Annotated in this window: 60 protein-coding genes (1 of these 60 only partly in view); 38 read left to right on the top strand and 22 right to left on the bottom strand. The window is 61.1% G+C overall.

The genetic code is table 11. The features are described from left to right. Both X743_RS144070 and X743_RS144075 read right to left on the bottom strand, forming a co-directional pair. Positions 1 to 221: the start of a general stress protein gene (locus tag X743_RS144070; protein WP_031258402.1), read on the bottom strand. The gene continues 382 nt to the left of window position 1, outside the view; the window shows 221 of its 603 coding nt (coding positions 1-221); its start codon is at positions 219 to 221; the stop codon falls past the left edge of the window. 22 nt (positions 222 to 243) lie between these two features. Beyond that, positions 244 to 984: a DUF4142 domain-containing protein gene (locus X743_RS144075; RefSeq protein WP_031258400.1), complete on the bottom strand. Its 741-nt coding sequence runs from the start codon at positions 982 to 984 to the stop codon at positions 244 to 246. Between the two features lie 181 nt (positions 985 to 1,165). On the opposite strand from X743_RS144075, the gene X743_RS144080 reads away from it, so the two are divergent. From X743_RS144080 to X743_RS144085, 3 genes are all read left to right on the top strand, one after another. Continuing rightward, positions 1,166 to 1,654, top strand: a complete 489-nt coding sequence (locus tag X743_RS144080) for a GNAT family N-acetyltransferase (protein ID WP_245264312.1) — start codon at positions 1,166 to 1,168, stop codon at positions 1,652 to 1,654. 19 nt (positions 1,655 to 1,673) lie between these two features. Further along, positions 1,674 to 2,087 carry a DUF982 domain-containing protein gene (locus X743_RS1000000173630; protein WP_023768155.1) on the top strand — a complete coding sequence of 138 codons (414 nt, stop codon included), beginning with the start codon at positions 1,674 to 1,676 and terminating at the stop codon, positions 2,085 to 2,087. 71 nt (positions 2,088 to 2,158) lie between these two features. After that, positions 2,159 to 2,482, top strand: a complete 324-nt coding sequence (locus X743_RS144085) for a hypothetical protein (RefSeq protein ID WP_023768154.1) — start codon at positions 2,159 to 2,161, stop codon at positions 2,480 to 2,482. Between the two features lie 29 nt (positions 2,483 to 2,511). Here X743_RS144085 and X743_RS144090 read toward each other — a convergent pair whose 3' ends face one another. The 6 genes from X743_RS144090 to X743_RS144110 all read right to left on the bottom strand — a co-directional run bounded on the left by X743_RS144090 (position 2,512) and on the right by X743_RS144110 (position 5,770). Then, positions 2,512 to 2,844 carry a hypothetical protein gene (locus X743_RS144090; RefSeq protein WP_023768153.1) on the bottom strand — a complete coding sequence of 111 codons (333 nt, stop codon included), beginning with the start codon at positions 2,842 to 2,844 and terminating at the stop codon, positions 2,512 to 2,514. A 2-nt stretch (positions 2,845 to 2,846) separates the two neighbouring features. Then, complete coding sequence (locus tag X743_RS144095; protein ID WP_023768152.1) at positions 2,847 to 3,206, bottom strand: hypothetical protein; 360 nt, start codon at positions 3,204 to 3,206, stop codon at positions 2,847 to 2,849. Beyond that, positions 3,206 to 4,426, bottom strand: coding sequence for an Nramp family divalent metal transporter (locus X743_RS144100; RefSeq protein WP_023768151.1), 1,221 nt, complete (start codon positions 4,424 to 4,426; stop codon positions 3,206 to 3,208). The genes X743_RS144095 and X743_RS144100 overlap by 1 nt, the downstream gene beginning before the upstream one ends. After that, positions 4,423 to 4,959, bottom strand: a complete 537-nt coding sequence (locus X743_RS0136920; protein WP_245264311.1) for a hypothetical protein — start codon at positions 4,957 to 4,959, stop codon at positions 4,423 to 4,425. Before X743_RS0136920 ends, X743_RS144100 begins: the two co-directional genes overlap by 4 nt. Positions 4,960 to 5,287: 328 nt before the next feature. Beyond that, positions 5,288 to 5,509, bottom strand: coding sequence for a hypothetical protein (locus tag X743_RS144105; protein ID WP_023768148.1), 222 nt, complete (start codon positions 5,507 to 5,509; stop codon positions 5,288 to 5,290). A gap of 45 nt (positions 5,510 to 5,554) precedes the next feature. Beyond that, positions 5,555 to 5,770, bottom strand: a complete 216-nt coding sequence (locus X743_RS144110; protein ID WP_023768147.1) for a hypothetical protein — start codon at positions 5,768 to 5,770, stop codon at positions 5,555 to 5,557. A gap of 214 nt (positions 5,771 to 5,984) precedes the next feature. Between X743_RS144110 and X743_RS144115 the strand changes: the two genes are divergently transcribed. After that, on the top strand, positions 5,985 to 8,285 hold the full coding sequence (locus X743_RS144115) for an FdhF/YdeP family oxidoreductase (RefSeq protein WP_023768146.1): 2,301 nt from the start codon (positions 5,985 to 5,987) through the stop codon (positions 8,283 to 8,285). 85 nt (positions 8,286 to 8,370) lie between these two features. Here X743_RS144115 and X743_RS144120 read toward each other — a convergent pair whose 3' ends face one another. Then, positions 8,371 to 8,589 (bottom strand): hypothetical protein, encoded by a 219-nt coding sequence (locus tag X743_RS144120; protein ID WP_031258393.1) that lies wholly within the window; start codon positions 8,587 to 8,589, stop codon positions 8,371 to 8,373. Continuing rightward, complete coding sequence (locus X743_RS144125) at positions 8,586 to 8,882, bottom strand: hypothetical protein (protein WP_023768144.1); 297 nt, start codon at positions 8,880 to 8,882, stop codon at positions 8,586 to 8,588. Before X743_RS144125 ends, X743_RS144120 begins: the two co-directional genes overlap by 4 nt. A gap of 456 nt (positions 8,883 to 9,338) precedes the next feature. Between X743_RS144125 and X743_RS144130 the strand changes: the two genes are divergently transcribed. Then, positions 9,339 to 10,124 (top strand): SDR family NAD(P)-dependent oxidoreductase, encoded by a 786-nt coding sequence (locus X743_RS144130; protein WP_023768143.1) that lies wholly within the window; start codon positions 9,339 to 9,341, stop codon positions 10,122 to 10,124. Positions 10,125 to 10,227: 103 nt separating this feature from the next. Beyond that, positions 10,228 to 11,406, top strand: coding sequence for a zinc-dependent alcohol dehydrogenase (locus X743_RS144135; protein WP_031258390.1), 1,179 nt, complete (start codon positions 10,228 to 10,230; stop codon positions 11,404 to 11,406). 433 nt (positions 11,407 to 11,839) lie between these two features. Here X743_RS144135 and X743_RS144140 read toward each other — a convergent pair whose 3' ends face one another. Then, complete coding sequence (locus X743_RS144140) at positions 11,840 to 12,217, bottom strand: response regulator (protein WP_023768141.1); 378 nt, start codon at positions 12,215 to 12,217, stop codon at positions 11,840 to 11,842. Beyond that, positions 12,214 to 15,354: a CheR family methyltransferase gene (locus X743_RS144145; RefSeq protein ID WP_023768140.1), complete on the bottom strand. Its 3,141-nt coding sequence runs from the start codon at positions 15,352 to 15,354 to the stop codon at positions 12,214 to 12,216. Before X743_RS144145 ends, X743_RS144140 begins: the two co-directional genes overlap by 4 nt. Before the next feature lie 300 nt (positions 15,355 to 15,654). Between X743_RS144145 and X743_RS144150 the strand changes: the two genes are divergently transcribed. Next, the gene (locus X743_RS144150) at positions 15,655 to 16,245 is read left to right on the top strand and encodes a response regulator (RefSeq protein WP_023768139.1); all 591 of its coding nucleotides are present in this window, start codon (positions 15,655 to 15,657) and stop codon (positions 16,243 to 16,245) included. Between the two features lie 197 nt (positions 16,246 to 16,442). Here the strand turns inward: X743_RS144150 and X743_RS144155 are convergent, their stop codons facing one another. Then, positions 16,443 to 16,715, bottom strand: a complete 273-nt coding sequence (locus tag X743_RS144155; RefSeq protein WP_023768138.1) for a hypothetical protein — start codon at positions 16,713 to 16,715, stop codon at positions 16,443 to 16,445. A gap of 219 nt (positions 16,716 to 16,934) precedes the next feature. Here X743_RS144155 and X743_RS144160 point away from each other — a divergent pair, with 219 nt between their 5' ends. The 9 genes from X743_RS144160 to X743_RS0136915 are packed head-to-tail and all read left to right on the top strand — an operon-like array spanning position 16,935 to position 26,151. After that, on the top strand, positions 16,935 to 18,041 hold the full coding sequence (locus tag X743_RS144160) for an SDR family NAD(P)-dependent oxidoreductase (RefSeq protein ID WP_023768137.1): 1,107 nt from the start codon (positions 16,935 to 16,937) through the stop codon (positions 18,039 to 18,041). Further along, complete coding sequence (locus X743_RS144165; protein WP_023768136.1) at positions 18,038 to 19,111, top strand: NAD-dependent epimerase/dehydratase family protein; 1,074 nt, start codon at positions 18,038 to 18,040, stop codon at positions 19,109 to 19,111. The genes X743_RS144160 and X743_RS144165 overlap by 4 nt, the downstream gene beginning before the upstream one ends. Then, a complete protein-coding gene (locus X743_RS144170) occupies positions 19,108 to 20,400 on the top strand; it encodes a TIGR04295 family B12-binding domain-containing radical SAM protein (RefSeq protein ID WP_023768135.1) in 1,293 nt (430 codons plus the stop codon). The genes X743_RS144165 and X743_RS144170 overlap by 4 nt, the downstream gene beginning before the upstream one ends. After that, positions 20,385 to 21,485 (top strand): glycosyltransferase family 4 protein, encoded by a 1,101-nt coding sequence (locus X743_RS144175; protein ID WP_031258387.1) that lies wholly within the window; start codon positions 20,385 to 20,387, stop codon positions 21,483 to 21,485. The genes X743_RS144170 and X743_RS144175 overlap by 16 nt, the downstream gene beginning before the upstream one ends. Before the next feature lie 2 nt (positions 21,486 to 21,487). Further along, positions 21,488 to 22,618, top strand: coding sequence for a glycosyltransferase (locus X743_RS144180; RefSeq protein ID WP_023768133.1), 1,131 nt, complete (start codon positions 21,488 to 21,490; stop codon positions 22,616 to 22,618). Beyond that, complete coding sequence (locus tag X743_RS144185; RefSeq protein ID WP_023768132.1) at positions 22,615 to 23,709, top strand: glycosyltransferase; 1,095 nt, start codon at positions 22,615 to 22,617, stop codon at positions 23,707 to 23,709. Before X743_RS144180 ends, X743_RS144185 begins: the two co-directional genes overlap by 4 nt. After that, complete coding sequence (locus X743_RS144190) at positions 23,706 to 24,809, top strand: glycosyltransferase (RefSeq protein ID WP_023768131.1); 1,104 nt, start codon at positions 23,706 to 23,708, stop codon at positions 24,807 to 24,809. The genes X743_RS144185 and X743_RS144190 overlap by 4 nt, the downstream gene beginning before the upstream one ends. Positions 24,810 to 24,832: 23 nt before the next feature. Then, entirely contained in the window at positions 24,833 to 25,879 is a 1,047-nt protein-coding gene (locus tag X743_RS144195) for a UDP-glucuronic acid decarboxylase family protein (protein WP_031258386.1), read from the top strand. Next, entirely contained in the window at positions 25,876 to 26,151 is a 276-nt protein-coding gene (locus tag X743_RS0136915) for a hypothetical protein (protein WP_023768129.1), read from the top strand. The genes X743_RS144195 and X743_RS0136915 overlap by 4 nt, the downstream gene beginning before the upstream one ends. Positions 26,152 to 26,160: 9 nt before the next feature. Here the strand turns inward: X743_RS0136915 and X743_RS144200 are convergent, their stop codons facing one another. Continuing rightward, a complete protein-coding gene (locus X743_RS144200; protein ID WP_023768128.1) occupies positions 26,161 to 27,903 on the bottom strand; it encodes a hypothetical protein in 1,743 nt (580 codons plus the stop codon). Positions 27,904 to 28,059: 156 nt separating this feature from the next. Here X743_RS144200 and X743_RS144205 point away from each other — a divergent pair, with 156 nt between their 5' ends. The 11 genes from X743_RS144205 (at position 28,060) to X743_RS1000000171230 (ending at position 37,077) form a co-directional block, all read left to right on the top strand. Beyond that, a complete protein-coding gene (locus X743_RS144205; RefSeq protein WP_031258385.1) occupies positions 28,060 to 29,163 on the top strand; it encodes an inositol-3-phosphate synthase in 1,104 nt (367 codons plus the stop codon). After that, the gene (locus tag X743_RS144210; RefSeq protein WP_023768126.1) at positions 29,160 to 29,756 is read left to right on the top strand and encodes a histidine phosphatase family protein; all 597 of its coding nucleotides are present in this window, start codon (positions 29,160 to 29,162) and stop codon (positions 29,754 to 29,756) included. The genes X743_RS144205 and X743_RS144210 overlap by 4 nt, the downstream gene beginning before the upstream one ends. 14 nt (positions 29,757 to 29,770) lie before the next feature. Next, positions 29,771 to 30,871, top strand: coding sequence for a glycosyltransferase (locus tag X743_RS144215; protein WP_023768125.1), 1,101 nt, complete (start codon positions 29,771 to 29,773; stop codon positions 30,869 to 30,871). Then, a complete protein-coding gene (locus X743_RS144220; RefSeq protein WP_023768124.1) occupies positions 30,871 to 31,674 on the top strand; it encodes a sugar phosphate nucleotidyltransferase in 804 nt (267 codons plus the stop codon). The genes X743_RS144215 and X743_RS144220 overlap by 1 nt, the downstream gene beginning before the upstream one ends. Before the next feature lie 3 nt (positions 31,675 to 31,677). Then, positions 31,678 to 32,439 (top strand): TIGR04290 family methyltransferase, encoded by a 762-nt coding sequence (locus X743_RS144225; RefSeq protein WP_023768123.1) that lies wholly within the window; start codon positions 31,678 to 31,680, stop codon positions 32,437 to 32,439. After that, positions 32,432 to 33,364, top strand: coding sequence for a beta-xylosidase (locus X743_RS144230; RefSeq protein WP_023768122.1), 933 nt, complete (start codon positions 32,432 to 32,434; stop codon positions 33,362 to 33,364). The genes X743_RS144225 and X743_RS144230 overlap by 8 nt, the downstream gene beginning before the upstream one ends. 61 nt (positions 33,365 to 33,425) lie before the next feature. Further along, positions 33,426 to 34,532 (top strand): glycosyltransferase, encoded by a 1,107-nt coding sequence (locus X743_RS144235; protein WP_051508615.1) that lies wholly within the window; start codon positions 33,426 to 33,428, stop codon positions 34,530 to 34,532. Next, positions 34,529 to 35,521: a GNAT family N-acetyltransferase gene (locus tag X743_RS144240; RefSeq protein WP_023768120.1), complete on the top strand. Its 993-nt coding sequence runs from the start codon at positions 34,529 to 34,531 to the stop codon at positions 35,519 to 35,521. The genes X743_RS144235 and X743_RS144240 overlap by 4 nt, the downstream gene beginning before the upstream one ends. Beyond that, positions 35,466 to 36,440, top strand: coding sequence for a class I SAM-dependent methyltransferase (locus X743_RS144245; protein WP_245264310.1), 975 nt, complete (start codon positions 35,466 to 35,468; stop codon positions 36,438 to 36,440). The genes X743_RS144240 and X743_RS144245 overlap by 56 nt, the downstream gene beginning before the upstream one ends. A gap of 81 nt (positions 36,441 to 36,521) precedes the next feature. Further along, positions 36,522 to 36,740, top strand: coding sequence for a hypothetical protein (locus tag X743_RS144250; protein WP_023768118.1), 219 nt, complete (start codon positions 36,522 to 36,524; stop codon positions 36,738 to 36,740). 160 nt (positions 36,741 to 36,900) lie between these two features. Continuing rightward, complete coding sequence (locus tag X743_RS1000000171230) at positions 36,901 to 37,077, top strand: hypothetical protein (protein ID WP_084555618.1); 177 nt, start codon at positions 36,901 to 36,903, stop codon at positions 37,075 to 37,077. On the opposite strand, the gene X743_RS144255 is transcribed toward X743_RS1000000171230, so the two are convergent. After that, positions 37,078 to 37,641: a sigma-70 family RNA polymerase sigma factor gene (locus X743_RS144255; RefSeq protein WP_023768116.1), complete on the bottom strand. Its 564-nt coding sequence runs from the start codon at positions 37,639 to 37,641 to the stop codon at positions 37,078 to 37,080. A gap of 248 nt (positions 37,642 to 37,889) precedes the next feature. Between X743_RS144255 and X743_RS144260 the strand changes: the two genes are divergently transcribed. After that, positions 37,890 to 40,001: a catalase gene (locus X743_RS144260; RefSeq protein ID WP_023768115.1), complete on the top strand. Its 2,112-nt coding sequence runs from the start codon at positions 37,890 to 37,892 to the stop codon at positions 39,999 to 40,001. Positions 40,002 to 40,067: 66 nt separating this feature from the next. On the opposite strand, the gene X743_RS144265 is transcribed toward X743_RS144260, so the two are convergent. The 3 genes from X743_RS144265 to X743_RS144275 all read right to left on the bottom strand — a co-directional run bounded on the left by X743_RS144265 (position 40,068) and on the right by X743_RS144275 (position 42,771). After that, on the bottom strand, positions 40,068 to 40,559 hold the full coding sequence (locus X743_RS144265) for a hypothetical protein (protein WP_023780194.1): 492 nt from the start codon (positions 40,557 to 40,559) through the stop codon (positions 40,068 to 40,070). A gap of 84 nt (positions 40,560 to 40,643) precedes the next feature. Beyond that, positions 40,644 to 41,936, bottom strand: a complete 1,293-nt coding sequence (locus tag X743_RS144270; protein WP_023768113.1) for an Nramp family divalent metal transporter — start codon at positions 41,934 to 41,936, stop codon at positions 40,644 to 40,646. 271 nt (positions 41,937 to 42,207) lie between these two features. Beyond that, a complete protein-coding gene (locus X743_RS144275) occupies positions 42,208 to 42,771 on the bottom strand; it encodes a LysE family translocator (RefSeq protein ID WP_245264309.1) in 564 nt (187 codons plus the stop codon). A gap of 25 nt (positions 42,772 to 42,796) precedes the next feature. Between X743_RS144275 and X743_RS1000000172970 the strand changes: the two genes are divergently transcribed. The 10 genes from X743_RS1000000172970 (at position 42,797) to X743_RS144320 (ending at position 53,336) form a co-directional block, all read left to right on the top strand. Continuing rightward, positions 42,797 to 43,036 (top strand): hypothetical protein, encoded by a 240-nt coding sequence (locus X743_RS1000000172970; protein WP_198028495.1) that lies wholly within the window; start codon positions 42,797 to 42,799, stop codon positions 43,034 to 43,036. Between the two features lie 4 nt (positions 43,037 to 43,040). Further along, the gene (locus tag X743_RS144280) at positions 43,041 to 44,039 is read left to right on the top strand and encodes an ATP-dependent DNA ligase (protein WP_031258381.1); all 999 of its coding nucleotides are present in this window, start codon (positions 43,041 to 43,043) and stop codon (positions 44,037 to 44,039) included. Positions 44,040 to 44,146: 107 nt separating this feature from the next. Next, complete coding sequence (locus tag X743_RS144285; RefSeq protein ID WP_023768110.1) at positions 44,147 to 45,901, top strand: thiamine pyrophosphate-dependent enzyme; 1,755 nt, start codon at positions 44,147 to 44,149, stop codon at positions 45,899 to 45,901. 24 nt (positions 45,902 to 45,925) lie between these two features. Then, complete coding sequence (locus X743_RS144290) at positions 45,926 to 46,888, top strand: alpha/beta hydrolase (RefSeq protein ID WP_084555617.1); 963 nt, start codon at positions 45,926 to 45,928, stop codon at positions 46,886 to 46,888. A 46-nt stretch (positions 46,889 to 46,934) separates the two neighbouring features. Beyond that, positions 46,935 to 47,813 (top strand): cytochrome c oxidase assembly protein, encoded by an 879-nt coding sequence (locus X743_RS144295; protein WP_023768108.1) that lies wholly within the window; start codon positions 46,935 to 46,937, stop codon positions 47,811 to 47,813. Positions 47,814 to 47,908: 95 nt separating this feature from the next. Beyond that, positions 47,909 to 49,048: a cytochrome c oxidase subunit II gene (gene coxB, locus X743_RS144300; RefSeq protein WP_023768107.1), complete on the top strand. Its 1,140-nt coding sequence runs from the start codon at positions 47,909 to 47,911 to the stop codon at positions 49,046 to 49,048. Beyond that, entirely contained in the window at positions 49,045 to 50,985 is a 1,941-nt protein-coding gene (ctaD, locus tag X743_RS144305) for a cytochrome c oxidase subunit I (protein WP_023768106.1), read from the top strand. The genes coxB and ctaD overlap by 4 nt, the downstream gene beginning before the upstream one ends. Next, positions 50,982 to 51,578, top strand: a complete 597-nt coding sequence (locus X743_RS144310; protein ID WP_031258374.1) for a cytochrome c oxidase subunit 3 — start codon at positions 50,982 to 50,984, stop codon at positions 51,576 to 51,578. Before ctaD ends, X743_RS144310 begins: the two co-directional genes overlap by 4 nt. A gap of 1 nt (position 51,579) precedes the next feature. Continuing rightward, positions 51,580 to 51,921: a hypothetical protein gene (locus X743_RS144315; RefSeq protein ID WP_023768104.1), complete on the top strand. Its 342-nt coding sequence runs from the start codon at positions 51,580 to 51,582 to the stop codon at positions 51,919 to 51,921. Positions 51,922 to 51,923: 2 nt separating this feature from the next. Beyond that, entirely contained in the window at positions 51,924 to 53,336 is a 1,413-nt protein-coding gene (locus tag X743_RS144320) for a cytochrome c (RefSeq protein ID WP_245264313.1), read from the top strand. On the opposite strand, the gene X743_RS1000000171225 is transcribed toward X743_RS144320, so the two are convergent. The 4 genes from X743_RS1000000171225 to X743_RS144330 all read right to left on the bottom strand — a co-directional run bounded on the left by X743_RS1000000171225 (position 53,308) and on the right by X743_RS144330 (position 55,257). After that, positions 53,308 to 53,733, bottom strand: a complete 426-nt coding sequence (locus X743_RS1000000171225; RefSeq protein ID WP_084555616.1) for a c-type cytochrome — start codon at positions 53,731 to 53,733, stop codon at positions 53,308 to 53,310. The two genes, X743_RS144320 and X743_RS1000000171225, sit on opposite strands and share 29 nt — an antisense overlap. A 91-nt stretch (positions 53,734 to 53,824) precedes the next feature. Continuing rightward, the gene (locus tag X743_RS0136910) at positions 53,825 to 54,130 is read right to left on the bottom strand and encodes a hypothetical protein (RefSeq protein WP_031258370.1); all 306 of its coding nucleotides are present in this window, start codon (positions 54,128 to 54,130) and stop codon (positions 53,825 to 53,827) included. 582 nt (positions 54,131 to 54,712) lie between these two features. Continuing rightward, positions 54,713 to 54,955: a hypothetical protein gene (locus X743_RS144325; RefSeq protein WP_023768099.1), complete on the bottom strand. Its 243-nt coding sequence runs from the start codon at positions 54,953 to 54,955 to the stop codon at positions 54,713 to 54,715. A gap of 98 nt (positions 54,956 to 55,053) precedes the next feature. Then, positions 55,054 to 55,257, bottom strand: a complete 204-nt coding sequence (locus X743_RS144330) for a CsbD family protein (RefSeq protein WP_023768098.1) — start codon at positions 55,255 to 55,257, stop codon at positions 55,054 to 55,056. Positions 55,258 to 55,695 lie beyond the last annotated feature (438 nt).

Below are 55,695 nucleotides of genomic sequence, written 5' to 3'. Positions count from 1 at the left end.
CCCAGCCCTGTCAGCAATCCGCCGGCACCGCCGATCACGGCTCCAATTCCAGCGCCTGCCCCAGCATCCTCGGCAGCCTCCGAACGGTCGGCATCGTACCAGTCGTCCGAATTGTTAGCGACGATGCTGATGTTCGCATGCGGGACGCCCGTGGCTTCCAGTTCGCGGACCGCGTCGGCCGCATCGTCATAGTTGTCGAACAATCCAGTTACCGTTTTCATCTGATTTCTCCTGATCCCGTGCTCACTTGCTGGCGACGACGTTGCCCTGATAGTCCAGGCCGACGGCGAGGCTTTCACCTGCCTTCGTTGCCTGCCCACGCCAGATCCCTTGGTCGTCCTTGGCAAGCTTCGATACGTTGGTGTAGCCCGCACCCTCGATGCGGCTCTTGGCCTGGGCTTCGGTGAAGCTGTTTGCGCCGGGGACGAGGGCGGCGGCGTTGGGCGTGTTGTCGGTCTTCACCGCCGGAGTTGTCGCTCCGGTGATGGAATCTTGCCGGGCAGCGATCTTTTCGATCATCTGCCGGTGCATCTTCAACGTATCGACCGTTTGCTGGGCGAACGTTTTCAGAGCCGGGTTGTCACCCGTGCTGGCATAATCCTCGAACAGCTTGACGGCCTCGTCATGCGCTTTGCGCTGCATGTCGACATAGGCTGGATCGATCGGTGCCTGCCCATTCTTGAGCTTGTCCAGATCGGCTTGGTGCTGGGCATCGAGCGCCGCCGGCACTTTTAATTTCTGTTCGCCGGCGACCGCCTGCAGCTTGGTGTTGGCCGCGCCGTGATCGCGGATCATCATCTGTGCGAAATCCTTGATGCTCTGGTCCTGGACCTTGTTCAGCGCAAGCTGGCTCGAGTCGACTTCGAATTTGCCGCCGACCGCAGCCTTGTCGACGAAGTCCTGGGCGCTGTCGGCAGCGAAGGCGGGCATTGCGAAAACAATGGAAGCGACTGTGAGCGATGCGAGAAGGTGTCGTGTTTTCATTGGCTTTGTCCCTGTCGGTGCGCGAATTTGCGATGCCTCCTAACAAGCCAAGATGCGCTTTGTTCCGATGCCGAGACGACATGCCGGCGCACCCGCCAACACCACGATCTCGGCCCTCAATCTCTGCCTGAAGCACGTCGCGTCGAAACGGATTCAAGGGAAGCGCATTGGGTGTCCATGCATGTCGTTCTCCTCACTTTTGGGCGACATGCGTCATCCCGAGACAGGAGGAGAACGCATGCCATCTCGACCCGAGGGATTTACAATCGCTTTGGCCTACAGTGGGGATGCGCGAACACAGGCCGCCGAGGCGCTTTATCAACACAACATTGCACGGACCGGGATCGATGACCGGGCTGTCATTGGAGCGGAGCTGCGTGACGCCTCAGGAAAAGTCTGGGGCGGGCTTTGGGGTAGAACGGAACTCGGGCTCCTGTTTCTCGACATGTTCTTCCTGCCCGAGCAATTGCGTGGCCGATCCTTCGGATCGCAGCTTCTCGGCGCGATCGAGGAGGAAGCCATCAGACGGGGCTGCAAAAAAGCCGTCGTGGAGACGAGCAGTTTCCAGGCACCGCTCTTCTACATGCGGCACGGGTTTGAGGAATTCGGCAAAGTGGAGTTCGCAATTCCAGGGCATGCACGCATCTTCCTTCGCAAGGACCTGCTGTAGGTATTGGGACAGGGCGCGCATGGGATGGCCATCGGCTAACTGCAAACTCCAGGTGCTCTGGAACAAATCGACGATTGCGGAGTTAAAGGGGCGCGTCGCCACGGGCAGTATTGCAGCGATGGGTGCTGGCAGCGATGGGCAGATTGCAGCGAATAGAGTGCATTCCCTGGAGAGGCATGTGCGTACGGGACATTTCAGAAAGCCGATTGTCATTCAGCCTGGCCGCATAGACCGGGACAGGGTTGTGGTTTCGGTGTCCGATGCGGCCGAAGTGTTGTTGCGGGACTGGCCAAAGCCAACATCCGAAAGGCGTCTTGCCGCGATCAGGGCATGCCTTGCCGTGATGCGAGGCGAAAAGCCTCCCAGGGTCGCACGACAGGCCTTTATCGTTGCGGCCAAGGACGCCCGGATTCTGCTCGGCGACCAGATTTAGCCTTGCGGCCAGCACGCCCAGGCTTCGCCGGCACCTGCAAGTCTGGCAGAGTCCGACCTGAAAGAGAGACTATGGCCAAGGTGTCAAATCCTACCGTTTCCGGCAGAGGCGAGATTCAGGCGGGAGCGACGCGGGACAAAACGCCGGGCTTCGATCCCGCCATTGCCCCGCTGGAGACCGATGCCGAGGCGGCTAACACCCAAAACCCGACTTCCAAGACAAGTCCGCCACGCTCGCGCCCAAAATTCGAAAACGATGCCAGCTTCGCCAATGCGATGCGGCCGGTTGAGAGCGAACCAGAGCTGCGGCCTCACAGTAACTGGCCGCTCTTGGTGATCGCGGCTGTCGTCTTGATAGCAGCCGCGGTTTTTCTGGCGGCAAGCATGTTGCGCTGAAAGTATTCACGACGATGCAGTGCGACTGTCTATTCCTCGAGATCGGGTGCGCTCTTCATGCCTGAGAGTTCGGTCATCGGACACAGCAGCCGCGGCCGCGTCGGGTCGGAGATGTCGAGCTTGTCCCAGGGAATGCGGTATAGGCCGTCGCGGCGACGCAGCCGAAAAAGATCCAGCATCGCCACGCCTATGGCCGACGCCGAAAGACGCTCGAACGCAGCGTAGACGCCGACATGGAATTCGGTGACAACGAAATCGTCGCCATCCCGCTCGGCGCGAATCTCCTCGATGTAGCCGATGTTCTTGCCCCGCTGCGAGCGTACGCTTCGTCCCGCCAGATGCTCGAGATTGACGGTGGTCATTATCAGGCTCCCGGAATGCGTCCGATGACGTGATCGCGCAACCAGTCCTGCCAGGCGAAAATCGATGTCTCGCGCACATCGATGTCGAATTCGATATCGACGCCAATATCCCTGACCTTGTCCCAGTCGATCCGATGCGGCTCACCATGCCGCTTGCCACCCAGCTTTGCCGCGAGTTGCGCCATCCATCGCCCAGGCCGTGCTCCAAGGCGACGCGCCAAGGTGATGGAGCCGAGTTCGATCGCAACAATCCTAGGCGGTTTGCCCGGCCGCAGCTCCGCCACCAGGCCGTCGACCTTGCCGATCTTGACCTGCTCGCGGTCGACCACCTGCTTGTCCAGGAGATCACGCAGCAACTTCATCATGTGCCTCCGAATATCTGCAGCGGGATGGTCACCACGGCCAGCACGAAGCCAAGCGCGATGATGAAGATGACCGCGGCATTCGAGATAATGCCGTTTCGATGCTCGCCGACATAGCGTTCGTCGTTCAGCAGAAACAGGAATGGAACCACCGTCAGCGGCAGGCTGGCCGCCGTCAGCGCCATCGAGAAGATGGTGAGCCTCAGGGGATCGAGGCCAAGCGTGATTGGGATGGCGGCAAGCAACAATGACACCGTGTAGACGGCGCTGAAGCCCGGATCGTCGCGCGGCTTGCGATCCTCGCCCCAATTCCAGCCGAAACCTTGGGCGACCAGGTAAGCCTGCTGCAGTCCGACTTCGAGGGCAGCACCGAAGCAGGCAATGGCGAGAGAGGCCACGAACAGAACGAAGCCCCAGAAGCCGAATATCGGGATCAGCATCAATGGCAACTGGTGATAGTCGTCGACCTGGTCGATGCCGTGCGTCGCCAGCACGAGAGCGGCCACGATCAGCACGCCGATCGAAATGGTGCCGCCGAAGCTCATCCCCAGTCCCGCTATGGCCCGATTGGCCCCGAGATAGCTCCTGTCCCATTGATCCTCGATAGCCCCGGAGGAATAGAACATGAACAGGTAGGGCGATATGGAGGCACCGAGAATGCTGACCGCCATGAACCAGTAGTTGGCGGCATCGTGGGCCGGCAGCGAAGGCACGGCGGCAGCAGCGACCGCTGTCCAATCGGGTTTCAGCATCACGGCGCCGACGACGAAACACAGCGTCACCAGGCCGAGGATCGATACGCCTTTCTCGATGAAGCCGAACGTGCCTTTCCAGAGCAGCAGCCATGCCAGGAAAGCCACCGGCAGCGCCCACCACTGGAAGCCGATGCCGGTGGCAAGTTCGAGTGCAATGGCAGCGCCGCCGATCTCGGCGGAAAGCACCATGAAATTGACCAGCAAGGCGGCAAGCAGCGGCCACAGAAAGACATTGAAGCCAAACCTTTCGCGGATGCCGTCGGAGATCGTGTGCTGGCTCACGGCCGCGAAACGGCCGGCCATTTCCACCAGAAAGATGATGCAGATGGTGCCGAGAACCACCGCCCAGATCAGCTGGAAACCGAAAGTCGCGCCTGCCTGCGCCGCCGTCGCCATCGATCCAACTTCGAGGAAGCCGCCAACGCTGGTAACGACGCCGAGCGATATTTCCACGAGCTTCTTCATGACTTCGGCGCGAAATATCTGGCATAGGCCGTGCTCAGCGAGCGCGAAGCCAGCCGAAGATCCTGCTGCGCATTTTGGACCTCTGTCCGGTTGCCGGCCTGCAATCCCGCCTGGGCGCGGGCCACCGCGACGGACAAATCCTTGACCGCTGCCGTCAAGGCAGCTTGCTCGGCGGGTTCAGCCGTGCCGGCTGATCGGATCTGCGCCTCGGCATCGGCCAGCGTCCTGCTGATCGATCGCAGTGTGCCGGCCGTGTATGCGGACGGCGCCGCCCCTGCCATCCAGGCTTCAAGCGTCATCGACACGGTCTGCGCAGATGACGCCGCCGTTCGTGATTGCTGTTCGACCTGATCGGAAGACGAGCATCCCGCCGAGGCGCCCAAGAACAGCACAAGGCACGAACAAACCAGCCTGAAATCACGGCCGCTGAAGATTAAGGCCGGCGTTTGGTACGCCACAAGAACAGCCTCCCCTGAGCCGAACGAAGAAATGTTCGAGGTAAGTTGATCTAGAGCGCGTGCCCGTCGACGCAAGGCCCCGATCCGACGGCATGGATGCAAAGCACATGGGACCGCGACGGGTACCAGCCGGCTAAGACAGAAAGCAATGCAAGCGGAACAAAGGATCGCTTGCTGGATTAGGAGGAGGCGAGCCGGCTCTCCCCTGCTCGCCGCATCGGTGCGAACGGACTGCCGGAATGGAGGAATCGCAATGCCTCGTCTCATAGCCTGGATAGCGATCGTGGCAGTCGTGGTCATCGCGGCCTGGTTGTGGTTTGGCAGCCGTGAGGCGAGCAACGGTGTGGGGAGCCAGCCTGCGCCTCATGCGATAGACCAGAACGGGTAATTCGGGTCGGCGATCCTACTCGGCCCCGCTGTCGGACGCTTCGATCTTGTATTCGTGGATCAGGCCGAGAATCTGGCTTTTGACTGTCTCGCGCGCTTCAGGCTGGATGAAAGGCATCAGCCGGTCGACGGTTTCCACGGCCTCCCGCGGCAGATCCGCCACCGCATCGGTGAACTGGCTGCCATGTTCATACAGATTGTCCGTCAGTTTCTTGTCGAGGTCGGAAAGGATACCCATGACGCCTTTGGCCTGTTTGGGGTCAACTCAAGAACGAGTTCTCGATCACTGTCCCGGCATTTCGGTGTTTTCCTTGGGATTTTTCTGAACGCCGGCAGCCGGCGAAGTATCGGCAGGGGCGTTGCCGCCTTGATTCTGCTCTGGCGTCCGTTTCAACGGCGAGGTGTGCCAGCCCATATCGAGGAAACGGGCTCCAATAAGGATGCCGGCGATGATGATCGCGGCCACCACAAGCGAGATAATTTGGTTGCGTCGCACCATCGTCCGGCTCCTTGCGTGCCGAACAGCCAATGATGAAAATAGTTCCACAAGCCGCTGGGTTTGCTTGATCGGCTTTCGCTGGTGCCAGCCCAAGCTACTGGCTAGGTCCGGATTGAGCGCGGCCGCGATCGTGCCAGCGACATTGTCTTCGCTGGCTAGGGGGAACAATCAACGATCGGCGCGGTTTGGTGTGCATTCGCGAGGACCACCTGCCATGAAACCCGCCGTTACCGATCATGTCGAAATCAAGAAATACGACCATCCGACGGGCGGCTGGGGATCCCTGTCCTCCCTGATCCGCAAGGCGTATGGCGAGGGCCTGCTGATGTCGGGAATTTGGAGCACCCTGCTCAAGCAGAACAAGGCGGACGGCTACATGTGCGTTTCCTGCTCGTGGGCCAAGCCGGCCGAGCCGCGGCCCTTCGAGTTTTGCGAAAATGGCGCCAAGGCGACCATGTGGGATCAGACAAAGCTGCGTTGCGGCCCCGATTTCTTTGCCCGGCATTCGGTCACCGAACTGCTGGATTGGCCGGATCGCGATCTGGAGAAGCAAGGCAGGCTGACGGATCCGCTGCGCTACAATCCGGTCACCGACCGCTATGAGCCGATTTCGTGGGACGAAGCCTTTACCGAGATCGGCATGGAACTTCGGCGCCTCGATCCGAAGTCAGTCGTCTTTTATACATCCGGCCGGGCCTCGCTGGAGGCTTCGTTCCTATATCAGCTTTTCGCGCGCATCTACGGTTCGTCCAATCTGCCCGATTCATCCAACATGTGTCACGAATCGACTTCGGTCGGCCTTCCCGAATCGATCGGTTCGCCGGTCGGGACCGTGCAACTCGAAGACTTTGCCCAATGCGACATGATGTTCTTCTTCGGCCACAACACCGGCGTGACGGCGCCGCGCCTGTTGCACCCGCTGCAGGAGGCTCGTGAACGCAATGTACCGGTGTTCACTTTCAACCCCTTGCCGGAGCGAGGGCTCAAGCGCTTCAAGAACCCGCAGGATCCCGTTGACATGCTATCGCCGGGACCCGGCACCAAGATGTCCAGCGACTTCTTCCAGGTCCGCAGCGGCGGCGATATCGCCGCCATGACCGGCATCGCCAAGGCCGTGCTCGCTCTCGATGATGCGGCCCGCGAACAGGGAAATTCACGTGTCCTCGATGTCGAGTTCCTCGCCGAGCATACGCACGGCTTTGCCGAATTCGAGGCCTATCTGCGCGCGGCCAAGTGGGATGACATCGTCACCCGATCGGGCATCGCGCGGCCGGACCTGGAGCGTGTCGGAGAGGTCTACAGTCGGTCCAACGCGGTGATCGGCAACTACGGCATGGGTCTGACGCAGCACAGGCATGGCACCGAGAACGTGCAGATGTTGTGCAACCTCTTGCTGATGCGCGGCAACATGGGGAAACCCGGCGCCGGCATTTCACCACTGCGGGGTCATTCCAACGTCCAAGGCCAGCGCACCGTCGGCATATCCGAGAAGCCCGAACTCGTCCCACTCGACAAATTCTCGGAATTTTACGCCTTCGAGCCCCCGCGCGAGAAGGGGCTGGATACCGTCGAGACCTGCGAAGGCGTCATCGCCGGCTCGGTGAAAGGCTTTGTCGGATTGGGTGGCAATTTCGTCCGCGCCGTGCCGGAAACCGGCCTGGTCGAAAAAGCCTGGCGGGGACTTCGCCTGCATGTCGAGATCGCCACCAAGCTCAACCGCAGTCATCTCTTCCCCGGGGCAGTGACATATCTGTTGCCCTGCCTGTCCCGGCTGGAAAGAGATCGGCAGGCCAGCGGCGACCAGACCGTTTCCATGGAGGATTCGACCGCCTGCATCCATGGTTCGTTTGGATCGCGCCCGCCAGCTTCGGCAAATCTGCTTTCGGAACCGAAAATCGTCGCCGAGCTTGCCAAGGCTACCGTGCCAGGCATGAGCTCGATCCCCTGGGACAAGTGGATTGCCGACTATTCTCTCATTCGCGACGAGATCGAGCGCTGTTTTCCGCAGCATTTTCGCCAGTTCAACAAACGGTTCCTGACACCCGGAGGCTTTCACCGCGATATCAAGGCTTCGAAAAGAATCTGGGAAACACCGAACAAGAAGGCCAATTTCAAGCTGCCGACGACGCTGGAAACAAACCCCGATATCGATGTCTCGGGCCGCAATGTGCTGACGCTGATCACCGTGCGTTCCAATGACCAGTTCAACACGACCGTCTACGGCTACAATGACAGGCTGCGCGGCATTCACGGCACACGCATGGTGCTGCTGATGAACGAGGCCGACATCCAGCGGTTCGGATTGACCGCCGGGCAACAAGTCGATCTCGAGACGCATGCCGATGACGGTGTCGAACGACGCGTGCGCGGCTTGCGCGTGACACCCTATTCCGTGCCTCAGGGCAACTGTGCCGGCTATTATCCGGAGCTCAATCCTTTGGTGCCGCTGTGGCATCGCGCCAAGAAAGCCCACGTGCCAGCCGTCAAGTCCGTTCCCGTGAGAATTCTTGGCTGAGACCAAAAGTCTCTCAAGCGGCAAAGACGTGCGCGGTTAAAATCTCGTCGGCGTCATGGCAGTTGGACAAGCAGCAGTCGCCAGTTTAGCCCCCGCTCGGTTTGGGCGACGCCGGCTGGGCTGGCTGCGTGCCCTGCTGGTCTCCGCCGGTGGTGGTCTGTGGTGTGGGATTGGTGTCCGTCGTCGGATTTTTGTCAACCGGCTGGCTATTGACATTGTCGGTCTTGGATTTGACCGGATCGGTGTTGTTGTTGCACCCCGCCAGGAAGAGCAACGCCAAGGATGCTAGCAACGCTGCTCTCATGCCAATTCTCCTTCATTGAGTTCGGGGAGTTCGGACGAAGCAGCTGGGAGTTCGGGCGAAGCAGCTGGCAAATGACCTATTCGGTCGAACCGCACCGAAAGCCCCTGTTTAACAGCAAATTCGGCCAGCAAATGGTCTAGGGCGATGTCCTCGATCGGGCTCTGGACCACTTGGCGAATGGCCTTGCAGGCCAGCTCGGTCGAGACGAAATCATATCGCTTGCTTCTGGCGAGAACGTATTGTTCGACCAGCATCTTAACGCGCCTGAGCGCGATTTCTTCCGCGTATTGCATCTCTGCTTCTTCTCCTCCGTGCCGAACTACCGGACCGGCAGGATGTTCCCGCCCTTTGCAGGAGGTTCCCGTGCAGGATGTTCCCGCCTTTGATTGAGAAACGCATTCCCTCAGAAGCATCAAAGCCCGCGCCTCCCTAAAGGGAACAGCGCGGGCTGATCAGGCCAGCGGCGGGCCCGATCGCGCAGCGTCAGAGATGGGAGGACAACAACGCCGCATGATGTCGAACTTGGATCGGCTTCGCTTGTTCCAGCTTGAAAGAATTAATTGCGAACCGACTTCGATAAGCGCGCGAGACCCTCACCATGCTTGGCGTGTCGACGGGTCGACGAAATCGCCGAGCACGCCCCCCAAACTGAGTGACGATCAGGCGCGGTAAGCCGTCCGAGGCATAAGGATGTCACGGAACATTCGCGGCCGCCGGTGGTTCGGCGAGGACGAAAATCGGAGGATACAATGGCAATCGCCAAATTGGCTGTGGTGACCGGGGCCTCCAGCGGCATCGGCAAGGAACTAGCCAAACTATGCGCAAAGGACGGCTACAATCTCATCATAGCCGCCGATGAACCCGCTATCCAGCAGGCCGCCGAGGCACTCGCTTCGCACGATGTTGCGGTCGAAGCCATCGAGGCCGATCTGGCGACCGTGGAGGGTGCCGACCAGTTGATCTCCCGGATCGGCGATCGCGACATCGACCTTCTGTTCCTCAATGCCGGACGCGGGCTTGGCGAGGGGTTCGTCGATCAGGACTGGAAAAAGGTCCGCCGCATCATCGACACCAACATCACAGGAACCGTCTATCTGGCGCATGAACTTGGCGCCAGGATGGCCCGGCGCGGGCGCGGACGCATCCTGTTTACGGGATCGATCGCCGGTTTCATGCCCGGTACTTTCCAGGCTGTCTACAACGGCACCAAGGCGTTCATAGACTCCTTCGCGATCGCACTGCGCCATGAACTGCAGGGCACCGGCGTCACGGTCACGGTGCTGATGCCCGGCGCCACGCAGACGCGGTTCTTCGAACGAGCCGAAATGATGGACACCAAGGTCGGCACCGACGAGAAAGACAACCCGGCCGACGTGGCCAGGACCGGCTACGAAGCCATGATGGCGGGCGAGGAACAAGTCGTCAGCGGCTGGAAGAACAAGCTGCAGGTTGCCGCCGCGCATGTCACGCCGGCGGGCACGCTGGCCGAACAGCATCGCAAGATGGCCGAGCCGGGTTCGGCCGCCAAGGATTGATCATTCGATTTCACCGAGTGGCCGACTGCGTCCCCGAAATGCCCCTTGACCTTTTCGCACGCGACGTCCGCCCGTCGATCTTCTTCCAACTCAGGAGCATATGATGAAGGCGCTCACATGGCACGGCAAAGGCGATATACGATGCGACCAGGTCGCCGATCCCGCCATCGAGGATGATCGTGACGTCATCATCAAGGTCACCTGCTGCGCCATATGCGGCTCGGACTTGCATTTGATGAACGGCTACATGCCGACCATGGAATCCGGCGACGTGCTCGGCCACGAGACCATGGGCGAGGTGGTGGCCGTCGGTCGCGGCCATTCCAAGTTCAAGAAGGGCGACCGGATCGTGGTGCCGTTCAATATCTCTTGCGGCGAGTGCTGGTTCTGCACGCGCGGGCTGTTCTCGCTTTGCGACCGGTCCAATCCCAACGCCAAACAGGCGGCGGAAGTGATGGGACAGTCGCCGGCCGGCCTGTTTGGCTATTCGCACCTGGTCGGCGGCTATTGGGGCGGACAGGCTGAATATCTGCGCGTGCCCTTCGCCGACGTCGGCCCGATCAAGGTGCCGGACGGGATTGACGACGAGCAAGTGCTGTTCCTATCCGACATTTTTCCGACCGGCTATATGGCGGCCGAGAACGCGGGCATCGAGCCCGGCGATACCGTCGCCATCTGGGGCTGCGGCCCGGTCGGCCAGTTCGCCATCCAGAGTGCGTGGATGCTCGGCGCCGGACGCGTCATCGCGATCGACAAGGTTCCGGAACGACTGGCCATGGCGCGCGAGCATGGCAAGGCCGAGACACTCGATTTCAGCAATTCCGACATTTATGACGCCCTTATGGCGATGACCGATGGCCGCGGCCCGGATCGCTGCATCGACTGCGTCGGCACCGAGTCCGATCCCGGCGCGAGTGCCGACGCCATGCTCGACAAGGTCAAGGCTGCCGTCTACCTCGGCACCGACAGGCCGCATGTGTTGCGCGAGGCAATCTATTGCTGCCGCAAGGGCGGCACCGTTTCGGTTCCCGGCGTCTACATCGGTCTTGTCGACCATATCCCTTTCGGTGCGGCGATGAACAAGGGCCTGACTTTCAGGATGGGTCAAACCCATACGCAACGTTATCTCGAGCCGCTTCTGGCCAAGGTCCAGAACGGCGAGATCGATCCATCCTTCGTGATCACGCACAAGGCCGACCTCGAAGCCGGCCCTGATCTCTACAAGACCTTCCGCGACAAGCAGGACGGCTGCATCAAAGTGGTGATGCGGCCACATGGCTGAGGTGTCGGCATCCTTCACCGGATCTGCCTTGCGCAAGTCCGCTGCCACAGGTGGGAATCACCGCTACAGGCGGTTCCGGAACTTTCGGCAGTGGCGGTGGTTGACCTGCAGAACAAATCTACGGCGACGAGAGCGCCGCACCCTGCCCACTGCAAGGAAAGAGGCTGTCATGAGCAACGAGAATTCCACATCCAAGCCCGGCGTCCGAACTCCGAACGTCGGTGGCCTGCCGCACCCGCGACGGGATGCCAACGCTACCGACGCCGGCGCAAAACCGCTGACGCCAAAGACCGCCGGTGCATCCCGACCATCGAGTGCTCCACTGGACAATCCTGTGGCCAATCGAAACACGGGACGGCCACGTCAGGCGAGCACCACGCCTCGGCCTACCGATAAGCCGCTGGATTGAGCGCGGCGAGTCGGCCGCCTGAAATCATGACGGTTTCCCGGCTGCGCGAACCGATGCCAAGTCAGCCACGGCGGTGAGAAGGTCAGCTTCGCTCGCCGGTTTGGGGATAAATTTGCAGTTTCGGAAGGGCCCGGGAACGTCACGCGGCCCAAATCCGGTCATGAACGCGAAGGGGGTGCCGCGAGCCAGCAGCCTTTCCGCGACCGGCAGGCTCGTTTCGCCGTTCAATTGAATGTCCAGCAACGCTAAGTCGACCTGGTTCGCGTCGACAAGCCCAAGCGCCGCGGCAACCGACGAAACCGGGCCAACCACCTGATAGTTCGCCATCCGCAAGCGAGACGCAGTTTCTTCCGCGATCAGCCATTCGTCCTCGACGACCAGAACGCGTGCGCTCTTGCTCACGATGGCTCCTTGCCGTTGGCCGGAAAAGCCAGGTGGACGCTGAGACCGTCCCTTTCAAAAGCAGTCTCGACGTGGCCGCCGAGCCTGTAACCGATCTCTCCCTGCAGCAGGGTCAGACCAAAGCCGTTGTTCGAGGGCGCTTTGACGGCAGGCCCGTCCTTCTCTCGCCAGCCAAACGTGAAACTGTCGTGCTCGATCGACCACTGCACGTCGACCTTGCCGTCGGCTTTTGACAAAGCGCCGTATTTGGCCGCGTTGGTGGCCAGTTCATGGACGGCCATACTGAGGGAAAGCCCCTGTTGCGGGCCAAGTTTCACATCCTCGCCGTGAAGTTCGATGCGCTCGATGCCGAAAGGTTCGAGTTCCTGCTGGAGAAGTTCCCTAACAGAGGCTTCCTTCCACCTCTCCCGGGTCAGCAGCCCATAGGCCCGCGACATGGCATGCAGGCGGCCGATCAACGCATCGGCGAAATCATCCTTCGTAGAGGAACTTTCCCGCGTGCGGCTGGCAATGCTGGCAATTACCGCCAGCATGTTCTTGACCCGATGGTTGAGTTCCGAGATGAGCACCTGCTGATGCTCTTCCGCCTGTGCCAGCGTGGTGACATCGACAAGGGTCACCACCACGCCCTGGATTCGGTTGCCCTTGTCCCGGTAAGGATTGATGCGGACCATATGAAAAAGGCCCCTGGCATCGCGCGCAAGGTGGTGGTTCAGGACCTCGCCCGTCTCGAACACCTTGTCGATATGCTGCTTCAACTCGGGATAGTCGAGCTGGCTCGACAGATCCGTCAGCGGCCGGCCGACATCGGAGGGGCGCAGGCTGAAAAAGGATGACGCCGCCGGCGTGAAGGTGCGGACCACAAGGTTCCGATCGAGGAAAATGGTCGCGATGTCCGTGCTTTCGAACAGATTGCGCAGGTCGCCATTGGCATGATCGAGCTCTTCAATCTTGGCCGTCAATTCGGCGTTGATCGTGTTGAGCTCTTCGTTGAGCGACTGCATCTCCTCCTTCGAGGCTTCAAGTTCCTCATTGGTCGATTGCGCCTCCTCATTGACGGAGACGAGCTCCTCGTTCGAGGACTTCACTTCTTCGAGCGCGGTCTCGTATTCCTCGATGGTCGATTGCAGGCGTTCCCTGGTATCGCGCAGTTCCCGCTCAAGATCGGCGGTATTATCGCTGTCATGGCTGCCGCCTTCTTCGTCAGAGCGGGCCAGCGTCGGGCCGGACGGCTCGAAGAGAACAAGGTAAAGGGGTTCGCCATTGCCGCGTTCGGCGAGCGGCTCGATCGTCAGCCTGATCGGCTGAACCCGTTCGTCATCTTCCTCCACGGCGAGGTTTTCCCGCACCACTGTGCGGCGCGTTGTCGTCGCTTCGCGCAAAGCAGCGCGCAGGTCCAGCCGCAGTCCACGCCGTGCCATCGTCAGCAACTGCCGGCTGGGGATTCCCTGCGGCGCCTCGAGATATCTTCCGGTCCTGCCCGAATAGTAGACGACATCGCCCTCGGCGTTGACCAGGACGTGCGGTGGCGCGAACCGTTCCAGCACCTGCGCTTCTACCGCCTGCCGTAGGGGATAGCCGACAAGCCCCTTCTTCGTGCCAGCGCTTTCGGGTGGAAAGACATTGGAATGGCTTTCCCCGATCAGGCCCGGCAGTCTGATGTGCGGCGAGGCATGCTCCCGCGCCTGGAATATCCGGTGTTTCTTGTCGACGGTTGCGAACAGGTTGTCGTGCTGCCCGACGCTTTCGGAGGTGCCGAGGAAAAGATAGCCGCCGGGCTTCAGCGCGTAGTGGAAGACAGGGATGACACGGTTTTGGATGGTCGGGCCGAAGTAAATCAGCAGATTGCGGCAGGAAACCAGGTCCATCCGTGAGAAGGGTGGATCGCGAATGACGCTATGCGGCGAGAAGATGCACAGTTCACGGATCTCATTGCTGATGATGTAGCTTTCGCCATCGCCGTTGAAAAACCGTTGTTTGCGTTCCGGAGAAAGACCTTGCAGCAAGGCTTCCGGATAGCGTGCCGCCCGCGCCACCGCCAGCGCCGGCTCGTCTATGTCGGTGGCGAATATCTGGACGCGCGGAACGGCCGTCAGCGTCCCCATGTGTTCACGCAGCAGAATGCCAATGGAGAACACCTCCTCGCCGGTGGCGCAGCCGGGAACCCAGACCCTGACGGTATCGCTGGCAGTCTTGCCTTCGAAAAGTTGCGGTATGATCTTTCGCTCGAGCAATTCGAACGCATCGGGATCGCGAAAGAAGTTGGTGACATTGATCAAGAGGTCGCGAAACAGGTTCATTACCTCGCGAGCATCCTTCTTCAGCCAGTCGATATAGGCGCTGATGGAATGGACCTGGGCGATCTGCATGCGCCGCTTCACACGGCGCAGGAATGTCTTGGTCTTATAGCCCGAGAAATCGTGGCCGGAGTGGCTGCGCAAGATCCCGTATATCTGTTCTCGCACCTTATCGATGTCGGCCGTATGGTCGCCATCTTCGTCCGCCAGCCCGTCCAGCGTGTCGAAGCCGCGGGCGAAAGCTTCCAGCTTCGCACCGATCTCCTCGGCGGGCACGGCGACGTCGACGAGCCCGCTGGCAATGGCGCTCTGCGGCATATCGGGATTGCGCGGCCCATAGCCGTCCGCCGCTTGCGCGACGGTAAACCCACCCCGCTCCTTGATCGCTTTGGCGCCCAATGTTCCATCGGAGTCGCCGCCGGACAGTATAACGCCAACGGCATATTCGGCTTGGTCTTCAGCCAGTGCGCTGAAAAATATATCGATCGGCTTTCGCTGCTGCGTAAGTCCATTGGGCCGGCACAGGCGCAGCACACCCTTTTCAATGGCCAATGTCACGTTTTGCGGCATCACATAGACGTGGTCGAGTTCAACGGCCATCCCGTCCTCGGCCACCATCACTGACATTTCGGTGTAGCGGCTGATGACCTCGTGCAACAGGCTTTCCCGCTTGGGGCTGAGATGCGTGATGATGACGAAAGCCATGCCAGGCTGGCTGGTCACGCCTTTGAACAAACCCTCCATCGCGGGGATGCCACCCGCGGACGCGCCGACGCCGACGATGGGAAACCTTTTCGGCTGGGCTGTCACGGCACGTCCCCCTTTCGCCTGGTCCGACATCCTCAAAGGTCGGATCAGACAGGACATAACCATATAGCGCGCAAATAGGATGGAACAAGTCGCCCCCAACGACGTTGAGCGCCGTATCCATGGCGGGCTCAATGACAAAACGCTCTTCTGATATAAGGCTCCTCGCCCCAACGGTGTCTAGGGCTTCAGAACCACCAGGCTGCTCCGACGCAGGGCCCGTCCCGGATCGCATTCTGGTGCTTGCGAAACGATTGCAGGCCGCCTTGGACGACCGAACTCTGGAAGAAAATTCGGAGCAGCCTAAACTCCGTTTGAGGAAAGGATGACGACGTGCGCGATCTGCGCGGGCTGCGTATCCTGATTGTCGAAGACGAATGGATGATTGCCGGAGATCTTGCGCGGTTCTTCAGCAATATGGGCGCTATCGTTCTTGGGCCTGCAGCGACCGTGGAACAGGCTTCCAAACACACCGAGGCGGCTGAAGCCGCGATCCTCGATGTCAACCTCAACGGCAGCAGGGTGTTTCCGATAGCGGACGAACTGATGCGCCGCGGAGTGCCTTTCGTATTCTTCAGTGGTGACAACCACATCGCCATTCCCGATCATCTGCGCTACGCCAGCAATTTGCGGAAGTCCTCAGGAAACCAGGCCGTTTTCAATGCCCTCTTTCCGCAGGCACCCGGGCGGCCCGGCCCCATACTGGACACCTCCGACGACGTGTTCGCGCTTTTGCCCAAACTGCGACTTGCGGCGCGTCTCTTGCTGGGAGATGTCGATGCGTCCGACCGGCTCGTCGAAAAGACGCTCGAGCAGGCGATCCGGGATGTCGATCGCAGACAGCTTGGACAGTCCACCGAAAACTGGCTCAACGGGATCATGCGAGAGGTGGCTAAAACCCGCGGCGCAAAACTCATGCATTAGTTTGCCCCTCCAACGGAAGTTCAGCCAAGGCCCGCCGCGACCGCCCACCGCGCCGTAAACCTGGCCGGTGTAATTCCTAAAAGCTCGTTGGCCCTGGTTCAGCGGCCGAAGCAACTGGGCCCTCAATTGTTCCACCGCATCTGAAAAAATTTACCTGAGATTCAGTTCAGGCAAATGAGCCCACTGGACGTGCGGCATCAGCGCTTCTGATTGCGCTCGACGAACTTGTTGAAACGGCTGGCTTGTCCGTCGCCGGTCTTGGCTTGATAGAGAAAAGCCAGATCGTTCTCGTCGAATATCCGAAAGAACTCGTCCCATTCGATGGACTCGAATGCTTCCTCGGGGTCGCCGAAGTCGATCCGCAGAATGCCGCCCTCGCCTTTGGTGCGCACCACGGCCGGCCGCCCATCCCGCTCCTCGGCCCATTTGCGGATTTCGTCGTGATTGGTGGTCGTTTGCGACTGGGACATTGAAAATCTCCTTTGATCGTCGGCGTTGCCAACCTCGGACAGCGCAGTCCTGTCGGGCGCCCTAACAGCACAAGGGCAGCAATGTTCCGGCACCGCGCCCTGATCCCGATGTGCCGCGTTTCGAACGCAGCCGGGCCAAAGGAACTTTGTTGAAGCGCAGGGAACAAACCTTTTGCCGAAAAGTTCGGGGCGCCAAGGTTACTTGTCTGAGGAGTCATCGTGAAACGCATATTGGTTACGGGAGGCTGTGGCTTCATCGGCAGGCATGTCGCCCAGGAACTGATCGAGCAGGATTATTCGGTTCGCATCCTCGATGCGCTGCTGGAGCAGGTGCATGCAGGAGAGGCGGTCGCGCTTCCCGCCGGGGCCGAGCTAATCAAGGGCGACGTCCGCGACCGGGAGGCAGTCGCCAAGGCGTTGGAAGGCGTCGATGCGGTCATTCATTTGGCGGCGGAAGTCGGCGTCGGACAGTCAATGTACGAGATCGCGCGCTATGTCGGCACCAACGATCTCGGCACCGCGACGCTGCTGGAGGCGCTGATCAAACACCCGGTCGAACGCATTGTCGTCGCCTCTTCGATGAGCGTCTATGGCGAGGGCCTCTACGCCACACCGGATGGCCGGCGTGTCGACAATGCCCGGCGCAAGGCGAGCGACATCAGGAGCGGGCAATGGAACCCGCTGTCGCCACAGGGAGAACCCCTCTCGCCGCTGCCCACCGACGAAGAAAAGCCGGTCGATCTCGCCTCTATCTATGCGCTGACAAAATACGCCCAGGAACGCGCCGTGCTGATCTTCGGCGAAGCCTATGGCATCGATGCGGTCGCGCTGCGCCTGTTCAACGTCTTCGGTGCCGGTCAGGCGTTGTCGAATCCCTATACCGGCGTGCTGGCCAACTTCGCTTCGCGTCTCGCCAACGGCCAACGGCCAATGATCTTCGAGGATGGCCAACAAAAGCGCGATTTCGTCCATGTGCAGGACGTCGCCCGCGCCTTTCGCCTTGCTCTGCAGCAACGCCAGGCAAAAGGTCACGTCATCAACATCGGCAGCGGCCGAGCCTATGCAATCAGCGACGTAGCGCGAATGCTGGCCGAAGCCATGGGAACGCCGAAGCGTTCGCCAGAGCTGCTCGGCAAAGCCCGCTCCGGCGATATCCGCAACTGCTTCGCCGATATTTCCAAGGCCCGCGAGCTGCTCGGTTTCGAGCCAGTGCGGCAACTGGAGAATTCGCTCGGCGATTTCGTCTCCTGGGTGCGCAACACGTCCGCCGTCGACCGCGGCGCCGACATGAAACGCGAACTTGAAGAACGCGGGCTGGTATCATGAACACACGCAATGGACGCGACGCGCCGGTCGCCATCGTCGGCGGCAGCGGCTTCATAGGATCGAACCTGGCCGACAGCCTGTTGTCGGACGGCGAGCCAGTGCTGGTGATCGACAATCTCAGCCGTCCGGGCGTCGAGCAGAACCTTGAATGGCTGGCGCAGAAACACGGCAGTCGCCTCACGGTGGAGACCATCGACGTGCGGGACGCCAACGCCCTGGCGCGTGTCTTGACGCATTCAAAGGCAATCTTCCATCTGGCCGCGCAGACCGCCGTCACCACAAGCCTGGTCCAGCCGGGCGAGGATTTCGACATCAACCTTCGGGGAACGTTCAATGTGCTGGAGGCGGCACGGCTAAGCGGTGGGGCTGTCCCGGTGGTCTTCGCCAGCACCAACAAGGTGTATGGCAGCCTTCCCGACGTCGCGGTTCGCAAGGATGGAGATCGTTACCAACCTTGCGACGGCATCATTCAAGCGAATGGCATCGACGAGACGCGCGGCCTGGATTTCTGCACGCCCTATGGCTGCTCCAAAGGCGCTGCCGACCAGTATGTGCTCGACTACGCCAAATCCTACGGCTTGCCGACGGCGGTCCTGCGGATGAGCTGTATCTATGGCCCGCGCCAGTTCGGAACCGAGGACCAGGGCTGGGTCGCGCACTTCCTGCTGAGTGCGCTCACGGGACGTCCAATCACCATTTACGGCGACGGCAGACAAGTGCGCGACATCCTGCATGTCGCCGATGCGGTCGCCGCCTACAGGGCCGTTCTCGACCGCATCGACACGATCAAGGGCCAGGCATTCAATCTTGGCGGCGGCCCGGAAAATGCGCTCAGCCTGCGCATGTTGTTGAGCGAAATCCGTAACCTGACCGGCCATGAGCTTTCGATCCGCCATGATGGCGAACGCACCGGCGACCAGCCCTTCTTCGTCGCCGACACCCGCAAAATCAAAACCACGCTTGGTTGGAAGGCCCATGTTTCATGGCGCGAAGGCATTCGCGATCTCGCGGACTGGCTGCAACGCCATCGGCTCGAGCCTCGCCCCGAAGCCGTGAGGTACGTCGCATGAAGATCGCCCTGGTAAACCCGTTCTGGACCTATGACGACAGCATCTATTTCGGCTGCCGCCAACCCCATCTGCCGCTGGAACTCGGCTATTCGAAATCCCTGCTCGAAAAAGCCGGGCATGAGGTGCTGATGCTGGATGGGCAGTTGCAGAAGCTCGACAATTCTAGCCTCTGCGACCGCGTGGCTGATTTCGTGCCGGCAATGACGGTCGTCACCACCGCGCCCACTTATCTGTTCTGGCGCTGCGCACCGCCGGAGTTGCGCGTGCCGGCCGATTTCCTCAATCGCCTCGCCGGGCGCGGCGGACGCACGGTCGCGGTCGGGCCGCATGGCTCGGCGACACCGGCGCCAACCTTGCGCAAGCTCGGCGTCGACATCGTTGTGCGCGGCGAATGCGAAGAAGTCGTCGAGCAGCTTGCCCGGTACGACGATTGGAGCGCGATACCATCAACCGCTTATCTGCGGGATGCCGGGGTGGTTTCGAACGGCGGCGTCCACGCGAGCTCGTTTGTCGATCACCCGCCACTCGAATGGCCATCGGACTGGATCGCGGCCCATTCGCACCACCATCACCGGTTCGACGACAATCAGATTGGGTTCGGCGCGGAGGTCGAAGCGTCACGCGGCTGCCCCTACAATTGCAGCTTTTGCGCCAAGATGGATTTCCGCGATGCCTATCGCCGCCGAAACCACGAGGCGGTGGTCGCGGAAATCGATGGGCTGATTGCCCAGGGTGTCGGCTACATTTACTTCATCGACGAAATCTTCCTGCCGCAAAAAGCCCTGCTGGAAGCGTTGATCGATCGCGACGTGAAATTCGGCGTACAGACCCGCATCGACCTGTGGAAGCCCGAACTGCTGGAATTGCTGGGCGCGGCCGGCTGCGTCTCCATCGAAGCCGGCCTCGAAAGCCTGACGGTGGAAGGCCGGGCCATGCTGGCGAAGCGCTGCCGGCTGGGCACCGAGGAACTCGCCGCGTTGCTGGTCAATGCCAGGCGTCACGTTCCCTTCGTCCAGGCCAATCTGATCGGCGTCGTCGAGGATGATCCTGCCCTCGTCGATTACTGGCGAGCCCACCTGATCGACAATGGCGTATGGGCCAATGAACCCGTACCGCTTTATCCATATCCGAGTTCGCCCAGCTATCGCGAGCTTTGGGGCGAACCTGACGACCTCGCTTGGGAGCGCGCCCATGATCACTATCTCGCATCATTCCAGAAGTTCAGCGACATCCAGGAAAGGCGCCCGCGTCCGCTGGCGGAACTGGAGGCGACATGTTGCGGACACTGACGCCGCGCTCGCGGCGCATCCTGATGACGGTCGATGCCGTGGGCGGCGTCTGGCGCTATGCGCTTGACCTGGCCAGCGAACTTGTCAACGGCGGCGACAGCGTGGTGCTTGCCGGCCTCGGTCCACCGCCGTCCAGGCAGCAGGCCGACGAGGCAGAGGCTTTCACCACGCTGATCTGGCTGAACACGCCGCCGGATTGGATGACCCGCAATGGCGGTGATCTCGACGCGCTGCCGCGGGAGCTGCATGCACCGATGCGCGACCACGCGATCGACCTTGTCCATTTCAACGCGCCGACGCAGGCAGCGGGATTCGACACGCCGTGCCCGGTCGTGGTGGTCTCGCATTCCTGCGTGACGACATGGTTCCACGCTGTCAAAGGACAGGCGTTGGATGGCGCATGGGCCTGGCAAAAGGAGCGCAACAGGCGCGGCATGGATCGGGCCGACGCAGTCATCGCGCCGAGCCGCAGCCATGCCGATATGCTCGAGACATGCTATGGCCGGATCGCGCGCCTGACGGTGGTCGGAAACGGCGCCCGTCCGGTGCCGAAGACCGAAAAGCGCCAACCGCTCGTCTTTGCCGCCGCCCGCTGGTGGGACGAGGGCAAGAATGCGGCTGTGGTCGACCAGGCGGCTTCGCTGACGCGATGGCCGGTCTTCGCCGCCGGCTCGATGCACGGCCCGAACGGCGACCATGTCAGCTTCAGCCATGCTGTTCCTCTCGGAGCAGTGCCCTCCGACGAGGTGCGCTCGTTGATGGCGCGCGCCGGCATTTTCGTATCGCCATCAATCTACGAGCCATTCGGCCTGGCCGCGCTGGAAGCGGCCATGTCGGCTACGCCCCTGGTGCTTTCCGATATCGCAACCTATCGCGAATTGTGGGGCGGGGCCGCGATGTTCTTTGATGCGCGCGATCCGCACGATCTCGCTGCCTGCCTCAATCGCCTCTCGAGCGATGCTACGCTCAGGCGAGAGCTCGGCCAGGCGGCCATCCGACGCAGCCGCAGGTTTAGTCTGGCCAAGCAGGCGGCGGCCATGCGCGGCGTCTATGACAAAGCGGCCCTGGCGATGGCGGAGCGCTGAACATGCGCTTTGTGTTCTACACCCACTCGGTCGTCTCCGACTGGAATCACGGCAACGCCCACTTCCTCCGCGGCGTCATGCGGGAGCTGGTCCATCGCCGGCACCAGGCGATCGCGCTGGAGCCGGCGGATGGCTGGAGCCGATCGAATCTGCTGACCGAGCAGGGAACCTTTGCCATCGAACGCTTCCGCAGGGATTTCCCCGAACTGATGCCGGTGACCTACGATGCCGGGTTTGACCACGAAGCCTGGACCGCCGAGGCCGACGTTGTAATCGTCCATGAGTGGACGGATCCCGAGCTTGTTGCACGCATCGGCCGTGCCCGGGCCGCTGGCGGCAAGTTCGTCCTTCTGTTTCATGACACCCATCACCGGGCGGTGTCGGCGACCGAGGCAATCTCGGCGCTCCGGCTGGAGCACTATGACGGTGTTCTCGCCTTTGGCGAAGCCTTGCGCGAGAGCTATCTGCGTGCGGGCTGGGGCAAGCGCGTCTTCACCTGGCATGAAGCCGCCGACGATCGCCTGTTCAAGCCGCACCCGGAGATCCACTCCACGTCCGATCTGGTCTGGATCGGAAACTGGGGCGATGACGAACGGACCGCCGAGCTCAAGGAGTTTCTGATCGAGCCGGTGCACGATCTTGGCCTCGATGCCGCTGTTCACGGCGTACGCTACCCCAAGGCCGCACTTGCGGATCTGGCTGCCGCCGGAGTTCGCTATGAGGGATGGATCGCCAATGCCGACGTGCCGAAGGCGTTCGCCGCGCATCGTGTCACAGTCCACATCCCACGGCGCCCCTATCGCGAGGGTCTGCCCGGAATTCCGACGATCCGCATGTTCGAGGCCCTCGCCTGCGGCATTCCGCTGGTTTCAGCACCATGGTCCGACGTCGAGCAGCTGTTCAGGCCCGGTATCGACTTTCTGTTTGCCGAGAATGGCTCGAAAATGCGGCAACAGCTGCGGACCGTGCTGGCCGATGAGGACTTTGCGGCCTCCTTGGCGACCTCGGGCCTCGAGACTATCCGCTCCCGACATACCTGCCGCCACCGCGTCGAGCAGTTGTTCGACGTGCTTGCGGAATGCACGAACCAATACACCGTCGTCCCGACCGCCGCAAAGGAAGCTGTCGCATGAAGATCGCATTTTATGGATCGAGCCTTTTGTCGTCCTACTGGAACGGTGCCGCGACCTACTATCGCGGTTTGCTCAAGGCACTTTCGCAATTGGGTTACGAGATCACTTTCTACGAACCCGACGTCTACGACCGGCAGAAGAACCGCGACATCGAGCCGCCCGACTGGTGCGCTGTCGTCGTTTATGAAGCGACCCCGCATGCATTGAAGCAGGTCGCGGCACGCGCCGCCGGCGCCGACATCGTCGTCAAGGCGAGCGGCGTCGGTTTCGAGGACGAGGCGCTGCTGCGCGCCGTGCTCGACCACGCCCGCAGCGATGCACTCGTCGTATTCTGGGACGTGGACGCTCCGGCAACACTTGCTCAACTGCGCGACGAACCGGACCATCCGCTCCATCGCGCCCTGCAAGAAATCGACTTGGTGTTGACCTATGGGGGCGGCGACCCGGTCGTTTGGGCTTACCGGGCCATGGGAGCTCAGGAATGCGTGCCTATCTACAACGCGCTCGATCCCGAAACGCACCATCCGGTCACCGGTCATACGCGTTTTGCTTGCGATCTGGCCTTTCTCGGAAACAGGCTTCCGGACCGCGAGGCGCGTGTCGAAGCGTTTTTCCTCGAACCCGCCAACCGTTTGCCGGGGCAACGTTTTCTGCTCGGCGGATCAGGGTGGGGCGACAAGCCGCTGCCGGCCAATGTCGACTGGCTCGGCCATGTCGGTACCCGCGACCACAACGCCTTCAACGTCACACCCAAGGCGGTGCTGAACATCAGCCGCGACAGCATGGCTGTAAACGGTTTTTCACCGGCCACGCGCGTCTTCGAGGCGGCCGGCGCTGGCGCCTGCCTCATCACGGATGCATGGCTGGGCGTGGAACTGTTCCTGAAACCAGACGAGGAGATCCTGGTGGCCCGCGACGGCGGCGATGTCGCCGAGATCATGCGCTCCCTGAAACCTGGGCGGGCCAAGGCAATCGGCCAGGCCGCACTTCGCCGTGTGCTGGCGGACCATACCTACGCGCAGCGGGCGGCCGTGGCGGATGCCGTCTTCAAACGTCATTTCGAACATGGGACCGTGGAGGCAGCGGAATGACCAAGCAACTGGACATCGTCTTTCTCGGCCTGTCGCTGTCCTCATCCTGGGGAAATGGCCACGCCACGACTTTTCGGGGCCTGCTGAAAGGCCTGCACGAACTCGGTCACCGCGTGACCTTTCTGGAGCGCGACGTGCCGTGGTACGCCAACCACCGCGATCTGCGCGATCCGGATTTCAGCGCCCTGCGCTACTACGAGACCACCGCGGACTTGCAACGCGGCTACGGACAGTGCCTGGAGGAGGCCGACATCATCGTCATCGGATCCTTCGTTCCAGAAGGACGCTCGGTCATCGACATCGTCGCCTCTATTTGCAGGGGGCAGCTCTGCTTCTACGACATCGACACACCTGTGACCCTGGCAAAGCTTTCGGCAGACGATTGCGATTATTTGAGCTGGCGGCAAATTCCGTATTTCGATGTCTATTTCTCCTTCACCGGCGGGCCAACGCTCGACCGTCTGGCGCAAGATTTCGGCGCGCGCCATGCCGAACCGCTCTATTGTTCGGTCGATCCGGTACGCCATCACCAGACTGGCGATCCGATCCGCTGGGATCTCGGCTATCTCGGCACCTACAGCGCCGATCGGCAGGCAACGCTGAACGCTCTGCTGCTCGAGCCCGCACGGCATATGCCGAACCGCCGTTTCGTCGTGGCCGGCTCGCAATATCCATCCGACATTATCTGGCCGGACAATGTCGAGCGCATCGAACACTTGCCACCGGCCGATCATGCCGCGTTTTACAGCCGTCAGCGCTACACGCTGAATGTCACACGGAGTTCCATGATCGCGGCGGGATGGTCGCCCAGCGTGCGCCTGTTCGAAGCGGCGGCTTGCGGCACGCCCATCATCAGCGATCGCTGGCCGGGGCTCGACAGCTTCTTTCCCGCATCGACGATCCACACCGCCGCGGGGACCGACGATGTCGTCGAGATCCTCTTCGGCGAGTCCGAGCGCGCACGCCTCGCCATGGCTGAGCGAGCCCGCGAACTCGTCCTCGCAGCCCACACCGGCGCGGCCAGGGCCCGCGAATTCGTGGCGGCGCTGACCCGGCCGAGAGCGGCAGCCCTCGATCTCGACATCGGAAGTGCAGCATGACCGGCAGACAGGAGAAAACGGCGATGCGACAAACAAGAAACGCGCGAAGGGCAAAGACAGTGCTTGTTGCCGGCGGTGCGGGATTCCTCGGTTCGCATCTTTGCGAAGCATTGCTCCGCAGTGGCTGGCGCGTGATCTGCGTCGACAATTTTCTGACCGGACGCATGGAGAACATCATCTCGATCATGGACCAGCCGGGTTTCAGGCTAATCGAGCAGGATATCTGCCGGCCATTGGATTTCGGCGAGCCCGTGGACCGCATCTTCAACCTGGCTTGCGCTGCCTCACCGCCGCGTTATCAGGCAGACCCGATACACACCACGCGAACCTGCGTGATCGGAACGCTCAACCTGCTCGAACTCGCCGTCCGTAAGGACGCGCGACTGCTGCAGGCCTCGACGAGCGAAGTGTATGGCGATCCCGAACAACACCCGCAGAGGGAGGATTATGTCGGCCATGTGAACTGCACGGGCCCACGTGCCTGCTACGACGAGGGCAAGCGTACCGCCGAAACGCTCTGCTTCGACTATTTAAGAGCCGGCAAGGCCGACGTCCGCGTCGCGCGCATCTTCAACACCTACGGTCCGAGAATGGATCCGGCGGATGGCCGCATCGTCTCGAATCTGATCATGCAGGCGCTCGAGAAACGTCCGCTGACGATATTCGGCGACGGCCTGCAGACGCGATCTTTCTGCTATGTCTCCGACCTGATCGACGGATTGATGCGCATGATGGATGTCGATCCCAATCCCGGCAAGCCGGTCAACCTGGGTAATCCCGGAGAATTCACCATCGTGCGACTGGCGGCATTGGTAAAGGCGATGACCGGCACCAAATCGGATTTGAGATTTCTGCCGCTGCCGCAAGACGACCCTCGGCGCAGGCAACCCGATATCTCGCGTGCAAAAGCGCTGCTCGGCTGGACGCCGAAGGTCCCCCTCAATGAAGGGCTTAAGCTGACGATCAATTACTTCGCGGAGCTCGAAGGCAGCCGCATCGGCGATCAAATGACAGGCCTTGCCAAAAGTGCGAGGCCCGCATCAGGCGGGCTGCAGAATCTTCCTGCATGATGCCGCGCTGGACCTCAAAAGATCGGGCGGAACATCCGCCCGATCTTGTGGTTTGGCTTGAGAAGCCGATACGGAGGATCGTCCCTATGCGACCCAAGCGACCCGTGAGGGATATCGACAAGATTGCCGAACGAGAGACGGCTGCCTATCTGCGGCGCGCCTCCATCACCTATCTCGAGTGCTGCGTCAGCCTGATGATGACGCATTTGCAACGGGAGGAAGTGGCAACTATTCTCGAGCAGGAAGCAGACATGCTGCGAAACCTGGACTGATCGAAACGGTCACATCTGGCATTCGTCAAGAAACCGTATCAGCCGCAGCTTGTATCGATCTGCCGTCTCATCCAGCCTGGTTTTTTCCCCGCCGTTTTCGGATTGGGCAGTCGTGCTCCAGAGGCCTATCTGGAACGCCAGGTAGCAAGGTTCGAAAAAATCGATGTGGCCATTGTCAACGTCGAGCCCCATCCCTTCGACCAACCTCGTCACATCGCTGTCGGATAGTCCATATTCGACACGGGCGCCGGCAATATCCCACTCTATCGGCTGGCAGCCAATCAAATCATGCGCCCGGCAATGGTCGACAGCATCTGTCTTGAGCACCGTGCCGTCGGCACAAACGAGAAACTCCCACGGGTGGAGCTTTCCGTCGATTTCAACTCGCTGCAACACCTGCACAGGGATCCGTTTCGAGAACCAACCGCGCAACTTCGCCGAGCAGTTCTCGCCCAAGGCTTCCGATGCATTGGAAACAGCCATTTCCGCGAGCGCGAGCAATGATGCACCCGGCTCGCAGGTTCGAAGATTAAGCGCACGCCAGGTTAGGTAACGTGTCAATTCCGCGATCATTCTTGCTCCGGGCAGCGGCGCCTGATCCATCGTGGTGCCGTCAATCCATCGTTCAACCAGAAAGCCGTGGCAAAGCGCGACCACTTGCGACCCGAATCCAGCTTCGTTCAACATTTCCGCGGCTCGTTTCTTGCGCCGGCCGGTTTCGCCGAGGCCGGCGAATTTGACGAGCCAGCGATCATGTCCCGCAGACGCCAGGAATTTGCGCCGCTCGGCGCGGCGCGGGCTCGGCGGCCACCGCTTCTCGTCGACGTAGTGGACGCTCCTCCATTCGCCACCAGATAGTTCGGTCAGGCTCAATTCGGGGCTGCCGACCGCCTCGGCCACCCAATCGCGCAACGTGGGACTTTTCGAGCTTTCGCAGAAGGTGTGCTCAAACGCCGTCGCCACATGTTTCGGACAGCGCAACCATGTCTCCCTTGCCTCCGGCGACGCTTCGATGCCCGGGGCGCCTGAATGGCTGGGAAACAGGTGAATCCGGTCCGTATCGACACCCAGTTCTCGCAGCCACGCGACAACGGCGTGCATCGAACTGCCGGACAGGCCGGGACCCTCGTCTACAACGGCGAAGCGGGCCGATGGATTGTCCTTCCAGGCGGCGATCGACCGTGGATCGGCGTTGACATGCCTGCGGAAGGGATGGCCGATCGGACGAACGCTGAATGGCGCCGGCGCGCCAATCGCGGCGGCCACCATGGCGGCAAGGCCGAGGCCGATGCTGCGGATGCCGATCACGCATGTGTTCGCATCGAGACCTGACTCCCGCGCCGCGACCAAATAGCTTTCGGGATAAAGCGCATAATGCGAATAGCCCTCGGCGGAACCGGTCAGAACCTCGGCTTCACAGTCGAGCCCGGCAAGCAGTCGGAGAAGTCCCGGGTCGATGCCACCACCTATGGCGAAACCGTTTCGCCACGACTTCGCCACCTCTGCCGCAAGTCCGACCAGCAAGTTGGCACCTTGCTGTTGCCGCGGCGAGAAGATGTCGATGCCGCGCGTCTCGAAATCGGCGTCGGCAAGCGCCTGAACCAGTTCCGACACGCTGATGAATAGCCCGACCAACGCAGCATGGCGCCGGACGCCATGCGGCATGCGATCAAGGCTCTCGGCCACTTCGATCGCGGCCTGGCGAAGCCGTTGTGCGTTTTCGGTCCGCTTGTGGTCGCCGTAGACGATCATCGATCGGTTTTCCAAGGATTGCAGTGCGGCAACGCAGCGGGTGCAGCTTCGATCCATGGTGGTTTGCGCAATTTTTCGACGGGCCAAGGAACATTCCGGCACGCTGGCGGTTCGGCGCCAGGAACTTACCTTTGAACAGCATAGGGCGGCAGTTTCGTGGGATCAAAAAAGGTTCGTGTTGGTATCGTTGGAGTCGGCAATTGCGCATCCTCCCTGGTGCAGGGCCTCTCCTATTATCGTCACGCAAAAAGCAACGAACCGATCCCGGGACTGATGCATGCCGACCTCGGCGGCTACCATGTCGATGATATCGAAATCGTCTGTGCATTCGACGTCGCCAAAAGCAAGGTAGGCCGCGACGTCGCGGAAGCGATCTACGCCCCCCCGAACAACACCTTCCGCTTTGCCGATGCGGCGACGACCGGCGCTCGCGTCGAGCGCGGACCGACACTTGACGGGATCGGCAAATATTTGCGCGACGAAATCGAGGAGGCGCCGGAGCCGGTCGCCAATGTCAGCGAGATCTTGCGCGACAGTGGCGCCGACGTGCTGGTCTCCTACCTGCCGGTTGGTTCGGAGGAAGCGACGCGCTTCTATGCCGAGTGCGCGCTCGAAGCTGGCTGCGCCTTTGTCAATTGCATACCGGTTTTCATCGCCTCACGTCCGGAATGGCGCCGGCGCTTCGAGCAACGCGGGCTGCCGCTGGTCGGCGACGACATCAAGAGCCAGGTCGGAGCGACCATCGTTCACCGGCTGCTCGCCAATCTCTTCCGCGAGCGCGGCGTGCGCATCGATCGCACCTATCAGCTGAATTTCGGCGGCAACACCGACTTCCTCAACATGCTGGAACGCGAGCGGCTGGAATCGAAGAAAATCTCCAAGACGCAATCCGTGGCCAGCCAATTCGATGTTCCTCTGGAACCGGGCAATATCCATGTCGGACCCAGCGACCACGTGCCGTGGCTGACCGATCGCAAGTGGGCCTATATCCGGGTGGAAGGCACGACCTTCGGCGGCGTGCCGCTCAACGCCGAGCTGAAACTGGAAGTCTGGGATTCTCCAAATTCAGCGGGCGTGGTGATCGATGCGATACGCTGCGCAAAGCTGGCGCTCGACCGCGGCATTGCCGGCGCGCTGACCGGCCCCTCCAGCTATTTCATGAAGTCGCCTCCAGAACAGTTCACCGACGCCGAAGCGCGACAGCGCACGCTTGCATTCATCGCCGGCAAGGACGAGCCCCTGCTCGATGCCGCGGAATGACGACAACCTTCTTTTTGATCCGCCATGCGGCACACGACAATGTCGGCTCCTATCTTGCAGGACGGATGGACGGCGTTTGCCTTGGCGACACTGGCAAAGCGCAGGCAGCACAGCTTGCCGGCCGCATGGCCCGGGAGCCGATTGAAGCGATCTTTTGCAGCCCGCGTGAGCGAACGCGGGAGACGGCCGTGCCAATCGCGCTTGCCTGCGGCGTCGGCGAAATCGCGATCTGCGCCGAACTTGACGAGATCGACTTCGGCGACTGGTCGGGAAAGACGTTCGACGAGTTGAATGGCGACGCCGGCTGGCGGGCGTGGAACGACCAAAGGCAGGAGGCCAGGACTCCGAGCGGCGAGACCATGCTGGATGTCCAGCAGCGCATGGTCGCGCTGATTACCGCCGTCCGCGAGCGGCATCAGAATCAGTGTGTCGCCCTGGTCAGCCACGCCGATGTGATCAAGGCCGCTGTCTGCAATGTTCTTGGCTTGCCAGCCGGCGACTGCTTTCGCTTCGATATCGATCCCGCCTCGATCACAACGATCGTATCCGGTGACTGGGGGGCGAAGCTGATCCGATTGAATGAAATTGCATGACGAGGATTTGCCGGATGCAGATGGTCATTTTCGGTCTTACCGTCACGTCTTCATGGGGTAACGGCCATGCCACCTTATGGAGGGGACTGATCCGCGCCCTCGCCCGACTGGGATGGTCCATCACCTTCTTCGAACGCGACACCCCCTATTATGCCGGGACGCGTGATCTCGATCATCTCGATGGCGGCAACGTCGTTATCTACCCGGACTGGGAAGACATCCGCCGCGTTGCTGAGGGCGCGATGAAGCAAGCGGATGTGGTCGTCGTCACCTCCTACTGTCCCGATGCCGTGGAGGCCTCGCGGCTGGCGCAGCAGGCAGGCCGCGGACTGCGTGTCTTCTACGATCTGGACACGCCGGTCACGCTAGCCCGCATCGAACAAGGCGAGCGTCCTCCCTATTTCGGGCCAGAGGGTCTTGCCGATTTCGACCTCGTCTTGAGCTACACCGGCGGCTCGGCGGTCGACGCGCTGAAGTCGGTTTTAGGCGCACGCCACGTGGTGCCGCTCTACGGGCATGTCGATCCCGACCAACACCGGCCGGCAGAGAAGCGGGCCGAATTCGCCGGCGATCTTTCCTATCTCGGCACCTACGCAGCGGATCGCCAGGCCGGCGTCGAAAAGCTGCTGGTCCGCCCGGCCGCGCGCCTGCCTGACCACCGCTTCATCATTGGCGGCGCGCAATATCCGCAGGAATTCCCATGGAGCGACAACATCTTCTTTGTCAGGCATCTTCCGCCCGCCGATCATCCGGCTTTCTTCTCATCGTCGCGCCTGACACTGAACGTCACCCGCGAAGCGATGGCGCAGAAGGGCTGGTGCCCGTCGGGGCGGCTCTTCGAAGCGGCCGCGTGTGGGGCTGCCATCGTCACCGATGCATGGCCCGGCCTCGCGGAATTCTTTGAACCCGGTCGCGAAATCCTGTTGGCGCACGACACGGATGATGTGGTTGCCGCATTGCGATTGCCGGAGCGCGAACTCGACCTCATTAGAAGGCGTGCCCGCGAGAGGGTCTTGGGCGAACACACTTCCGCCCGGCGCGCGGCGGAACTGGATCGCATCCTGAGTGATGCCTTTCAAAAATCTCCCGGCGAACCGATGAAGGAAGCAGTCTGATGTTGGGCATCGTGCCCGCTGCCGGGCGTGGCAGCCGCATTCAACCACTCGGCTTCTCGAAAGAGCTGCTGCCGGTCGGCAGCCGGGTGGATGGGCAGACCGAGCGTCCCTGCGCGGTGAGCGAATATCTGGTGCGGCGGATGGTGCGCGCCGGCGTCGACAAGATCTGCTTCATCATCGGATCCGGCAAATCCGACATCCTCGAATACTACGCCGCCGGTTATGGTGACGCCGCGGCCCTTTTTGTCGTGCAGCCCAACCCAGTTGGGCTTTGCGATGCGATTTTCCGGGCAGCCCCCCTCGTCGCGCCCGACGAGGTCGTCCTGGTCGGCCTTCCCGACACGATCTGGTTTCCCGAGGACGGCTTCTCCCGCCTGCCCGACAACTCCCTGTCATTTCTGCTCTTCCCGGTGGACCGCCCCGAATTCTTCGATGCGGTGGTTCTCGATGAGAAGGATCGGGTGAAGGAAATCCAGGTCAAGCGGCAAGATGCTGCCACAAACTGGATCTTGGGGGCGTTCAAGATGCCGGGCCGGACCTTGCACGAGCTTGAGGCACTCTGGCGCGAACGGAACCGATGCGACGAATATATCGGCACCCTGATCAACGCCTACCTGGCTGCCGGCGGCGGAGCCTACGGTGTCAGGGCTGGAGTCTCCTACGTCGATGTCGGTACGTTCAACGGCTACCGCACGGCTCTTCGGCTGCTCGAGGACGGCGCCACATCCGAACAACATCAGACCACCATTGTTGTGCCTGGGGCACACCCGCAAGTGCCCGTCGTTCCGGGTGAAGGAGCCTGAACCATGCTGCACTCCGACGCTGAAATCCGCCGCCGCATCGATGCGCTCGGCCCATGGTTCCACAACATGGAACTGGCCGGCGTCGAAACCGCTCCCAACCATTTTCTGGGCAATTACCCGCTGATCAAATGGCGCAAATTCGCCGATGCCATTCCCGCTGATCTGACAGGCAAGGCGGTGCTGGATATCGGCTGTAATGCCGGCTTCTACTCCATCGAGATGAAGCGTCGAGGTGCTGCCCGTGTCCTTGGCATCGATTTCGACGAGGCCTATCTGGCGCAGGCTCGTTTTGCCGCCGAGATCGCGGATTGCGATATCGAATTCCAGAAACTTTCGGTCTACGACGTCGGCGCCCTACGTGAGACATTCGATGTCGTGCTGTTCATGGGGGTGCTTTACCACTTGCGCCATCCCTTGCTTGCGCTCGACCTGATCCGTGAGCATGTCGCCGGTGACCTGATGATCTTCCAGTCCATGCAACGCGGCAGCGCGGATTTGCCCGAGCTGGAAGAGAACTATCATTTCTGGACGCATGACCTGTTCGACCGGCCTGAATTTCCCAAGCTCCATTTCATCGAACACCGCTATGCCGATGATCCGACCAACTGGTGGATTCCCAACCGCGCCTGCACCGAAGCGATGCTGCGCAGCGCTGGTTTCGAGATCGTTCTGCATCCCGAGCACGAGGTCTATTTCTGCCGCGCTGCCGGCGAGCCGGGCGGAGGCGGCGCGATCTATCCGTCGAAAGGAAAGCTCCATGATTGAAGCCGCGATGATCTGGAACGAGCCCAACAACAAGTCACATTGGGACCCCGAGCTCGACCCCGATTGGAGCCGCTTTGCCAGCATGGCGATCCTGTCGGCGGACGCGATCGCGTCCGAGAACCCGGCTCTGACAAAAGTGCTTGGCGGCATCTCGCCAATCGATCCCGGCTTCATCACGCGGATGAAGGAATTGGGCGTGCTGAACCATGTCGACGCCGTCGCCGTACACGGCTTTCCTCTCGACTGGAACCTGTGGCAGATCCAGGAGTGGCCGCAGAAGATCGGCGAGATCGCGACCGTCACCGATCTTCCCATCTGGGTCAGCGAAGTCGGCGTATCGACCTTCGGCGCCGAGGAAATCCAGGTTTGGGGGCTCAAGCGCACCGCCGATTTGCTGCTCGGCAACGCGCCTCGCATCCAGTGGTACAGCCTCTATGATCTTCCGCGTGAATGGGAAGCAACGACGCGGCATCGCGAAGCGGAGGGCTCCTCCTATTATCGTCATTTCCACATGGGGCTGCTGCGCCAGGACGGGACGCCAAAACCGGCGCTGAAGGAATTCCTGCGCTATACACCCGCGATAGGGCTGGTGCAGTGGTTCCATTTCGAGGACCCGCGGCTGGATGATGCCGTTGCCTGGATGAAGCGGCTGGGCGTCACCAACATGCGCACCGGACTTTCCTGGGCGGACAGCTTCCGGCCGAATGCGCTGGACTGGTTCGACCGGCAGATGGAAGCACTCGTCGATTTCGACGTGACGGTCACCTTCTGCTTCACACCAGAGCATCGCGGAATGATGCCCCACCACACGAGCCCGCCGCTGGTGCCGGAGGAATTCGCGGAATTCTGCGCAACCATGATCCGCCGCTATGCGCCTGCCATGACCTCCGCCTCGCTCCCGACGCGGCCGGCGTCTGCCGCGTGAAAGTGTCATGCTGCCCATGCACAAGGCGCCTGACACATTGGACGAATTCGCGGGACCGTCGATGGGTGGGGATGCCGCGTACGGCACCGGGACGCGACCAGCCACCACACTCACCGTCCTCAATGTCGCCTACCCTCTCGCGCCCGTCGGGCCCGACGCTGTCGGCGGTGCCGAACAGGTTCTGTCGATGCTCGATCGGGCACTGGTTGGCGCGGGTCACCGCTCCATCGTCATTGGCTGCCGTGGCTCCAGCGCGAGCGGCACTCTTGTGGAAACACCGGCTGAAAACGGCGTCCTCGACGAGGCGGCGAAGCATCGCGCGCAACAGGCTCATCGCAAGGCGATCGCCGCTGCCCGCGCCCGATGGCCGATCGATGTGGTTCATTTGCACGGCATCGATTTCGATGCCTATCTGCCCGACGATGGTCCGACCTTGGTGAGCCTCCACCTGCCATTGGACTGGTATCCGGCCGAGGCGCTGCGCCCGGCGCGCGACGACCTATGGCTCCATGCGGTCTCAGCCGCCCAGCACAAGACCGCGCCACCAGGCGCCAGACTGGCGGCGCCGATTCCGAACGGCGTCGACATCGAAGCGCTGAACCTGCTTCAGCCGAAGCGCGACTTTGCCCTGGTTCTGAGCCGCGTCTGCCCGGAAAAAGGTATTCACCTGGCGCTGGATGCGGCCAAACAGGCGGGTGTGCCATTGGTCATCGGCGGCAAGGTTTATCCCTATGAAACGCACACGCGCTACTTCCACGACGAGGTCCAATCTCGTCTCGACGGCCGCCGCCGCTTCCTGGGTCCGCTCGGTTTTACCGCCAAGCGGCGCTTTCTCAACGCAGCGCGCTGTCTGGTCGTTCCGAGCCTGGCCGCCGAGACCAGTTCGCTTGTGGCGATGGAGGCCTTGGCCTGCGGCACGCCGGTGGTCGCTTTTCCAAACGGTGCGCTCCCGGATGTGATCGAGCACGGCAGGACGGGTTTTCTCGTCAACACTGTCGACGAGATGGCCCAAGCCATTCTTGCTGCGTCCAGCCTGGACGCCGAGACATGCCGGGCCGAGGCGCGACGGCGCTTTTCGCTGGAACGGATGATCTCGTCTTATATGGACGCCTATCAGGCGCTGGCAGAACTTGGCACCGATCGCCGGCGCTTTGTTGCGGCACCGTGAGCAAGGCGGTGCTGCGCTGCGAAATCATCGGTGACCCCGCACAATTCGAGGCCTTGACGCCGCACTGGTGGAGACTGTGGGAGCAGAGTTCCTCGGCGACGCCGTTTCAATCCCCCGCCTGGCTGGTGCCCTGGTGGCACGCATTCGCGCCCGGTGAACTGGCGACAGTCGCGGTCTGGCATGGCGGCGATCTGGTCGGGCTGGCGCCACTCTATCTTGAGCATGGGATGTCCGGTTCGAAGCTGCTTCCGGTCGGCATTTCGCTCAGCGACTATCTGGATGTCCTGGCTGTCCAGGATGTCCAGGCGGCGGTCGTCGCCGCAATTGCCGAAGCGATCCTCTCGGTCGAGTGGTCGCAGTGGATCTTGTCTGATCTGCCGCAAAACAGTGTCGGTCTTGCGATCGCGCATCCCGATCTGAAGATCGACGCGCCAGTAAATCATGCCGCCTGTCCCGTGCTCGCCATCGCCGGCGACGAAACATTGGCCGGCTGCGTCCCCGCCCGGCGCAGGCGCCAATTGCGCCGGGCGCGCCGGGCCGCATCCAAACGCGGCCGGATTGCGTTTTCGTCGCCTCGGAGTGACCACCAAAACTTCCTTAACCAGCTGATCCGCCTGCACGATGCGCGCTGGGCAGGACATGGCGGTGGTGTGTTGGCCAATGCTGCGGTTAAGCAATTCCACCGGCTCTCGCTTCCCTTGCTCGATGCTCACGGCCTGGTGCGATGCTGGCTGTTCGCGATCGATGGCACGACTGTCGGCGCCTACTATGGATTTCACCACCGCGGCCGTGCCTATGCCTATCTCGGCGGCTTCGACCCTGCCTATGCCGAGGAGAGCCCAGGCGCGATCCTGATCGGCCACGCGATCGCGGAGTCGATCCGCGAAGGTGCGCGCGAGTTCGATTTCCTGCGCGGCCAGGAGGCCTACAAATATGGCTGGGGAGCCGGTGACAGGTGGACGATGCGCAAGCTCTGGACACGGAGTTGATGCCATGGGTTTAAACGTGCCGGGATCCGCGCAGCGCAGGAGATCGGTAAGACTGGCGGTCGAAGACTGCATGGGCGATGGGGTCAGCGCCGAAGCTGTTCTCGCCCGGTTGGCGCTCTACCTGCCGCCTACGATTGGAGCCGCGGAATTGGCGGAGCTCATGCGGAAAATCCGTCCGGCGGATACCGACGAAGCGGAAAAACTGCGAAAAATCGCCGGACTGCTGCGCCGCAAGCCGGGCATTTTTACCATGTTGCGGGCGACGGGCGGCGCCGTTCGGCATGAACGCGCCAAGGACGAGACGGATGCCGCCGTCGTCACGCGGCTGGCCTCGAGCTTTGATGCCGCCGCAGCGATTTCGGGAGCCGCAAGTGTGCAACTGGCATCTCTTGGCGATGAGGAGAGATTGTCAGCGACGACCGATGAAATCGTTGCATGGCTGGAGGCGCTAGAATTCACCGGAAGCGACCGAAATATTCTGGACATCGGTTGCGGCATTGGGCGTTTCGAGCGCGCGTTGTCCAAATCCTTCGGGCGGATGGTCGGCATCGATATATCCTCGCGAATGATCTCCATCGCCTCCCAGCAATGCGCCGAACTCAGCAATGTCGAGCTGCGGCAGACCTCCGGTCTCGACCTGACAGAATTCGGCGACGCGAGTTTCGATTGCGTGCTGGCGGTCGACAGCTTTCCCTATCTGGTGCTGGCCGGCATGGCTGAGCGGCATTTCGAGGAAATTGCGCGCGTTCTGAAACGGCCGGGCTGGCTTGCGTTGCTGAACTATTCCTATCGGGGATCGCTTTTTTTAGACCGCGCCGACATCGGTCGCCTGGCGCAAGCTCACCGGTTGCGGGTCCTCATCGACGGTGAGAAGCCGTTTCGGTCATGGGATGGCGATGCCTTCCTGCTTGCCGGGTGAGACGGAACATTACAGCGCGATGCCAGTTCGGACGTCGAATAAAGGCACGTTAAGAGCGTCCCCAATTCGAAGGAGATTTTCATGGCATCCGACGGCAAAAAGCATTTCGGACGCGGCAGCCAGGGTAAGGGTACCGGCGCCGGCGCAATGACCAATCTGCCCAAGGACAAGATCGAAGAGAACGCGTTTTTGTCCAATCGCGACAAGAAGCAGCACAGCGAAGAACGTGGGCTGGACGGCAATCGAATCAAGTCCGATCAGTATCAGGATCACGCCGCGAACCATTTGCCCAAGGAGTAAACGGCCTTACGCCCTCTGCGTGGTCCGCAACGATGCAGGTCATACAAATAACCTGTGCAAGGACCGCCCGTGACATTCTCAGCGGTGGACATCGGCTTGTAATGCCAGGCGCTTATCACCACACTACGATCAAGGGACCGCTGTCTATCAAGAGAATGTGATGTCTCGTTTGAACGACGATACCACGGATCCGCATGTCGAGATGGCAGTGGATCAGGAGATTGCTTCCCTCCTGGCCGCCATTGAGCGGGAAAAGATTCCAGACCGGCTGACCAAGCTGGCGGTCGAATTGCAGAACGCGCTTGTCGAGAAACGTCGGCGCGATGTGAGGAACTGACTATCTGCGACTGTCGATCTCGATATCAAGCTGGCCATCTGACAGCTGATTTCGCCTTTCCATCAATGTCTGTAATGAGCTCTCCCCAAGGAGCTCCAGAATGTTGGCGCGGGCACGGTTCAGCCGGCTTTTGACCGTCCCTACGGCGCAGCCGCATATTTCGGCGGTTTCCTCATAGCTCACTCCCAAAACGCCAATCAGCATCAGGACCTCGCGTTGGTGTTCAGGCAGCTTTTGAATCGCGCCGTGAACTTCCTTGCTCTGAACGGTCCATTCCTGGGTGGCTTCCGAAATCGGCCTCGAAGACGCGCAATCGAGCAGGCCCGGCGCTTCCCGGGCAGCGATCTTGACACGGGTGTAATAAGTGTTGCGCATGATGGTGAAGAGCCAAGACTTCATGCGTGTACCGGGTTCGAACTTGTCGATGTTGGCGAGCCCTTTGGTCAACGTCTCCTGCACAAGGTCGTCGGCGTCGTCTGGAACGCGACAGAAGGTGCGCGCGAAGGCGCGCAGGGCAGGTATCAGGTCAACGATGGAAACTTCATTGGTTTCCTGGTCGGCCAAAAGGTAGCCTCCGGATGACAATGGTCTAGCTCCCAGAAGAAAGAGTGAATGAACGAAGTCAGAGCTAAATGCATGGAGGTTTGCTTCGTTCCGGCTGCTGGAAACAACTCTTCGGAAATTCGACAAGCACGGGGATGCCAGCCGACGGTCGTGTCCGGCGCGGCCATTCCTTCATGGGAACAAAGCCTCGCATCGGCGGTTTGGTGAGCTAAGTGCATCAACCTTCCGTCATCGATCGAGGACATGTCATGGCCAAATCCGCCCATCGCTCCGCTCGTCAATCGGCAAGTGGACTGGACCAAAATAGCGCGCGCGGAAATGGCGGGGAGCTGCACCAGATCGTTGGAAGCGAGACGCCCACTCTCACCACTGCGCTCGGAACGCCTGTCTCCGACGATCAGAACACGTTGCGGATCGGCGAACGCGGACCGTCCCTGATCGAGGACTTCCACTTTCGCGAGAAGATTTTCCACTTCGACCACGAACGCATCCCGGAAAGGGTCGTTCATGCCCGCGGCTATGGCGCGCATGGTTATTTCGAGACCTACGAGTCACTGGCCAAATACACACGTGCGGACATTTTCCAGCGAGCCGGTGAAAAGACGCCGGCCTTCGTACGGTTCTCGACGGTTGCCGGCAACAAGGGTTCGTTCGACCTCGCCCGCGACGTGCGCGGCTTTGCGGTCAAGCTCTACACCAAGGAAGGCAATTGGGACCTGGTCGGCAACAACATCCCGGTCTTCTTCATCCAGGACGCCATCAAATTTCCCGACCTGATCCACGCCGCCAAGCAGGAGCCGGACCGCGACTTCCCGCAGGCCCAGACCGCACATGACAATTTCTGGGACTTCATCAGCCTGATGCCGGAATCGATGCACATGGTGATGTGGATCATGTCGGATCGCGCGATCCCTCGCTCCTTCCGCTTCATGCAAGGCTTTGGTGTGCACACATTCCGCCTCGTCAACGCCAAGGACGAATCCACCTTCGTCAAGTTCATCTGGAAGCCGAAGCTCGGCATGCAGTCTGTGGTCTGGAACGAGGCCGTCAAGATCAATGGCGCCGATCCCGACTTTCATCGCCGCGATCTATGGGACGCTATCCAGTCCGGCAATTTCCCGGAATGGGAGTTGACGGTGCAACTGTTCGATCAAGCGTTTGCCGACAGCTTCGACTTCGATATTCTGGACGCAACGAAGATCATTCCTGAAGAGGTCATAGAGCCGATCCCGGTCGGGCGGCTGGTGCTTGATCGGATGCCGGACAATTTCTTCGCCGAGACCGAGCAGGTTGCCTTCATGACGCAGAATGTGCCGCCCGGAATCGACTTCTCCAACGATCCGCTCCTCCAGGGCCGCAACTTCTCCTATCTCGATACCCAATTGAAAAGGTTGGGGAGCCCGAACTTTACCCATATCCCGATCAACGCCCCGAAGTGCCCGTTCGCCCATTTTCAGCAGGACGGACACATGGCCATGCGCAATCCGGTCGGTCGGGCCAATTACGAACCGAATTCATGGGGACTGGGACCGCGCGAGGATCCGCAACGCGGCTTCCGTTCCTTCGCCGATGCCGAGGAAGGGCAGAAAGTACGTCTGCGGGCCGAGAGCTTTGCCGATCACTACAGCCAGGCCCGGCAATTCTTCAACAGCCAGACACCACCGGAGCAGCGTCACATCGCCATGGCGTTGACGTTCGAATTGAGCAAGGTCCAGGCACCGGCGATCCGCGAGCGCATGGTTTCGCATTTGCTGAACATCGACGAAAACCTGGCGACCACCGTCGCCGACAAGCTCGGCATTCGCAACATGCCCGAACCCGCCGAGGCGGCCGTTCCGATACGTGACGACTTGCCGCCGTCGCCGGCCCTCAGCATCATCGAAAACGGACCCGACAGTTTCAAAGGCCGCAAAGTCGGTGTTTTGCTCAGCGATGGAACCGACACCACCCTGTTCGAGGCACTCCGTTCCGCCATCGAAGCGGAAGGCGCCGTTATGGAGGTGGTTGCACCCAAGGTGGGCGGCGTCGAAGCCGCCGACGGTACCCACATCGAGGCCAGGCACATGATCGACGGCGGTCCATCGGTCCTGTTCGACGCGGTGGTGCTGCTCCTCTCCGAGGAGGGCGCCGGGCTGCTGCTCAACGAGGCGACCGCGAGGGACTTCGTGTCCGACGCCTTCGCTCACTGCAAGTTCATCGGCTTCACGCCGGGAGCCGAGCCGCTCATGGCCAAGGCGGGTGTCGCACCAGATGCCGATGAGGGGCTGACGCGGCTGGATTCGGCAGCCTCGGCAAAGACGTTCGTGCAGGCCTGCCGGAAACTGCGGCTCTGGGCGCGCGAGGCAGCTGTCAAGCTTTGATCGGCTGGACCGCCGGCGGTGTCCGCAGGACCCGGGCTGCAAGCCACGGCTTGCCACGGCCACCTATCATCGACTGTCCTTTCCAGCGGCCTGTTCCCGCTGCTTCTTCAGAACCTCGTCGGTTCCGACCAGCTTCTTTGCTCCGCCTGAAATGGTCGTGGATACCACTGCGGGCGGATCGCTCGCCGGGAAAGAATCCTCCAAGCCCGATTGCAGTTGATCCTCGAGCGTCTGGGGCTCTTCGGACCGACCGGGCGTTCTGCGCGTGTCTATCTTCTCCAGCGACTGTTTCCCTTTTGGCGAATCCTTCGCATCGCGGACCAAGGCATAAAGCTGCTCGATCGCGAATTCCTTGATTGGTTCGAAATCGGCCCGGTCGTCCTTCGTCGCCTCGATCCGGTCGACCATGGCTTTCTCGAACCGATCAAGGGCTTCAGCTCCACAGGCGTGGGAAAGGCGCAGCAATGCCTCGTGCAGCATCAGCGGAGTAAAATAAGCCGAGGCTTCAAGCTTGAGTTGCCGTAGACGATCCGGAGTGGCGGCCTGGAATTTTGACATGGACAACGTCCTTTCTCCCATAAGCATCTCAACGACATTTGACCGCCGATGTTCCACCACGCCTGAACCTTCACGCGCGGCGAACTATAGGAACCAGCTTGCCACCAGTCCCGCCGATGCCGCAAAAATCGCGAGCGTCGTCACACCGCCCAAGATGTTCGTGCTTGTGCTATTGACCTTGTCTCCCATGATCTTGCGGTTGTTGGTCATGATGAGAATGAGAAGCAGGAGGGGCGGTGTGGAAAACCCTTGCACGATGCCCGACCAGACCAGGGCTTTCATGGGATTGAAGCCGAAGAAGTTGAGCCCGATGGCCACAAGCGTGATCATCCCGATCGCCATATAGAATTTGGGAACCTGGCGCGGTTTGGCATTCAAGCCATTCTTCCATCCCATCGCCTGAGCGAAATCGAAAGCGGCGCCGGCCGTCATGATCGGAACAGCCAGAAAGCCGACACCAATTACGCCGGCCGCAAAAAGAATTGCCGCCGCATCGCCGGCAAGCGGCCGCAGCGCTTCGGCAGCCTGCGCCGCGGTCTCGATCTGCGTCTGGCCGGCCTTGTAGAGCGTGGACCCCGTCGAAAGGATGATGAAATACATGATCAGATTGGAAAAAGTCATGCCGATCAGAATATCGCGGCGAGATCGGCGCAGTTCGCTCTCAGTGGCGCCCCTGCGCTCTTCGAGGCTCTTTCGGCCCTTGGCGATCTCCTCCTCCACCTCCTGGTTGGACTGCCACGTGTAGAGATATGCGGAGAGCGTCGTCCCGACGATGGCGACGAGAATGGACAGGTATTCGCGGCTGAACTCTATCCTTGGCAACAGCGTGCCGCGCAGGACCGAGGCCGCATCCGGTTTGGCAAGCACTGCGGAGACCACATAGGCGAGCAGAGCCAATGCCAGCCACCGGAACACATTGCGGATCAATTTATACGATCCGAACACCTGCAGGGTAAAAATGACGATCGCAATGGCAATGACGACCAGCGGAGCAGGCAGAGGAACGAACAAGATAATGGCCGCGGACATCGCACCAAGGTCGGCGGCTGCCTCGATCGTATTGCCAATCAGTACCCCCACCAGCACAGACCATAGCAGCCAACGTGGGTAAAAATCGGATATGGCCTTGAAAAGGCCACGACCCGAAACCTGACCAAGTTTGGAGGAAAGATAGACGACGAGATACATCATCGGCAGCGTGACAGGTGCCGTCCACAGCAGGTCGGGCCCGAACCGGGCCCCGGCACTTGCGTAGGTGCCAATGGCCGAACAGTCGTCGTCGGCTGCCCCGGTGATCAGTCCCAGCCCGAGAGCCCGGACCACGCCGCCTTCTTTTCGTTCGCCTGGCCTTTGGCCCGCATCAGGTGGCCCGCTCATTGGAAGCGCGTTTTTGTCAAAGGCACGCAAAAAGTCATGACAAACATTCCAGCCGGATGCTCACAAAGCGGGTTTGAAGCTGCGTTAAGACGAGGCTCGAACCTTTGGTCAGGCTTTTTGTTCCTGGAGAGCGCTGTTGCGACGAGCGCGATCTCGTCTGACGCGGCTCTTTCGTTAGCGCCGAAAATCACGGCAAACGCACGCCTCTATTCTGGAGAACGCTGGCGTCGATGCCACTAATCAGGGGGCGAAAAGCGGTTCATTCGTTTCGTCATCGGCTCGTGCTGCCACCGATCACCATCCGCACGCCAAGGCCAATGATGAACAAACCTGCGAGGCGCTGCTGCCAAAGTCTTGCACGAGGGTGCCGCATGATCCACGCGCCGATCGCGCCCGATGCAAGCGCATAGGTCCCCAACACCAGCACCCCGGTTATCTTCTGCGTCGCGCCGAGCAGTACCAGTTGCAACGTGACGAAGCCCCTATGCGGATCGACAAATTGCGGCAGGAATGCAACCATGAACATCAAAGGCCAAGGGTTGCTCAGATTGGCGATCATGCCTTCGCGGGCGGCGGCAAGCGGCTGAAGCGCCTCATTGTCATCGACGGCAACCGTTGCCGAGGATGAAAGCAGCAGCCGGAACCCGAGCCAAACGATATAGGCCGCGCCAGCCCATCGAAGGAGGTTGAACGCCAGCGGCGAGGCGCGGACCAGCGAGGACAGGCCAAAGGCAACCAGCGGAAGTTGCACCAGTCCGGCGCCCAGCGTCATGCCGAGCACCGTGAACAGGGCCACGCCGCGCCCCTGCCCGATGCCGCGAGCCATCACCAGCATGCTGTCGGGGCCTGGCGGCGCCTGCATGAGAATGACGGTTCCGACGAAAGCTATCCATAAAGAGGGATCGATGGGCATCTCCATACGCGCTGCCGAATATCAAAGTGGTCAGCCGTCACCAGGTTCCGACGGCAAATCGAAAAATCCTGTTGCGAAGAATTTGGAGGCTTTGGCACGAACCGAAGCATGGAACATAGGGCCGATCCTCGAAGTTGAAACGCAGGGATTACGCCAGAACCGGTTTGGAGGCCCGATCGGGACATAAAGCGATGACCGCCTTTCCACTCCCGCTGGATACCTCTCCGATGGAGGCCAAGCTCGCCGACGCGATCCCCGAGGATGAGGGCCGCTGGCAATACGAGCCCAAATGGGATGGATTTCGTTGTCTGGCTTTCAAGAGTGAGGATGCGGTTGAGCTGCGCGCGAAATCCGGCAAGCCGCTCGGCCGCTATTTTCCAGAGATCACGACGGTGTTGCGCGACCTCAAGCGCGGGCATTTCGTCGTCGACGGCGAGATCGTCATCGAGATTGACGGTGAGCTTTCCTTCGAGGCACTGCAGATGCGTCTTCACCCAGCACAAAGCAGAATCCGCAAATTGAGCTCGCAGACGCCTGCCACCCTGATGCTCTTCGACATGCTTGCCAGGCCGGGCGGCGAGGTCATCACGGGCCAACCCCTTGTCGAAAGGCGAAGAGCCATCGAGGATTTCGTAACCTCCTCGAACAATCCAGATCTTCGTCTGTCGAAGTGCACTTATGATGCAGCGACGGCGGCACGATGGCTAAAGGGAGCCGGCCATGCATCGACCGACGGCATCGTCGCCAAAATGCTCGATGATCATTATCTATGCGGCGAACGTGCGATGGTGAAGGTGAAGCCGAGGCGCACCGCCGATTGCGTTGTCGGCGGCTTTCGTTACCTCGCGGAGAGCCGTGAGGTTGGCTCGCTGCTCCTCGGCCTCTACAATGACGACGGCAAGCTCGATCATGTCGGATTCACGTCGACCATCGCCAGGAGCGACAGAGGAGCGCTCACGCGCCAGCTCGAAGGACTGCGGTCAGCGCCCGGCTTCACCGGCAAGGCGCCTGGCGGCCCGAGCCGCTGGAGCACGGAGCGCAGCGGACAATGGGAACCTCTGAAACCTGAACTTGTGGTGGAGGTTCGCTTCGACCACGTCACCGGCAACCGGTTTCGCCACGGGACCAAACTGCTCCGCTGGCGGCCCGACAAGGCGCCACGGCAATGCACGTTCGAGCAGATCGAATAGACCCTCGCCTGCGAGATCGCCTTCAGAAACATGTCACGATTTCTGGTGACGAAGGAACCAACTCGTAAGTCACCGGTTCGGATACCATCCACCGGAGCTATCGTGACATGCCAAACGCAGCAGAAATTCTCGTCGATACACTCGTCGCCTGGAACGTAGAGGTTGTGTTCGGCTTGCCGGGAGACGGCATAAACGGTGTCATGGAGGCGCTGCGCACCCGGCGCGACAAAATAGCCTTCGTTCAGGTCCGGCACGAGGAATCGGCTGCATTCATGGCATGCGCCTATGCCAAGTGGACAGGCAAGCTGGGCGTCTGCCTGGCGACTTCCGGGCCCGGCGGAACGCATCTTCTGACCGGCCTCTACGATGCCAAGCTCGACCAGGCTCCGGTGCTGGCGATCACGGGCATGCAGTTCCACGATCTGATCGAGACCTTCACGCAACAGGATGTCGATCTGACGCGCGTCTTCAACGATGTTGCCGTCTACAACGCTCATGTTGCCGATGCTGCGCATATGGAGAACGTCGCCAGTCTCGCTTGCCGAACCGCTCTGGCGCGCAAGGGCGTCGCCCATCTGTCGATCGCCAGCGACGTCCAGGAGCAGCAGGACGCTGCGTCGAAGCGCTCCAAGCGCAATCGCCCGGCACACGCGCCGCAGGACATGTTCGCCGGCCACAACATGCCGCTGGACGTCGAGCTGGACAAAGCCGCCGCCATTCTCAACGGCGCTTCGCGGGTGGCGATCCTGGCCGGACGCGGCGCCATCGGCGCGGCCGCCGAGCTCGAAGACACGGCGCGCCTGCTGCAGGCGCCCGTCGCAAAAGCCTTGCTGGGCAAGGCGGTGCTGCCGGACGACCATCCTTACACGACCGGCGGGATCGGCATCCTGGGAACGCTGGCGTCGCAAGAGGCGATGGAGACCTGCGACGCGGTGCTGATCGTCGGCTCCACTTTCCCCTACATTGAATACTATCCGAAGCCCGGGCAGGCCCGTGGTGTCCAGATCGACTGCGATGCGCAGCGGATCGGGCTGCGCTTTCCGGTCGAGGCTGGTCTTGTCGGCGATGCGGCCGAGACATTGCGTGCGCTCAACCAGCGCCTGACACAGAAGCCCTCCGATGAATTCCTGCAACGCTGCCAGGCGACCATGACGAGATGGCGCGAGATGATGAGGCAGTCGGAAGACGCGGAGGCGCAGCCGTTGAAACCGCAAGCCGTTGCCCGCGCGTTCGGACAAAGACTGGCCGACGACACGGTGCTGGCCACCGATTCCGGTCAGAACACGGAGCTTGCCGCCCGCCATGTCGACCTTCGCGACGGTCAAGCGTTTGGTGTCTCCGGATCCCTTGCATCCATGGCTTGCGGCCTCGCCTATGCCATCGCTGCCGGCATAGCTTTTCCCGGCCGGCCGGTCGCCGCTATCGTCGGCGACGGCGGCTTTGCCATGCAACTCGGCGAATTCTCGACGGCGGTGCGCTACAAGATCCCGCTGAAGCTTCTGGTCATCAAGAACAACATGCTCAATCAGATCGCCTGGGAGCAGATGATGTTCTTGGGAAACCCGCAATTCGGTTGCGAATTGCAGCCGATCGACTTTGCCAAGGCGGCGGAAGCAATGGGCGCGAGGGGTTTTCGCATCGAACGCGCGGATCAGATCGAGACGGTTCTCGACGAGGCTTTCGCGGCCGAGGGTCCGGTCGTGATCGAAGCGGTGGTGGATGCCTATGAGCCGCTGATGCCGCCCAAAATGCCGCCCGACTACGCCAAGAATTTCCGCCAGGCGTTGCCACAGACCCCGGGCCGCGAACGCATCGAGGAAAATATCGCCCGGGAGCCGGCGAAGTCGATGATGGATGCCTAAGGCAGAGAGGGCACGGAAGGAGACATGACCGAAGTCGTCGAGAAGGTGCAAACGGCCGAAGCGGCCCGATTTGGCTCGTACGGGAAGTCGGCAAACACGCGACGAGCATCGCTGCTCAGTTGTCGAACGAGTGAGTTGGATATTGGCTACGAGGTCTCAGGACCAACGGACGGAAGACCACTTGTGCTCGTGCATGGCTGGCCCGATGACATCAGCTGCTGGGACAAAGTGATCGCGACTCTGGACAATCGGAATTTTCGTATCTACGCGCCCTATCTTCGCGGCTCTGGTCCGACGCGATTTTTGCAGAGTTCCGTCATGCGGAGCGGCGCCATCGCAGCCCTTACGCTTGATCTGTCGCAATTCCTGGAAGTGCTGAACCTGAACGACGTTCTGCTCGCCGGCTATGACTGGGGGGCGCGTGCGGGCTATGGCGTCGCGGCCCTGTTCCCCAAGCGGGTGACGAGCCTTGTTGCCGCTTCGGCAGGCTATGCCACCGCCATGTCGCCGACCGAAATGCCTTATGACCTGGCAAAATCATATTGGTACGAGTGGTTTGTTTCCACCACGCAAGGAGAAAAGGCATACCGCCAAGATCGCAGACGGCTCTGCAAATATCTCTGGGAAAGCTGGTCGCCGCGATGGCCGGAACAGGACGCCGAGTTCGATGCCATGGCAACGTCGCTCGACAACCCCGACTGGGCCGAGATCAGCCTCCACGCCTATCGTCAGCGCTGGCATGACGCCAAGGGCGCCCCCGAACACGAGGATGTGGAACGGCGCCTAGCCAAATCTCCCAGCGTTGCCGTTCCGACACTCATGCTGCAGGGCGCCGATGACGGCGACAATCTGCCGATCACATCTGAAGGCAAGGAAAAATACTTTACCGCAGGCTATGAACGCCGCCTTCTCCCTGATGTGGGACACTTCGTTCCGCGAGAAGCTCCACAGGCTTTCGCGCGGGCGATCCTCGATCTTTCCAGATGAGCCGGCAGTCCAGCTCCGGTGCCTTTCCTTGTGACGGGTGCGAACCATGAGCTTCGACGCGCTCTTCTCGACCTCCATTTGCTATGGCAACGGCGCGCCCCAGGCTGGCTGGACACTGGCCCTCCCCATCACATTACCGCTCCTGGCGGTCATGTTCCTATATATCGCGGGTGCCAGCCGGCTGTGGCGTCGAAGCAGCAAGCGCGGACGCCCGTTGCGATCGAGGCAGGCCTTGCTGTTTTCTGCTGGCTGGGCCGCGTTGGCGTTGGCACTTGTAAGTCCGATCCATGCGTTGGGCGAACATGTGTTTGCGGCTCATATGATCGAGCATGAATTGCTGATGGCGCTCGCAGCGCCTCTGCTGGTCGCTTCCCGCCCGATGGCGGCGATGATGTGGGCACTGCCGGCGCAACTGCGCCGGGCGTTCGGCGCGGCCGGCCATGCAAACGTGCTTCGGGCAATCTGGGCGCTCATCAGCCGCCCTGTGGTCGCGACCGTCCTGCATGGAGCCGCGATATGGGTTTGGCATGTCCCGGCCCTGTTCGAGGCTGCGCTCCAGCAGGGCTTCCTGCACTATGCCCAGCACGCGAGTTTCCTTGGCACTGGGCTCTTGTTCTGGTGGGTGCTGCTGCCTCGCCCTGGCCGCGAGCAAGACGGTGGCGCTGCGGTCGCGCATCTTTTCTTCACCTCGCTTCACACCGGCCTGCTCGGGGCGTTGCTCGTCGTGTCGCCCAGGCTGTGGTACCCGGAAAATGCCGTGGGCTCGCAATTGTGGGGTCTCAGCCCGCTTGAGGATCAGCAACTTGCGGGCCTGATGATGTGGATCCCCGCCGGTCTGATCTATGGCGGAGCCGCACTCTTCTTGGCCGCTTACTGGATTCGCACAAGCGGGCGGCGACAAACGTCGGCGATGCGCAACATCTGAAGCCGCGCTCAGGCGGACGGTATTGCCAAGCATCCTTTTGCAATCAGTCGCGTTATGGCTTTGGCAACGATGGTGGAGCCTTTATGGCAAGGTGCATGAGTCCGTTGGCCCGCTTTCGCAAGCGGACACGCACGTCGCTGTCGCCTGCCTTCGCCTGTCCAACGCAAATCCCGTCCGGCGGCGGCTCGGCTCGCCGCGTTGAAGCAAAGGTCGCCCATCCAAAACAGGTCTCGAGCTGGATCGGCATTGCGCCAACGCTGGTTCTGGGAGGATGCAGCGACTGGCAATCCGCGCTCCATCCGCATGGTGCAAATGCCCGAAAGATATTTGATCTGATCTGGTCCTTCAGCGCGGTTGCGGCGGGCACATGGTTGCTTGTCATGCTCGCCTTGGGAGCAGCGCTTTTGCGGCGCCGCCTGGCGGACAGGGGGCGCTCAGCGCATGAGATCGATCCCCGCCAGGAACGCCGGTTTGCTTGCGCGGTCGGCGGCGCCACGGCGTTGACCGTTCTGGTGCTCATCATTTTGACGACGGCGAGTTTCTTCGCGGGCAAATCCATTGCTTCGCTGAGCGGAACGGAAACGCTTGTCGTGCGGATCACCGGGCATCAATGGTGGTGGGAGGTACGCTATCCCAAAGACGACCCGTCACAGTCGATCGTCACGGCAAATGAAATCCATGTCCCGGTTGGCGAACCGGTCAAGGTCGAACTCGATTCACTCGATGTCATTCACAGCTTCTGGGTGCCAAGCCTTGCCGGCAAACGGGATCTCATCCCGGGCCGGCCAAGTGAGCTCACGCTCATTGCCGACAAGCCCGGCATCTATCGTGGCCAGTGTGCCGAATTCTGCGGCTATCAGCACGCCCATATGGCCATCACCGTCATCGCGGAAAGCCGCGAAGCGTTCGACGCGTGGCAATCCAGGCAAAACACCGCCGCATCCACGCCTGCCGGCGAGGAAGAACGCCGTGGCCAGCAAGCCTTTCTTTCCACCGGCTGTGCGCTCTGCCACACGATAAGAGGCACGCCTGCGAGCGGAACGGTTGGACCCGATCTTAGCCATCTCGCAAGCCGGCGCGCACTGGCGGCGGATACGCTGGCGATGACCCCTGGGGCGCTTGCCGCCTGGATCGCCGATCCGCAGTCGATGAAGCCCGGAGCCAAGATGCCGCGCATTGCGCTTAGCGCCGACGATCTCAATGCGGTCGTCACCTATCTCGGAAGTCTCGAATGAGTGGCACTGCCGGAAAATCGGCCGAGCATGAACAACAGGCTCTGAAAGGTGTGCGCGACACCGGCCTCGAGGATGTGAGGCTGCGGGCCTTTCTGGCGCATGCCTGGCGAACGCCGAAAGGCTTTTACGGTTGGTTGGTCACGGTCGATCACAAGCTGATCGGCCGGCGCTATATCGTGACAGCCTTCCTGTTCCTCATCCTTGCGGGTCTGTCGGCGCTCGCCATGCGCTTCCAGCTTGCCCAGCCCGAGGCCGGCCACATCGGCCCCGATCTCTACAATCAGCTGTTCACCATGCATGGCACGACGATGATGTTTCTGTTCGCCGTGCCGGTGATGGAAGCATTCGCCATTTACCTGGTGCCGTTGATGATCGGCACCCGCAACGTCGCTTTTCCGCGGCTCAATGCCTTCAGCTACTGGGTCTATCTGTCCGGCGGGCTGATGATCTGGATCGCCTTCGCCTTCGAAACGGGCGCGGATGCCGGTTGGTTTTCCTATGTGCCGCTCGCCGGACCCGAATATGGCATCGGCAAGCGCCCCGACTTCTGGGCACAGATGGTGACCTATACCGAAGTGTCCGCACTCGCGGTCGCGGTGGAGATCATCGCGACGGTGTTCAAACAGCGCGCGCCGGGCATGTCGCTCGACCGCATCCCGCTCTACGTCTGGTCGGTCCTCGTCACGGCTTTCGTCATCCTTTTCGCCATGCCTGCGGTGATGGTGTCGAGCACGATGCTGATCCTCGACCGGCTGGTCGGCACGAAGTTCTTCGACCCCAATGCAGGGGGCGATGCGTTGCTGTGGCAGCATCTGTTCTGGTTCTTCGGCCATCCCGAAGTCTATATCATCTTCATCCCGGCGACCGGCTTCGTCTCAGCGATCCTGCCGACTTTCGTCCGCCGCCCGGTGTTCGGCTATCTCGGGATCGTGCTGTCGCTGGTCGCGATCGGCTTTCTTTCTTTCGGACTGTGGGTGCACCACATGTTCGCCACCGGCCTGCCACAACTTGGCGAGAGCTTCTTCACCGCTTCCTCGATGATGATCGCCATTCCGAGCGGCATTCAGATCTTCTGCTGGATCGCGACGATCTGGGGCGGCCGGCCGATCTTGGCCACGCCCATGCTTTTCGTGCTCGGCTTCATATTCACCTTTGTGATCGGCGGCCTGACCGGGGTCATGGTCGCCTCGGTGCCGCTCGACCTGCAGGTGCACGACACCTACTTCGTGGTTGCGCATTTCCACTATGTGCTGGTCGGCGGCGCCGTCTTTCCCCTGCTCGGTGCCGTCTATTACTGGTTTCCCAAGATCACCGGGCGCATGTTGTCGGAGGGGCTCGGCCGCTGGAATTTCTGGCTGCTCTTCGTCGGGTTCAACCTCACTTTCTTCCCCATGCACATTCTGGGCCTGCAAGGCATGCCCCGCCGGGTCTATACCTACCCGCCGGCGAGCGGCTGGGGCGAGATGAACCTCTTCATCAGCCTCTCGTCGCTGGTGGTGGTCGCTGGCTTTGCGCTTTTCTTCCTCAACATCCTGCTCAGCCTTCGCAACGGCCGCGTCGCCGGAGACAATCCCTGGGGAGCGAGCACGCTCGAATGGGCGACGGCCTCGCCGCCGCCCTCCTACGATTTTTCGCGACTGCCGGTGGTAAATCATCGCGAACCGCTCTGGGCCGAGCCCGATATACTCCCCGTCGTCGAAGGTCTGCGTGTCGATGCACGAGAGGTGCTCGCCGGCACGGTCGCCGACGCGGTGCCGCAAGTAAGGGTGCCATCGGCTGACAATTCAATCTGGCCGCTGCTGTCAGCCATCGCGGTTGGCGGCGCATTTCTCGGATCGATCTACACGCCGTGGGCGGTGGTCTGGGGCGCGATACCGGTTTCGATCGGCTTCATCTGTTGGTTCTGGCCCAAAGGCGAACCGGAGGACGAGGAATGAAGCACCGCCCCGTAGCCGACGTCAGCCATCTGCCCACATATGATTTCGGAGCGGCGAGCCCGATGTGGTGGGGAACGCTTGCCTTCATTGCTCTCGAGGCAACAGGTTTTGCCTTGGCGATCGGCACCTATTTCTATCTGGCCGTGCTGGCCTGGCCGATCGGAGCGCCGGCGCCAGATCTGTTGCCGGGTACGGCGATATTGGTCATTCTGGTTGCGAGCATCGTGCCCAACCACCTCGTCGAACTTTGGGCGCGCCGTCAGGATCTCGCGAAGGTTCGCCTTGGCGTGGTCGTCATGTCGATCGTCGGAATTCTTCCGCTGATCGTTCGCATCTGGGAATTTCCGGCGCTGCGGATCTCATGGGATCAGAACGCTTACGGATCGATCGTCTGGTTCCTGCTCGGACTGCATACGACGCATCTTCTTACCGATGTCGGCGACACGATCGTCCTAGCGGTTCTCATGTTCACGCAACAAGGCAAGGCGGGCCGCCGCTTCAGCGACGTCTCGGACAATGCCTTCTACTGGGACTTCGTGGTCGTCTCATGGGTCGTGCTCTATCTTGTTATCTATTGGGCTCCAAGGATGTGAGATGCAGGCGATCCGTACCGGCGTTTCCTGGGCAGGCCTGGTCAGTGGACCAGTTGCATGGGCAATAACGCTGCAGCTCGATTATTCGATTGCATTCTGGCAATGCCACGCCGGCTTTCGTCCCACTGCCTTGTTCTCATTGATAGGCGCCGCTGCCGCAATGGCGGGCGCGCTGCTGTCGTGGCGCGCCGTTCACGACCGAAGGCACGGTAGAAGCCCACCCTCGAAGGCGCGGACGCGCGCGTTTCTGGCCAGGGCTTCGGTGGGTATCGGGGCGCTGTTTACGCTTATCTTGCTGGCGCAATTGGTGGCAGGGCTGATCTTCAGCGGGTGCGAACTGTGACGATGCCGAAGGGCACTCCGGGCGTAACCTCTCAGGCGGTCGCGGTCTTCTTGGCATCGTTGACGCTTTGCACGCAATTGTGGGCGAACGAAATCCAGAAAGGCGAATATCTCGCCAGGGCCGCCGATTGCGTAGGCTGCCATACATCGAATCCGAGCCGCCCGTTCGCCGGTGGCTATCGCGTGCCGACACCGTTTGGCGATGTGTATTCCACCAACATCACACCGGATCCGGACACAGGCATCGGACGCTATTCCGCGGACGAGTTCGTGCGAGCCGTCCAGAAAGGTATCAGGCGCGACGGAGCCGATCTCTATCCCGCCATGCCCTATGACAGCTTCGCCGCAATGAGCCGCGAAGACGTGCTCGCAGTCCGGGCGTATCTGTTGGCGCAGCCAGCGATCTCGCAGCCGCGGCCACAAAACATCCTACCTTTTCCATTCAACCAGCGCTGGATCCTTGTGTTGTGGAAGCTCGCGAACTTGCACACCGGCAATTTTACGCCGGATCCAAGCCGAACCGCCGGATGGAACAGAGGCGCCTATCTTGTCGAGGTGCTCGGCCACTGCGGTGCCTGCCACACGCCGCGAAATACGACATTCGGCATGGATGAAAATCGCAAGCTTGCCGGCGGCACCGCCGGCATCTGGCAAGCCTTCAACATCACCGGTGACAAGATCGCGGGCGTGGGCGGCTGGAGCGATGAGGAGCTGTTTCGATTTCTCAAAACCGGCGCTGTGCCTGGGAAGGCCTATGCGGGCGGTCCGATGGCGGAGACAGTCATGAACAGCCTGCAACACCTTTCCGATGAAGACATCCACGCCATGGTCGCCTACCTCAGGGATGTGCCCGCTCAACCGGGAGACGAGCGACAGCCGCGTTTCTCGTGGGGCGATGCGCCCGTGACCGCCGGCGGTGATGGAGCCAAGACGCAGGGCAGCGGGAGCACAGACGGCGATACTCTCTATCGGTCGCTCTGTTCGGGATGCCATGGGATGAATGGAAGGGGATCACCTGACGGATCCTATCCCTCATTGATCCACAACACCGCCCTCGGCGCAGCCACGCCTGAGAATGTCGTCATGACGATCCTTGAAGGCATCAAGGCTGGTGACGTCGCGGGGCGCAAATCAATGGCGGCCTTCAGCGGCTGGCTGGACGATGGCCAAGTGGCAGCCCTCGCAAATTACGTCACCGCTCGGTTCGGAAATCCCGACCTCAGCGTCACCGCGGCCGATGTACGACAGATGCGGGCAGGCTCGACAACAAGCCAGACAATCATGGTTCTGGTGGCTCAATCACTCGTGGTGGGCGGCGCCCTGTTGATGCTTGGGCTGCTGCTTCTGCTGGCAAGACGCCTGCACCGTGGGATGACTTCGGCGCGCCTTATGTTCGCGCATAAAGATAGGCGGTAATGTCACGCGCCTCTTGAGGCGACAGATTTGTATTGGGCATGGCCGTCTTCGGGTCTACGTCCCGCGCCCTGCTGATCCATTGCATCATCGCATCCGGGGTGGCTCGCGACGCCCCGATATATCTTCTTTCGACGACGCCTTGCAGGGATGGACCGACGGTACCACGGGCACCGGGCACCCCCGGGATTTCGTGACATCCGCCACAGCCGTTGCGGATCATTGCCGGGACGGCCCGTTCAGGGTCGCCGCCTATGGCCTGCACGATGGTGGTTTCACGCAAATTGTTGTCGCGGACCGATCCGATGGCGCAGACCGCCAAAGCAATGACGACCGCCGCTGATGTGCCTGCCACCCACAAAAGTAGGGATGGCGCTTGCCCGACGGCCTCTCGGCTCATCTGCGTCTGCCGCTATTGCATCCGCAAAAACGCTGCCGGATCTTCGCCAAGTCTCAAGAGGGGGCGTCCGGCAGCGCTCTAAGGCACCGGCTCATTTGTTGCAGTTCTGCATGTTCGATGTCGTGGTGCCGGAGGCGGTGTTGTTGTCGGTGTCGTTGCCCGCGGCATCCTTACAGCGGTCGGTCATGCCGTTCGAATTGGTTGTCGAATTCGTCGCGTTCGGGTCAACGGGCGTGGTCGATGCCCCGGAGCCAGAACCAGAGCCGGTGGTGGCACCATTCGCGGTTCCGGGCGTCGAGCCCGACCCGTTGTTGGAGCCAGAAGCGTTCGACTGGGCCATTGCAGATGTTGCCAGTGCGAGTGCAAGCGCAGTGGCGGAGAGAAGTTTGATGGTCATGGTGGGTCTCCTTGGGTTGTGCGTATTGCCTCCACCAAACCGGCCGCCTCCCGACTTGTTCCGGCTGAAATCGCATTGAGCGAAATTCTCGGAAGGATCGCGTCTCTTCCCACCCTCCTAATGTCGCGAAGCGCGACGATCCTGTCGGATCGGCAGGAAGACAGCCAAGTCACCAAATCACGCCCAAGGGCCGAACACGAACAGAGCGAGCAGAACTATAAAGATCACGGCCACAGCCGCGACCGCCCACATCATTAACCTCCTGGTACCTTGTTGCTCCTTCTCTCGCGAAAGATTTTCTGCCACTGCACGATTCCTTGCTACGAATTCCGCCTAAGATGCGCCTCGGGCTTGTGCCCGACGCGGTGTCAATCAACGTCCAGCAGCCCGTGTCGCCGTCTTTCGACCCGTGCTTTCTTTGCCGTGGCCAGCGGATTGTGGCCTGTCGGGGTGTTCGAGGCCGCATCCTTTGAGTGGGCCGCAACAGCTGGGCCAGCTCCCGTCTGTGTGAGCATGTCACCGGAGGCTTGAGGCGACCGCGTCCTTCCGAGGAATTCAACAACACGTCTAAACAGGTCCATGTCAGTTCTGCCTGGCAACGGTGAATGCCGGAGCCTGTGGCGCGCGGGCATTCGCTTGTTCGTCCACCATGCCGAATGTCGCGACCTGCACCAGCACGGCCTTGGCGGCATTTATGATTTCGTCGTCTGTCCGGTTCCTGTCGCCGGCGGCAAGCGTCACTCTGACGGACTCGCCGCCTTCTCCATGGAATTCGACCCAGTCGGCTCCTGCTTGGTGGAGCACCCGAGTATCAATGAGTTCCATCACTCGCCTCCTTTGATAGGAGAATTTCGATGTCGGTATATTGTTCCACCTGGAGCGCCACAAAGGCGCGGCGACCGCCGGCGCACAGGGCCTGACGCCTACCAACCTTGCCGGCTGTACCAATCATCGACATCGCGCCGCACACGATCCTTCTCGATGCCGTAACGCTCCTGGATCTTGCCTTCGAGCTGATCGCGCTTGCCGGCGATGCGGTCAAGGTCATCGTCGGTGAGTTTACCCCACTGCTCCTTGACCTTGCCTTTCACCTGTTTCCAGTTTCCTTCCACGCGGTTCCAGTCCATGACACCGTTCTCCCTGTTTCCGAAAGGTCCGGAATAGGAAACGCAATCCAGGCAAGTATGTTCCTGGAAACAGGGAGGTCCGTCAGAGCCAATCTCTGCGTCCCAATTGTCGCTTATTGTCCCTGATAGGATTTATATCGTTATCAGGTAGTTACGTCGCAGATCGGCGTGTTTCGGCGGCGTTTGAGTGGGTCTGGATCATTCCCACTCGATTGTTTGAATTACCTATAAGGCATTGAAATTACTGCGAAATATTGTTCGTTTCCACGCAAGCGCACCACGCCTGGTTCAGCGGCTTTGTGACCAAGCTCTTCGGCTGAGCGATGTTCCCGCAGCGACACCGGTTCCGGGCGTTGCGCTACCCAGCATTAGCGCGCATCTGACGTCGGGATGTGCGCCTCGCGCGCGGCGCCGCTTCGACGATATGTCCATTTGTGG

The sequence above is a fragment of the Mesorhizobium sp. LNHC232B00 genome (assembly GCF_000502435.1).
Classification (GTDB): domain Bacteria; phylum Pseudomonadota; class Alphaproteobacteria; order Rhizobiales; family Rhizobiaceae; genus Mesorhizobium; species Mesorhizobium opportunistum.
The sequence above is the reverse complement of the archived record's forward strand: the minus strand, read 5'-3'. Positions and strand labels throughout refer to the sequence as shown.

Excerpts from the sequence above, each read along its gene's own strand:
- X743_RS144075 (WP_031258400.1), bottom strand. The coding sequence starts at position 984 with ATGAAAACACGACACCTTCTCGCATCGCTCACAGTCGCTTCCATTGTT.
- X743_RS144080 (WP_245264312.1), top strand. The coding sequence starts at position 1,166 with ATGTCGTTCTCCTCACTTTTGGGCGACATGCGTCATCCCGAGACAGGA.
- X743_RS1000000173630 (WP_023768155.1), top strand. The coding sequence starts at position 1,674 with ATGGGATGGCCATCGGCTAACTGCAAACTCCAGGTGCTCTGGAACAAA.
- X743_RS144085 (WP_023768154.1), top strand. The coding sequence starts at position 2,159 with ATGGCCAAGGTGTCAAATCCTACCGTTTCCGGCAGAGGCGAGATTCAG.
- X743_RS144090 (WP_023768153.1), bottom strand. The coding sequence starts at position 2,844 with ATGACCACCGTCAATCTCGAGCATCTGGCGGGACGAAGCGTACGCTCG.
- X743_RS144095 (WP_023768152.1), bottom strand. The coding sequence starts at position 3,206 with ATGAAGTTGCTGCGTGATCTCCTGGACAAGCAGGTGGTCGACCGCGAG.
- X743_RS144100 (WP_023768151.1), bottom strand. The coding sequence starts at position 4,426 with ATGAAGAAGCTCGTGGAAATATCGCTCGGCGTCGTTACCAGCGTTGGC.
- X743_RS144105 (WP_023768148.1), bottom strand. The coding sequence starts at position 5,509 with ATGGGTATCCTTTCCGACCTCGACAAGAAACTGACGGACAATCTGTAT.
- X743_RS144110 (WP_023768147.1), bottom strand. The coding sequence starts at position 5,770 with ATGGTGCGACGCAACCAAATTATCTCGCTTGTGGTGGCCGCGATCATC.
- X743_RS144115 (WP_023768146.1), top strand. The coding sequence starts at position 5,985 with ATGAAACCCGCCGTTACCGATCATGTCGAAATCAAGAAATACGACCAT.
- X743_RS144120 (WP_031258393.1), bottom strand. The coding sequence starts at position 8,589 with ATGAGAGCAGCGTTGCTAGCATCCTTGGCGTTGCTCTTCCTGGCGGGG.
- X743_RS144125 (WP_023768144.1), bottom strand. The coding sequence starts at position 8,882 with ATGCAATACGCGGAAGAAATCGCGCTCAGGCGCGTTAAGATGCTGGTC.
- X743_RS144130 (WP_023768143.1), top strand. The coding sequence starts at position 9,339 with ATGGCAATCGCCAAATTGGCTGTGGTGACCGGGGCCTCCAGCGGCATC.
- X743_RS144135 (WP_031258390.1), top strand. The coding sequence starts at position 10,228 with ATGAAGGCGCTCACATGGCACGGCAAAGGCGATATACGATGCGACCAG.
- X743_RS144145 (WP_023768140.1), bottom strand. The coding sequence starts at position 15,354 with ATGTCGGACCAGGCGAAAGGGGGACGTGCCGTGACAGCCCAGCCGAAA.
- X743_RS144155 (WP_023768138.1), bottom strand. The coding sequence starts at position 16,715 with ATGTCCCAGTCGCAAACGACCACCAATCACGACGAAATCCGCAAATGG.
- X743_RS144165 (WP_023768136.1), top strand. The coding sequence starts at position 18,038 with ATGAACACACGCAATGGACGCGACGCGCCGGTCGCCATCGTCGGCGGC.
- X743_RS144170 (WP_023768135.1), top strand. The coding sequence starts at position 19,108 with ATGAAGATCGCCCTGGTAAACCCGTTCTGGACCTATGACGACAGCATC.
- X743_RS144175 (WP_031258387.1), top strand. The coding sequence starts at position 20,385 with ATGTTGCGGACACTGACGCCGCGCTCGCGGCGCATCCTGATGACGGTC.
- X743_RS144180 (WP_023768133.1), top strand. The coding sequence starts at position 21,488 with ATGCGCTTTGTGTTCTACACCCACTCGGTCGTCTCCGACTGGAATCAC.
- X743_RS144185 (WP_023768132.1), top strand. The coding sequence starts at position 22,615 with ATGAAGATCGCATTTTATGGATCGAGCCTTTTGTCGTCCTACTGGAAC.
- X743_RS144190 (WP_023768131.1), top strand. The coding sequence starts at position 23,706 with ATGACCAAGCAACTGGACATCGTCTTTCTCGGCCTGTCGCTGTCCTCA.
- X743_RS144195 (WP_031258386.1), top strand. The coding sequence starts at position 24,833 with ATGCGACAAACAAGAAACGCGCGAAGGGCAAAGACAGTGCTTGTTGCC.
- X743_RS0136915 (WP_023768129.1), top strand. The coding sequence starts at position 25,876 with ATGATGCCGCGCTGGACCTCAAAAGATCGGGCGGAACATCCGCCCGAT.
- X743_RS144200 (WP_023768128.1), bottom strand. The coding sequence starts at position 27,903 with ATGATCGTCTACGGCGACCACAAGCGGACCGAAAACGCACAACGGCTT.
- X743_RS144210 (WP_023768126.1), top strand. The coding sequence starts at position 29,160 with ATGACGACAACCTTCTTTTTGATCCGCCATGCGGCACACGACAATGTC.
- X743_RS144215 (WP_023768125.1), top strand. The coding sequence starts at position 29,771 with ATGCAGATGGTCATTTTCGGTCTTACCGTCACGTCTTCATGGGGTAAC.
- X743_RS144220 (WP_023768124.1), top strand. The coding sequence starts at position 30,871 with ATGTTGGGCATCGTGCCCGCTGCCGGGCGTGGCAGCCGCATTCAACCA.
- X743_RS144225 (WP_023768123.1), top strand. The coding sequence starts at position 31,678 with ATGCTGCACTCCGACGCTGAAATCCGCCGCCGCATCGATGCGCTCGGC.
- X743_RS144230 (WP_023768122.1), top strand. The coding sequence starts at position 32,432 with ATGATTGAAGCCGCGATGATCTGGAACGAGCCCAACAACAAGTCACAT.
- X743_RS144235 (WP_051508615.1), top strand. The coding sequence starts at position 33,426 with ATGGGTGGGGATGCCGCGTACGGCACCGGGACGCGACCAGCCACCACA.
- X743_RS144245 (WP_245264310.1), top strand. The coding sequence starts at position 35,466 with ATGGCTGGGGAGCCGGTGACAGGTGGACGATGCGCAAGCTCTGGACAC.
- X743_RS144250 (WP_023768118.1), top strand. The coding sequence starts at position 36,522 with ATGGCATCCGACGGCAAAAAGCATTTCGGACGCGGCAGCCAGGGTAAG.
- X743_RS1000000171230 (WP_084555618.1), top strand. The coding sequence starts at position 36,901 with ATGTCTCGTTTGAACGACGATACCACGGATCCGCATGTCGAGATGGCA.
- X743_RS144260 (WP_023768115.1), top strand. The coding sequence starts at position 37,890 with ATGGCCAAATCCGCCCATCGCTCCGCTCGTCAATCGGCAAGTGGACTG.
- X743_RS144265 (WP_023780194.1), bottom strand. The coding sequence starts at position 40,559 with ATGTCAAAATTCCAGGCCGCCACTCCGGATCGTCTACGGCAACTCAAG.
- X743_RS144270 (WP_023768113.1), bottom strand. The coding sequence starts at position 41,936 with ATGAGCGGGCCACCTGATGCGGGCCAAAGGCCAGGCGAACGAAAAGAA.
- X743_RS144275 (WP_245264309.1), bottom strand. The coding sequence starts at position 42,771 with ATGCTGGTGATGGCTCGCGGCATCGGGCAGGGGCGCGGCGTGGCCCTG.
- X743_RS1000000172970 (WP_198028495.1), top strand. The coding sequence starts at position 42,797 with ATGAGAATGACGGTTCCGACGAAAGCTATCCATAAAGAGGGATCGATG.
- X743_RS144280 (WP_031258381.1), top strand. The coding sequence starts at position 43,041 with ATGACCGCCTTTCCACTCCCGCTGGATACCTCTCCGATGGAGGCCAAG.
- X743_RS144285 (WP_023768110.1), top strand. The coding sequence starts at position 44,147 with ATGCCAAACGCAGCAGAAATTCTCGTCGATACACTCGTCGCCTGGAAC.
- X743_RS144290 (WP_084555617.1), top strand. The coding sequence starts at position 45,926 with ATGACCGAAGTCGTCGAGAAGGTGCAAACGGCCGAAGCGGCCCGATTT.
- X743_RS144295 (WP_023768108.1), top strand. The coding sequence starts at position 46,935 with ATGAGCTTCGACGCGCTCTTCTCGACCTCCATTTGCTATGGCAACGGC.
- coxB (WP_023768107.1), top strand. The coding sequence starts at position 47,909 with ATGAGTCCGTTGGCCCGCTTTCGCAAGCGGACACGCACGTCGCTGTCG.
- ctaD (WP_023768106.1), top strand. The coding sequence starts at position 49,045 with ATGAGTGGCACTGCCGGAAAATCGGCCGAGCATGAACAACAGGCTCTG.
- X743_RS144310 (WP_031258374.1), top strand. The coding sequence starts at position 50,982 with ATGAAGCACCGCCCCGTAGCCGACGTCAGCCATCTGCCCACATATGAT.
- X743_RS144315 (WP_023768104.1), top strand. The coding sequence starts at position 51,580 with ATGCAGGCGATCCGTACCGGCGTTTCCTGGGCAGGCCTGGTCAGTGGA.
- X743_RS144320 (WP_245264313.1), top strand. The coding sequence starts at position 51,924 with ATGCCGAAGGGCACTCCGGGCGTAACCTCTCAGGCGGTCGCGGTCTTC.
- X743_RS1000000171225 (WP_084555616.1), bottom strand. The coding sequence starts at position 53,733 with ATGAGCCGAGAGGCCGTCGGGCAAGCGCCATCCCTACTTTTGTGGGTG.
- X743_RS0136910 (WP_031258370.1), bottom strand. The coding sequence starts at position 54,130 with ATGACCATCAAACTTCTCTCCGCCACTGCGCTTGCACTCGCACTGGCA.
- X743_RS144325 (WP_023768099.1), bottom strand. The coding sequence starts at position 54,955 with ATGGAACTCATTGATACTCGGGTGCTCCACCAAGCAGGAGCCGACTGG.
- X743_RS144330 (WP_023768098.1), bottom strand. The coding sequence starts at position 55,257 with ATGGACTGGAACCGCGTGGAAGGAAACTGGAAACAGGTGAAAGGCAAG.